Raw genomic sequence first — 56356 nt, forward strand, 5'->3', positions numbered from 1 at the left:
CACTATTAACCGGGGGGTCTTTTTTTTTATCTGGTGTGTACCTCCGACGTCCCCCGCCGGGGGCCCCCCCCGCCGGCGGCCGGCCGCCACGGGAGCGCGGGCGGCGCTACTTGCGCTTGCCGAAGCGCTTCTCGAAGCGGGCGACCCGGCCACCGGTGTCGAGGATCTTCTGCTTGCCGGTGTAGAACGGGTGGCACGCGGAGCACACGTCGGCGCGCAGCTTGCCCTCGGTGATGGTGCTGCGGGTGACGAAGCTGTTCCCGCAGGTGCAGGTCACCTCGGTCGGCACGTATTCGGGGTGGATGTCGGCCTTCATGCGCTCTCCATTGCTAGGGCGACCGCCGGACGCATGCCAGCCGCACCACCCGTGGAGGTGGCGCGATCGTGGTGGGTCATGCGCGAACCGGTGTCGCGTAGATCCAGGTGGTCGGGTGGCGGGCCCCTCGCGGAGGGGCGGGCCGGTCCCGTCTACCAGTCTGCCAGACCCTCAACGCTACCGGGACCAGTGTTGATTCCCGACCTTCGGGACCTGGGCGGGTGCGACGTACGCCGGGCGGCCCCCTCCCGCACGGGAGGGGGCCGCCGTGGGTCGGACCGACGTCTAGCGCTCGGGGCCGACGGTGGTCTGCTGCACCTGCATCAGGAACTCGGCGTTGCTCTTGGACTCGCGCATCTTCTCCAGCAGCAGCTCGATGGCCTGCTGGGTGTCGAGCGCGTGCAGCACCCGGCGGAGCTTCCAGACGACGTTCAGCTCCTCGCGCGACATCAGGATCTCCTCCTTACGGGTGCTGGAGGCGTCCACGTCGACGGCCGGGAAGATCCGCTTGTCGGCCAGGCCGCGGTTGAGCTTGAGCTCCATGTTGCCGGTGCCCTTGAACTCCTCGAAGATCACCTCGTCGGCGCGCGAACCGGTCTCCACCAGCGCGGTCGCCAGGATGGTGAGCGAGCCGCCGCCCTCGATGTTGCGGGCGGCGCCGAAGAAGCGCTTGGGCGGGTACAGGGCCGTGGAGTCCACACCGCCGGACATGATGCGCCCGCTGGCCGGGGCGGCCAGGTTGTAGGCGCGGCCCAGGCGGGTGATGGAGTCCAGCAGGACGACGACGTCCATGCCCATCTCCACGAGCCGCTTGGCCCGCTCGATGGCCAGGTCGGCGACGACCGTGTGGTCCTCGGCCGGACGGTCGAAGGTCGAGTGGATGACCTCGCCCTTGACCGTGCGCTGCATGTCGGTGACTTCCTCGGGCCGTTCGTCGACGAGGATCACCATGAGGTAGCACTCGGGGTTGTTCTCGGTGATGGCGTTGGCGATCGCCTGCATCACCATCGTCTTACCGGCCTTGGGCGGCGAGACGATGAGCCCGCGCTGCCCCTTGCCGATGGGGGCGACGAGGTCGATGATGCGGGTGGTGAGAACGCCCGGCTCGGTCTCCAGACGCAGGCGCTCCTGCGGGTAGAGCGGAACGAGCTTGGAGAACTCCTGGCGGCCCTTGGCCTGGTCGGGGGACATCCCGTTGACCGAGTCCAGGCGCACCAGGGCGTTGAACTTCTCGCGGCGCTCGCCGTCGCGCGGCTGGCGGACGGCGCCGATGATGTGGTCGCCCTTGCGCAGGCCGTGCTTGCGCACCTGGGCCAGGGAGACGTAGACGTCGCTCTGCCCGGGCAGGTAACCCGTGGTCCGGACGAACGCGTAGTTGTCCAGGATGTCGAGGATGCCCGCGACCGGCAGCAGGACGTCGTCGTCGCCGATCACCGGCTCCTGCTCCTGGCCGCCGCCACCGCGCCCGCGGCGGTCCCGGCGGTCCCTGCGGCGACCCCGCCGACGGCCACCGCCGCCGAAGTCCTCGTCGTCACCGCCACCGCCGCGGCCCTGGCTCTGGCCGCCGCCGCCCTGCTGCTGGGCGCCGGTGTTGGTCTGGTCGTCACCACCGCGGTTGCGGTTGCGGCGGTTGCGCTGGCGCTCACGACCCTGCCCGGACGCACGGTCCTCGTAGGTGTCGGAGCCGTTCTTCTGGGGGGTGCTGGATGTCTTGGTCACGCTGCTCGCGGAGGTAGTGGAGTCGGTGCCGTCCGCCGATCGGGGCTGGTCACCGGACTCGTCACCGCGCCTGCGGGACGAACGTCGGCTGCGGGACGGCTTCTCGCCCCGCCCACCCTGGGAGTCGGCCACGGCCTGGCCCGACGACCGCTCGCCCGCACCCGTCCGTGCGGAGTCGCCGTTGTCCGACGTCGCGGAGGTCGTGGTCGCGGCTGGGCCGTCGGTTGACTCGACCTTACCGGCCGTGGGCTCCGTCTCGGCCTTCTTCGCCGATTTGGCCTTCGCCGGGGCGGCTACGGGACCGCCCTGCTTGGCCTCGATCGCGGCGATGACGTCGCTCTTGCGCATGCGCCCCGCACCGGTGATGCCCATGCTCGACGCGAGCTTTTGCAGCTCGGGGAGCTTCTGGGCGGCGAGCCCGGTCCCGCGCGAGGTCGCTCGGGACCGCGACGACGCCGACGCTCCGGTGGGCGCGGCGCCGGCCTCCGCTCCGGAGGCGTCGGTGGTGGCTTTGCTGTTGACCGCCGCGTCCGTGTGGAGTTCGGTGGTGTCGCTCACTAAGGGTCCTTCCCAAGGAGCGGGCCTCGGCCGTCAGCGGGTGCTGGAGCGGCCGGCCCGGTGGTGCTATCCGGCAGGGGCCGGGTAGGGCTTGCCCCACGTGGATGCTGGAAACCGGCGATGACGGTCCCCTACCCAATCGCGGCGGGCTCTGGGTACAGCCAGACGTCGGGGCGGATGGCTCGGTGGTGATGCCCGTCAGCCGTGGTGACACGCTCATCCGAGGAAGAGGTGCTGACTTTGGTGACGTGGGCACAGTCGCGGGGAAACCGCAGACTCGACACGTTGGCCGCCGCCTCCGAACGGTCGTGAGACCGGACCGCCGGAGTATGGGTCGCGGAAGCCGCTGTGGCGGATGAACACTCGCCCCGCAACGGGGCATCTGGTGCTTCACCTAGCCTAACATCACCAGAGGCCACGGCTATTCCTCAACACAGGTACTACGGATGGGGAGATGGGGTCCGCACCCCCGCCGGCTCGACGCGCAGGGGGCGTATGTCCCAATCATTACCCGCCCGCCGAGTGATCGAATCAATCTGGTGGGCGATTTCCGGCGAATCCACGCGCGCCTCGCCCTCCGCCACGGCGCACAGAACGAGCACCGTCGGCCCCGCCCCGGAGACCACGGCGGGCAACCCCTCGTGTTCGCGCAGGTCACCGATGAGTTCGAGGGTGCGCGGCATCGCCGGCGCCCGGTAGGACTCGTGTAGCCGGTCCTCGGTGGCCGCGTACAGAGTTCCCGGGTGGCCACAAACGGCCGCCGTCATCAGCGCGGAGCGGCCCGCGTTGAAGGCCGCGTCCGCGTGCGACACGCGCTCCGGGAGCAGGCCGCGCGCGCGTTCGGTGGACAGCCGCCACGAGGGGACGCACAGGATCGGCAGGATCCGGGCGTCGGGCGCGAGGGAGACCGCGCCCCACCGGCCCGCGTCCCGGTAGGCGATCGTGTAGCCGCCGTAGACACAGGGGGCCACGTTGTCCGGGTGGCCCTCGATGTCCGCGGCGACCTGGTAGATCCAGTCCCGGTCCGGGCCCCCGTCCGGACCGGTCCGGCCCAGCAGCGCCGCCGCGGCCGCGACGCCCCCGACGATCGCCGACGAGGACGACCCGAGGCCCCGCGCGTGCGGGACCTCGTTGACGCACGTCAGGTCGATGCCGGGCAGCTTCTCCCCGTCACGCTCGAAGGCCTCGCGCATGGAGCGCACCACGAGGTGGCGCTCGTCGAGGGGCACCTCGTCGGCCCCCTCCCCGACGGCCTCGACGTTGATCCGGTCGTCGTCGCGCACGGCGGCGTCGAACCGGTTGTACAGCCGCACGGCGAGGCCGAGGGCGTCGAAGCCCGGGCCGAGGTTGGCGCTGGTGGCCGGCGCGTGGACGGTCACGCGCGCGGGGCGCGATGGGGTGGTCATCGTGGGTTCCTTCTGAGGGGCGCCCCGAGGCGCTCAGACGAGCCCGAGGGCTTCGGCGGCGGCGCGGGCGTCGACCGGGACGGTGGTGGCGGAGGCGGCTCCGGCCAGGGCCCAGTCCGGGTCCTTGAGCCCGTTGCCGGTGACGGTGCAGACCACGCGGCTGCCGCGCGGCACACGTCCGGCCTGGGCGGCCTTGAGCAGCCCGGCGACGCTGGCGGCGGAGGCGAGTTCGACGAACACGCCCTCCTCGGCGGCGAGGAGCTTGTAGGCCGCCATGATCTCGCGGTCGGTCACCTTGTCGATGAGGCCGCCGGACTCGTCCCGGGCCTGCTCGGCCAGCTTCCAGGAGGCGGGGTTGCCGATGCGGATCGCGGTGGCGATGGTGCTCGGGCTGGTGACGGGCGCGCCGTCGACGATCGGGGCCGCTCCGCTGGCCTGGAAGCCGAACATGCGCGGATTCCGGGTGGAGATCCCGTCCTTGGCGTACTCGGTGTAGCCCATCCAGTAGGCGCTGATGTTGCCCGCGTTTCCGACGGGGATGCAGTGGATGTCGGGCGCGTCGCCGAGGGCGTCGACGATCTCGAAGGCCGCGGTCTTCTGCCCCTGGAGTCGGTAGGGGTTGACCGAGTTCACCAGCGCGACCGGGTAGTCGACGCTGAGCTTGCGGGCGAGTTCGAGGCAGTCGTCGAAGTTGCCGTCCACCTGGAGCAGCCGGGCGCCGTGGACGAGCGCCTGGGCGAGCTTGCCCATGGCGATCTTGCCCTGGGGCACGAGCACGGCGCACGTCATGCCCGCGCGGATGGCGTACGCCGCGGCGCTCGCGCTGGTGTTGCCGGTGGAGGCGCAGATCACGGCCTTGGCGCCGTCCTCGGCGGCCTTGGTGATGGCCATGGTCATACCGCGGTCCTTGAAGGACCCGGTGGGGTTGAGGCCCTCGACCTTGAGGTGGACCTCGCAGCCCGTCAACTCGGACACGCGCGTCGCCGGGAGCAGGGGCGTGCCGCCCTCCTGAAGGGTGACGACGGGGGTGTTCTCGTTGACGGGGAGGCGGTCGCGGTACTCCTCGACGACCCCTCGCCACGCCCGTGCCATGCTCACGACTGTTCCCTCTCGGGTGGATGCGGCTTCGCTTGACGCGCAGATGGACTCGGCGGGGCGGTCGCCGTCCCGGTGCCGCCGCCACCAGCTACGAGTCTATGGCCCCACCGGGACTATCTCGAATCGCGGTCGCTCGTCCCACTATCCGGACAGCGGGTACGGCGCGGCGGCCCCGGGGGTGTGAGGTCCCCGGAGCCGCGCCCCTCGCCGTTCGCGCGGGTCGGCGCACGGTCAGTCGGAGAAGGTCTCCACGCGCATCACGCTGGCCACCTCGCGGACCAGCTCGTGTCCGCGCAGACGCTCCACGGTGCTGCTCAGCGCGGAGTCCGGGGCCGGGTGGCTGACCAGGACGAGCTGCGCGTCCTCCCCGCTGCCCTCCTGGCGCACGTTCTTGATCGACACGCCGTGGTCGGCGAAGACCTCGGCGACCTTCGACAGCACGCCCGGCCGGTCCGCCACGTCCAGCGACACGTGGTAGCTGGTGATGGTGTGGCCCATGTCATGCACGGGGAGCCCGGTGTCGTGCGCCCCCTCGGCCACGTGGGTGCGGGCGAGACGGTTGCGCGCGACGGCCACCACGTCGCCGAGGACGGCGCTGGCCGTGGGGGTGCCCCCGGCGCCCGCGCCGTAGAACATCAGCCGACCGGCGGACTCGGCCTCGACGAACACCGCGTTGTAGGCCTCCTTGACGCTGGCCAGGGGGTGCTCGACGGGCAGCATCACCGGGTGGACGCGCACGCCCACGGACGCGCCGTCCTCCGAACGCTGGCAGATCGCCAGGAGTTTGACGACGCAGCCCATGGCGCGGGCGCTGGCGATGTCGGCGGCCGACACCGCCGTGATCCCCTCGCGGTGGACGTCGGCGGCGGTGACCCGCTGGGTGTGGAAGGCCAGGCGGGCCAGGATGGCGGCCTTGGCGGCGGCGTCGAAGCCCTCGACGTCGGCGGTGGGGTCGGCCTCGGCGTAGCCCAGGGCCTGGGCCTCCTCCAGGGACTCGGTGAACCCGGCGCCCAGGGAGTCCATGCGGTCGAGGATGTAGTTCGTCGTGCCGTTGACGATGCCGAGCACCCGGTTGACGCGGTCCCCCGCGAGGGAGTCGCGCAGCGGGCGCAGCAGCGGGATGGCCCCGGCCACCGCGGCCTCGTAGTACAGGTCCACCCCGGCGTCGCGGGCGGCCGCGTGCAGCGTCTGGCCGTCCTCCGCCAGCAGCGCCTTGTTGGCCGTCACCACGGACTTGCCCGTCTTGATCGCGGCGAGGATGAGTGAGCGGGCCGGTTCGATCCCGCCGATCACCTCCACGACGATGTCGATGTCGGGCCGGGTGACCAGGCCCGTGGCGTCGGTGGTCAGCAGTGACGGGTCGACACCGCGATCCCTGTCCAGCCGGCGCACCGCGATGCCGCCGACCTCGATCGGCGTGCCGACACGCGCGGCCAGCTCGTTGGACTGCTCCTCGATCAGGCGGACGACTTCCGCGCCCACAACGCCGCATCCGAGCAGCGCCACCTTCATCGCCATTTGGGCGTGACTCCCACTTCTCTCGTGTCCTACCGTCGCGCGGCCGCGCCGCGTCGGCGGCCGGTTCAGCCTACGTCGAGGCGGAGGAGGTCCTCCTCGGTCTCTCTGCGCACGATGACCCGTGCCCGCCCGTCCCGGACCGCGACCATGGCGGGGCGGGGCAGGTGGTTGTAGTTGCTCGCCATGGAGTAGCAGTAGGCGCCGGTGGCGGCGACCGCCACCAGGTCGCCCGGCCTGAGGTCGGCGGGCAGGTAGAGGTCGTGCACGATGATGTCGCCGCTCTCGCAGTGCTTGCCGACCAGGCGGGAGAGCATGGGTTCGGCGTCGCTCTCCCGGGACACCAGCTGGCTGGTGTACTCCGAGCCGTACAGGGCGGTGCGGATGTTGTCGCTCATGCCGCCGTCGACGCTGACGTAGGTGCGGATGCCCTCGACGTCCTTGACGGTGCCGACCTCGTAGACGGTGATCCCGGCGGGACCGGCGATGGCACGGCCCGGCTCGACCGCGATGCGCGGCACGGGCAGCCCGGCCTCCTCGCACTCGCGGCGGACGATGGCGGTGAGGCTCTCGGCGATGCTCTTGGGGTCGAGCGGGTCGTCGCCGGAGGTGTAGGCGATGCCGAGGCCGCCGCCGAGGTCGAGTTCGGCGAGCGTGACCCCCAGATCCTCGTGAATCCCGGTGAGGAAGCGGGTGACGCGGCGGGCCGCGACCTCGAACCCGGAGGTGTCGAAGATCTGCGAGCCGATGTGCGAGTGCAGCCCGACCAGGTCCAGGTGCGGCGCGTCGAGCACGCGGCGGACCGCCTCGGCGGCGGCGCCGGTGCTCAGGGCGAACCCGAACTTCTGGTCGTCGTGCGCGGTGGCGACGAATTCGTGGGTGTGGGCCTCGACGCCCGTGGTGACGCGGATGAGGACCTTGGGGTGGCGGTCCAGCTCGGCGGCCACGGACTCCAGGCGCTCGATCTCGTCGAGGGAGTCGATGATGATCCGGCCGACCTCGGCCTCGACCGCCCGGCGCAGCTCGGCCGTGGACTTGTTGTTGCCGTGCATGCCCACCCGCTCGGGCGGCACGCCCGCCGCGAGGGCGACGGCGAGTTCGCCTCCGGAGCAGACGTCGAGCTTGAGGCCCTCCTCGACCACCCAGCGCGCGACGGCCTTGGTCAGCAGGGCCTTGCCCGCGTAGTAGACGTCGGCGTCGGTGAAGGCGTTGCGGTAGTCGCGGGCGCGGCCACGGAAGTCCTCCTCGTCCATGACGAAGAGCGGGGTGCCGTGGGTCTCGGCGAGTTCGCGCACACCGACGCCGCCGACGGCGACCTCGCCGTCCGCGCGACGGGCGGTGGCGGGCCACACCCGGGGGTCGAGGCCGTTGAGGTCCTCGGGCGGCAGCGGCGGGTTGTCCTCCGGCAGGATCTCCGCGTGGCGTGATCCGGCGGGGTGGGCGTAGCGGCTCATGATGGGCTTTCGACTGGGATGCGGCTGTGCTGGCGGCGGAGGCCCCTCCTCCTATTGTCCACTTACCCGGTAGGGACACAGGAGTTGGGTCGGCCCGTCGGGTGGGGCGCGGGATGTCTACAGCCTTGTGGGCGCCGACACCCCGAGCAGGAAGAGCCCGGTGCGCAGGACCCCGGCGACGGCGGCTGGCAGCGCCGGGTCCACGGCGGCCCCCTCCACCCCCTCGGGGTCGGCGGTGGGGCACGTTCGCCACTCATCGTAGGCACTGGCCAGTGCCTCCAGGTATCTGACCAGGATATGGGGTTCCTCTCGGCGCGCCGCCGTGTCGACGGCGCTGGTGCCGTCGAAGAGGAGTCCGCGCACCCTGGCGGTGTGGCGGGGGCAGGGAACGGGTGCGGTCTCCCCCTCCCCCATCCAGCGCACGCGGCTGACCGCGTGGGCGTGGGCGTAGCGCAGGCGGAAGGCGGGATTGGCGTCGGTGAGGCGGACCCAGGCGCCGGGATACTCGGCGGAGGGCAGGACGGGCAGGTCGCGGCCGGTGGTCTCGGCCTCGCGGGGGTGCTCGGGGATCGATCGGCAGAACGCGACGCGCGCGCTGGCCTCGCCCACCGTGCCGAGGACGCGCGCGGCGGGGGTGACCGGCTCCCCGCGCTCGCCGTCCAGGTAGGGGTCGCGCCAGGAGACCTCGGCGTCGCCGGGGCCCGGTGGAGGAGACGGCTCCCCGATCGCGATGGACAGGCGCCGCCGGGCGTCGGCGCGGGCCAGGCGCCGGGCCTGGGCCACGGGACCGGCCTCGTGCAGCGGGGTGGTCGGCCACTCCCCCGAGCCGTCCCAGGCGCGGCCGGTGAGCAGGCGGGGGCCGTCGGCCGCCGCGGCCAGGAGGTCCCGGTGCTGCGCGTCCGTGAAGGTGACGTTGACGAAGCCGCGCGCGTCGTCGGCCGCGTGGGCGTAGTCGAGCAGGCCCTCGTCGCGCATGAGGGCCAGCTCGGCGACGACGCGCCCGGACACGGTCAGCGGTCGGGAACTCCTGCCCGCGACCATCCGGACGAGCCGGGGCGGGAGCGCACTCGCGGCGTCGGCGCCCTCCTCGGCGTGGTCGTTGCGGGGCCACACGAGGGGGACGTCGTCGGGGGCCAGGTCGTAGGCGCGGACGGCGGCCCGGCGGAGCGCGGCCTCCAGGGTCCGGGGGGTCACACGGGCTCCCCGTCGACGAGGGCGCGGACGACGTCGACCAGCTCGTCGGGGTCGAAGGGCTTGGTGACGTAGGCGTCGACCCCGATCCGCTCCCCGCGCCGACGGTCGTCGCCCTGGGCACGCGCGGTGACCAGGACGAGCTTGCAGTCCCGCGTGCGGTCGTCCGCGCGCAGGGACTCGGCCGCCGCCCAGCCGTCCAGGCGGGGCATCATGACGTCGAGCGTGACGACGTGCGGGGCGATGTGCCCGGCGCGTTCGAGACAGTCCTGGCCGTCGACCGCGGTGAAGACCTCGAACCCCTCCAGTTCGAGGTTCAGGCGGATCAGTTCCCGGATCACCTCGTCGTCCTCGACGACGAGAACCCGTGCGGGTAGGGCGTTCACGGGCGCGACACTACCGCCGCGGGGTGACGGGACACCACTGGATTGGCGGGATCGCCACGGCTCGGAGGGGCGCGGTCAATCGAGTGGACGAACCGCACGGAGCCCCTGCTACAGTTGTTCACGCAGCGCGCCCCCTTAGCTCAGGGGATAGAGCAACGGCCTCCGGAGCCGTGTGCGCAGGTTCGAATCCTGCAGGGGGCACATCGGGCTGACTAGCGAAGACGCCACGTTGACCAGGGCAAACATCGGTCAGGTGGCGTCTCTTCGTTTGTCAGGTCACGTCACTGTGCGCCACGTTCACCGAGCTTCTGTGGACCACTCATGGACCGCCGTGGACCACTGGTGGACCGGGCATAAACGACAAAAAGGGCGGAGACCCCGAAACCACTCGGAGTCTCCGCCCTTAGCGCCTCACTGGCGTGTGATCTGCGTCACCCATGGTCGCCCATGCGGTCGATCCACACCTCATCCATCTGTGTCCAGACCTGCGCGTAGACGCGTTGCAGCACCTCAACGCTGTTTCCGGCCCACTTGGCCACCTGGGTGGCCGGGACGCCGTGGTTGAGCCGGTAGGTGATTCCGGCGTGCCGAAGGTCGTAGGGACGCTTCAGCAGCAGCCCCTCCTGTTCCTCCGTGGTGAGCGCCAGCTTGCGCGTGTTGTCCCAGACCCGCCAGTAGGTGGAGGGCTGGATCGGGTTGCCCTTCTCGCTGCGGAACAGCCGCCCGTCGGGCCCGGTTCCGTAGCGCTGGATGTGCTCGCGGAGCATGGCCACCAGCGTCGGCGGAATCGGCACGGTCCGTGATGGCTTCTTGCCTCGCCCCTTCCCCTTCTTCCTGCCCTTCAGGCCCCGTTCCTCGTGTGTGGTCCCGGAGTCCGTCCACTTCTTGCCGGGGGCCGGGCTGCTGTCGGCGAACGTGAGCTTGCCCCACCCCTCGGTGGGCAGCTCGCAGCCGGACCTTCGGAGGTTGGCGACCTCCTGGGGGCGCATCATCGCGTAGTACATGCAGCCGAACCAGGCAGCGAACCGCGGCCCCTGGCGCCGACCGACGTAGCTCACCACGGTCAGCACCTGCCGGACCTTCGCCGGGTTGCCGATCGACCGGGGGTCGACCTCTTCCTCGGGCTTCGGGGGCAGCCAGTCCGTGGGCAGGTCCTTCTTCCGGAGCGGGTTCTCCGAGAGGCGCTCCCGCAGCACGGCGTAGCTGAGCGCGGCGGAGAACCCTCTCCTCCGACGACTGAAGTAGTCGGCGGCGGCCTCACTCCCGTCCAGCAGGCGACCGCACGCACGCATGGCGGCCCCCAGGTTCCTGGAGTCCACGACCTCGCTGACCGGGATGGACGCCTTCTCCAACCAGGCGAACACCGTCTCGACATGGGAGGGCGGCTTGGGGAACCGCCACTCCCCCGCCCCGTCGCGTTCCATCCGGAAGGCCCAGTCGCGGAGCGCCTGGCGAAGGGCGTCCCGACCAGGTGCCCCCGAGACGTCGCTCACCAGGACAGGCGTGACGGCGATCAGCGCCTCCATCGTGCTGACCCGGGTGTTCCCCGCCATGCCGGGCCAGCGCTCGGCCACGTACTCACGGGCGTGCGCGAACCACGAGACGTCGCGGAGCTCCCGCAGCTTGGTCTGGGGGAGACCGGTCGCGACGTCGAACATCTCCCCCTTCCGAGCGGCCTCCCGCAGCTCCGACATCCAGTTCTCGGCGAGTTCGGAGGTCAGGAAGGAGCGGGGGTGGACCTTCTCCTCGGTGCGCCACCGCGCCTGGTAGGGGCGGGCTCCCCTGGGCCGCTGTCTGACCTTGTAGAACTGCACGTCGTAGGTCATCGGCATCAGGCGTTGCCCTCTTCCAGCCAGGCGTCGAGCCAACTCCGGCGGATGCGGATCTCGCCGCGCCTGCCACCCATGCGCTTCATCTTCGGCGTCTCCCCCAGGCGCACCATCCGGTCCCAGGTGCTGCGGGAGATCCGGAGTTCCTCGCAGACCTCCCGCACGGTGAGGAAGGAGTTCGGGCGCTCGGTCTTGGTTCCCGTGCTCATTCGGGGGTGACCTCCAGGTAGACGCGGACGTGGTCGGGGTTGTGGCGGCTCGGGTAGGGGCGGGAGGGGTCGGCGGACGGCAGCGCGGCGGTGATCGCGTCCACGACCTGGCCGACGATCTCGGGCGGGCCGATCACCCGGACCTTGGCCAGGTCCAGGCGGCGCTTGCTGCGATCGGGCATGCTGGCAGTACCTCTTTCCTTCGGGTTGGGGTGCGGCCCCGGCCGGGCTTGGGAGAGCGGCGCCGGGGCCGTTTCGTGTGGGTCGTGGTCTGGTCCCGCTCACTCCTCAGGAAGGGTGCGCGGGTCGCGGGTTGTGACCGGCCCGGGTGTGGCAGTCGGCGCACACGTAGGGGTGGTCGGTGGGCTCGAAGCGGCGGAAGTCGCGCGAGCACGTCAGGCACGGGCCGTGTTCCACGGGTTCGCGGCCGTCGGGATCGACGTCATTAGAGAGTGCGGAGAAGTCAGCCTCCGCAACTCCGCCAGTCTCCGTGAGAGTGCGTGACCTGGTGTTTCGCGCGGAGTCTGGGGCGGAGGCTGCGGAGGCTGCGTGGTGGTCCGCAGCCTCCGCACGGTGGTCCGGGCGGTCCGCAGACGAACCATCCCGGTCCGCTCGCTGGTCCGGATGGTCCGGGTGTGGTCCGTGCAGGACCAGCGTGTAGAGCTGACGCCGGTGCCGGTCCGCCGAGCGGCCGGCCTTGTCGAACTCGATCCCGACCGACCGCAGCACCGGGGCGTCGCGCTTGAGTTGGCCGGAGGCGCGGGTGGCGTCGATCGGCCAGGACTTCGGCCGCGGTTCGGGTACGGCGATCTGCTCCAGGAGCTGGCTCATGGAACCGGTCCAGGAGCCGCGCCGTTCGACGAAGTCAGCGACCGCGGTCGCGAACGGTTTGGCGTCCATCAGGTCGGCGGTGCTGACCTGGGAGTCGGCCTGGTAGGTGTCCAGGGTGTCCCACCCCATGACCGTGTCCAGGGCCCCCAGAACGCGGGCGAAGTCCGCCATCCGGGGAAGCTCGGCCAGGTGCGTGTTCGGCAGCTCGGCCAGGACCCGGGACAGCAGGTCGAACAGGGCGGCCCGGATCTGGGGGGCGGCCTGGTCGAAGGCCTCCCTGATCTCGGCCTCGGGACGCCGCTGGTCCCGTTTGATCGGCAGGAACTCGGCGGTGAGCATGCGCTCGGACAGGTCGCTCGCCAGGGCGCCGGTGTCGATGGAGGTGAGCGCGATCAGGCGGCGGAAGGACACGACGTTGACGTCGTCGTCGGAGTACAGGGCCCGATCGACCAGCGAGTCGCCGGTGACGGCCTTGCACAGGGTGTCCGACAGCCACATCGGGATCGCGGACACGTTGTCCAGGCACACCGCCCAGCTCGCACCGGCCACGGTCGCCCAGGTCTTGATGTCCTTGGGCAGCGAGCGGAGCGGGGCCTGGGAGCGGTCGATGAGGTTGACCAGCATCGCCAGCGCGGTGGACTTGCCGCTGCCCTGTTCGCCCTTGCCGGCCAGGATCGGGTGGGGGATGTCGGGCATCATCCCGGCGACCAGCCACCCGACGATCAGCCGGAAGGTGGGCTCGTCCACGTTGAGCAACCCGCGCAGGGCGGCCAGACCCTGATCGGTGTGCCCGGCCGGGCCGGGGTCGGACATCGGTTGGGTGAGCTTCGTGCGGCGGAACAGCACCGGGCTGCGCTCGGCGACGTGCCAGCCGCCGGGGCCGACGATCACGCACCGCCCGTCGGGGGTGCCCAGGTCGATGACGACCTGGCGGGACCCGTCGGCGTCGCGGTGCGGGGCCAGCCTCAGGTGGAGGGGCTGGGGGTCCTGTTCCATGGCGCGTCCTTCCAGAACGCTGATGGCGTCGGTGAGCGCGGACTGGGACGGCACGGAGTGGTGCTCGGCGTAGTACCGGCGGGCGAGTTGGACCCGCAGGCCGTCCTTGCGCAGGAGCGGGAACGCGACGCGGGGACCGCCCCGACGCACGGCGTAGGTCTTGCCGTCGGCTCCGGCCACGACGTCGACCGACCGATCGGCCAGCTGGACCAACAAGGTCGCCTGCGAGGGCTTCTTCTCCTTGTCGTCGCTGTTCCCGCTCATCTAGACGGTGTCCTTCCTGGTCAGGAGTGTGGGTCGCCGGGTGCGGCGCGGTTCGCGCAGGCCCTTGGCCAGCCCGGAGCGGATGGTGGCGGTGATCTCGCGGGCCGGGTTCGGGTCCCCGGCGGCGTTGGCCTGAAGGGCGGCGTTGTACAGCGCCGACTCGATCCACCCGGTCTCCAGCAGCCCTTCGCGGGCGAACTGGCCCAGCGAGACGGCGGCGATGTACAGGTTCTGGTTGCGGGTCCCGGGTGTGGCCTGCCGAACCCTGGCTAGCTCTCCGGTGACCGCGGCCCGCACGTAGGCGGCCCGACGCCGGTCCTCACGGCCGGTGGTCGGGCGCTCCTGGCGCGGGGGCCCTGGGGCCGGAGCCGAGGGTGTGGTGGGCTCACTCCGGGGATCGGGCCTGCGCAGCAGGCGCCATATCCACTCCGGCAGCGGCGCCGGAGCCTCCCGGTTGAGCGCCTCGTAGCCACCGGTGCCGTCGGGTTCGTCGACCACGGATCCGGGGCCGACGACGTAGCCGCCGTGGGCGCGGGTGTCGATCAGCCAGCCCAGGCCCGATCCCTGGTCCCCGGAGGTGTTGCCGAGGCGGGGCCCGTCGGGGTGGGTGAAGTACAGGTGGAAGCCGCCCCGGCGGGTGCGGACCAGGAAAGTGTCCAGCGGCAGGGGCTGTCCGGCGCGTTGGGCCAGGGCGGCCAGGACGTCCCTGCCGTCGGTGATGTAGGGCAGGTCCCAGGCCGGGGGCGGGGACTGGTCGGGTTTGGGGACGTCGAGGTCGACCACGACCAGGTTCGCGGGGCCGGTGGCGATGCCGTAGTTGGCCTTCGGCCACCGCTTCCACCAGGCGCGGATCTGATCGGGGTCGGTGCTCGCCTGCTTCTCCCAGTCGCGGACCTTGGGCGGCTTCTTGCTCTTGGGGGTGAGGGGGAAGACGGGCCAGCCGCGGCGAGCGGCGGCCAGCGCGTAGTCCACGGGCGCGAACGTGCCCATCACGCTCCTTCCAAAGTGGTGTCAGTAAGGGAGAAGGGGCCGGACCGCCACGGTTGTGACGTTCCGGCCCCTTCGGGTCCGATGGGGGTGTGTGCTCAGGGCCCGGGGGCCAGCGGCCAGGAGCCGTCCACGACCGCGTCGGGGTCCTTGCGGCGCAGGTAGGCCTGGAACGAGGCGGACTGCTCCGCCTTCCACGCCACCTGAGCGGTGTGCAGGTCGTCGATACCCGTTTCGGCGAGTTCGGGGTGGGTGGCTGCGAGCTTCCACGCCAGCCTCGCGGCCGCGAGGGCGTCGGCGGCGGCCCCGTGCGCCTGGTCGGACTCCAACGGGACGCCGTGGTGGGCGCACACGTCGATGAGCTTGCGGCCACCGCGCCGGAACCGGTCGACGTGCTTGTCCAGCACCAGTGGGTCCAGGACCCGCAGCAGGCCGTCGAAGCGCACCCCGCAACCATGCCGTTCCAGCTCGGCCGAGAGCATCCCGAGGTCGTAGGGGGCGTTGTAGATCACCACCGGGAGGCCGTCCACGGCCGTCTTCTCCAGGGCGGCGCCGATCTCGGGCACCGCCTCGGCGGCGGGGCGGCCGTGCTGGCGGGCGTGGTCGGTGGTGATGCCGTGGATGTCGGCGGCGGCCTGGGGGATCTCGATGCCGGGGTCGATCAGCCAGGTGGTGACGTCCTTGGTGCGGTGGGTGGGGTCGATGCGCCACAGAGCGGCGGTGACGATCCGGTCGGAGGCCATGTCCAGGCCGGTGGACTCGATGTCGAACGCGGCCATGGGTTGGGTGTGCCAGGTCATGCGGACCCTTCTGAAATCGGGGTTGTGGTGTGGGATGTGCCCGCCCCCGGGGCGTCGCATCCGGGGCGGGCTGCTGGTTCTGGTCGGGCGGTGTGGCTCAGGTGTCGGATGTGAGCCAGTCGGGGAGCTGGCGGGGCTTGAGGTCGACGGTGACGCGGTCTTCGACCTGGGCGGCGGTGACCAGGGCGGTGGCCACGGCGGCGGTGTTGGTCGCGTCCAATCCGAGGAGCGCGTCGCGCAGGTCGACCGGGTGGCCGGCACCGATCGACGCGGCGACGGCCAGGACCGCCACCTCGGAGGAAGAGGCGGGCAGACCGCCCTCCCACCCCTCCAGGTAGCGGATGACCCTTTCCCAGTCGATGATGGCCACGGGCGTGTCGGGGTCGATCAGCTCCTCGGTCGGGACGATGTCCACGCACCGGGTGAGGAAGTCGGCCCGGCTCAGCCACGCGCCGTGGGTGATGAGAAGTTCGACCGCAGCCCGGTCGGCGGCGAACCCGTCGGCCCAGGCGCGCAGGCCCTCGATCAGGGTGGGCTGGATGGTCATACTGGAGGTGCCTCTCTATGAGGAGACGGCCCCACCTTCGCTTGCAGGCACTGGGTGGGGCCGTCGTCGTGTGCGGACCGGACGGTCCCCCCACCCACCAGCCGCCGGGGGGCTGGTGAGCAGGGCGAGCGCCCGGGAGCGCGTCGGGTCAGGGGGTCGGGTCGAACAGGGACTGGTGGGTGGCGGCGATGTCCAACTCGCGGCGGATGATGTGGCCGTGCTCGGGGCACATCACCCGGTCACGGGGCCCACGGACCCACGGGGTGCCCTCGTCGTCGGTGAGCAGCCCCTCGGGCACCCGGTCCAGGTCCGGGCTGTCGATCAGGAGCGGAACGTCGTCCTCGGTGTCCATCACCAGACGGATGCACCCAGGGGCGTCGCAGTAGATCCGGTAACGAATGGTCGGCTCGAACACAGGGCGCCTCCCTTTCAGGCCGCGCGGGCGGCGCCCAGACGGATCGGCATGATCAGGTGCTCGTAGGCGTCGCCGCCGAGGTCGGGGGTGCACAGGACCGGACGCTCGGTCTCGGCGATCGCCAACCGCACGCGTTCGGCGCGAGCTCCGGTGACAGCGTCCAGGAGCAGACCGGGGTTGAACGCGATGGGCAGGCCGGGGCCGTCGACCGTGGCGGGCACGTCCTCGCTGCCCTCCTCGCCGTCGACGCCGGCGCGCACCACCAGGCCCTCCTCTTCGATGGTGATGCGGATCGGTGTGCTGTCGGCGGCGAACAGCCTCACCCGGCCGATCGCGGCCGCGAGCTCGGCGGTCTCCACGGTCACCGTCACCTGGGCGTCGGAGCGGGTTCGCTCCAGGAAGGGGGCCGTAGCCGGGAAGTCACCGTCGAGCAGTCGGGTGGACAGTCGGCGGGTGGCGTCGGACAGGCTGAACTGGTCCACCCGGCCCTGCTGGCCGGTCTCGATACCGAGGGTGACCGTGCCGGTCATGGCCTTGGCGGCCTGGGACAGGGTGACGGCCGGAACCAGCAGCGTGGGGGCCTCAGCATTCTCGTCCTGGTCGTGGTCGAGGGTGGGCTCCCACGCCACTCGCTGTTGGGCGACGCGGTACCGGTCGGTGGCGGTCAGCACGATCCCGGTCTCGGTCAGGGTGGTGCGCACCCCGGTGAGCATCGGCAGGGTGGGGTCGGTGCTGGCGGCCACCACGACCTGGTCCACAGCGGCCGACAACTCCGCGGCGTCGGTCTGCCCCACCGCCGTCGGCGGTTCGGGCGGGGCGGGGTAGTCCTCGGCTGGCAGGGTGCGCAGCGTGCACCGGGTGGGGCCGCAGTCGATGCGCGCCTGGTCGGGGGCGATGGTGATCGTGACCATGCGCGAGGGAGGGAGCTTGGTGAGCAGTCCGGCCAGCAGCCGCCCGGGCAGCACGGTCATGCCTTCCCCGGTGGTGTCGGTGTCGAGGTCGGCGCTGGCCCACACCTCGTAGTCAGTACCACTCACGCGCACCCGGTCGGCGGTGGCCTCCAGGCGGAGCCCGGTCAGGACGGGGATGGCGGGCCGGGTGGGCAGCATGCGGGCGATCCAGCCGATCTGCTCGGCCAGGTGGGCGGCCGAGGCGGTGAGCGTGATCGTGGTCGTCGTCTCGGGAGCGGTCGTGGTCATCTCGTTCCTTCTGGTTCGGGGTGGTAGGAAGAAGGGGAAGGGCACCCGCCGCACAGGCCGTGGCGGGTGCCCTTCGTCGTGCTCGGTGGTCAGGCCGCGTTCGCCGCCTTGGCGGCCGCGCGGCGGGCACCGCGCATCCGGCGGCGCTGGCTGGTGGTGGTGCCCGCCCACACCCCGGTCAGGGGTCGGCGGGAGGACAGCGCGGTCTCCAGGCACTGCGCGGAGACGGGGCAGCGGGCGCACACCTCGCGCAGCTGGGTGACGACGGCCGCTCCTTCGTGGTCGGGGTGCCAGTCGTCGGGGCGCCCGATGCGGGCGCACAGGGCCCGGCGGGTCCAGTCGGGGGTGAGCGGGGTCGTGGTCCGCCATCCGGCGGTGCTGATGACACCCATCACTCACCCCCGGGGGCGGTGCCGGTGAGCAGCCGTTCGACGGCGGTGTCGACGTCCATCTGTTCGGTTCCGGCCGGCACCAGCGTGTAGGTGTGGCGGAGGAAGTCGGCGAGGTCGTCGCGGCGGGCCAGGAAACGGGACCAGCGGCCGTCGTGGCTGTCGAGCAGCTCGACCGAGACCAGGCGGGGCAGGGGCACCCACACCTGCACGCGGACGTCGCCGTCCCCGGCCCAGGAGGTGATCCCCTCGGTGAGCAGGTCGCGGCTGATCGTCCACGCCACGACGAAGTCGGGTTCGTCGACGTCCAGGAGGAACGTGATCTGGATGGCGTAGGGGTCGGAGGGGTCGTAGGACAGTTCCAGGTCGTGGACGACCTGGGTGCCGTCGGCGTGGTGGCACAACCACTGGGCGGGGTGGCGGATCGTGGAAGCCATCGGGGGGTACTCCTTCATCCTTGACGGGGTGGCCGACGGCCCGCCCCGGATCCTTGGGCGGCCAGGGGGCGGGCCGGTGGTGTCAGAGTCGGATGGAGCCGTGCAGGTCGCCGCTGGTCTGGATGATCAGGCCGCCGGTCGTGTCGCCCGTGACGGTGTTGACGACCGTTCGGGGCCGGGGTGCAGGGCGGGAGAACAGCAGCGCCACCTGCGTCGGGTCGTCGACGTCGACGTCGACCAGGGCGTGACCGAGGGCGTCGGTGATCGGGGTGTCATCCGCGGTCCCGTTGAGGAACTGGCGAAGGTCGCCGACCGTCATGGGGTCCATACGTGCTCCTTCAGGGTGGGTCGTGGTCCGTCCGGCAGTCGTGCCGGGGCGGCCCATGTATGTGAACCGGGTGATCCCTCTGCCCACCCCGCACGCGGCGCGGAGGGGGCAGAGCCATCACCCGGGTCAGCCGAGGACGGCGTTCGCGACGGCCAAGCCGACGACGATTCCGGCCAGCCCGCCGATGACGGGAACGGGGCCGGCGGGGATGTCCCCCACTCGGGCGGCCTCCAGGTAGTCGGCCACCGCCACGGCCACCAGGAGCGCGAGAGTGAGGCCTCCGGTGGTGAGTGTGCGGGGCCAGTCGATGTCCATACGGTCACTCTCTGTCGATAGGTCAAGGGTGGGTGTCCCAGGTCGACCGGATGGTGTCCCCACCGCGCGCGAACCCTGTCCGGGTCGGGGTGTGCGGGGTGGGGACGCTGGCGCGTCCCAGCCTGGGACGCTGTTGGGACGTCCCAGGAGCGTCCCCGGCCTGGGACGGTGAGTACGTCCCAGGTGGGACACCCCAAGGAGTCACAGAGCGTCGTGAACCTCGGGGGGTACCTGGACGTCTCCGAGTTCGATTCCGGCGGCCACCCGATCCAGATCCGAGCGCAGGAACCCGCGCTTCTTCGGGGAGTCGGACCCCGAGTGCATCCGGAACGGCGAGGGGGCCGGGGGGATGCCGAGCAACCCCAGCAGTTCCCGAACGCGTTCTCCGGGCAGCCGGGTGGTCTCCTCCAACACGGAGTAGTGCACACCCTTGTCGGTGGACTGCTCCAGGGCCACCGCCAGGAGCCGGGGCACCTGACGACCGACCGGGGTGAGCCCCTTCAACCCACGCACGATCTCGGCGAACCCGTCGTCGGACTCCTTGGCCGCTCGCATCCGGCGGTTGCGGTCCTCCAGCTCCTCCCGCTTGGCGCGGGCCCGTTCGGCCGCCCCACCCAGGTCTAGGTCCTCCAGTTTCGTGCGCGGCCGCTCGACAGCGGTGTCGATGGTCGGCGTGGGCCTGGGCGGTGCCGTGGTCGTGGTGGGGGGTTTGGTGCCCAGCCACCCGGCCGCGGCCGCCCGGTCCCATCGGTGCCGGTAGGTGTCGCGGGCGACGTTGACCGTGACCTCGTCCAGGACCGGGCGGCGCTCGTCGGTCTCGATCGCGGCCCGCTTGGAGTCGTCTGGTTTGACCAGCAGGCCCTTGAAGATCCGGGGAGCGAGTGAGGGGTCGGGCTGGACCAGCCCGTACCCGGCCTCGGGCATCTCCTCTGCCTTGGGCAACCCGCGGCTGTACCCGTACATGTGGTTCAACTCCGAGTTCTCGTTGACCCGCATGGCGGTACGGATCCCCGACTGCACCAACAGCGGTTTGGGCATTTGCTCCCCGGCGTTGGACACCGCCCGCAGCGCGCAGGTGATCTGCCTGATCGACGCGCCCCGGGACCGGTTGGACAGCTCCACGAGCTTGTTCTTGATGCTGCGGGGCAGGTCGGCGGTCTCGTCGATGACCAGCTCGATGTGTGGCACCGCGGCCGAGCTGGGGACCTTGTCGTCGTTGACCTGTCCCATCAGCTCGGTGTATCCGGAGGAACGGACCGCGATGGCGTCCAGAAGGAAGTCGAGCAGTAGGGCTGCTTCCTTGGGGGTGGTGGCCACCCAGTCGATCGCGGGCTTGGCGGTCTTGCCCTCCAGCCACGGTTCCAAGAACGGGCGGAACGCCTTACCGCCGTTGAAGTCGATGCCCATGACCACGGTGTCCGTGCATCGCAGCAGCTGGCGCAGGATCAACGACAGGTGCGCCGACTTGCCCGACCCCGTGGCGCCGATCAGCGTCATGGTCTTCCACTTCAGTGGCAGCCTCACGTAGGAGCCGTCGCGGTGCATCCCCACCGGTAGAGGGTCGTAGATGGACAGAGGCGAGAAGTCGTCCCCGGCCGGGATGTCGCCCTCCAGGGCGTCAACCGTGCTGACCAGGAGCAGAACCCGGCGCCGCGACCCGTGCGAGGTGACCTCGATCCCGCACGCGTCGGGCAGGTCGGCGTCGGCGGCCAGTTCCTCGGCCTTGCTGCGGATGGTCTTCCAGGAGCTCGTGCCTTGGGGTAGCTCCAGCACGATCGACATGCCGGTCTGGCGTTTGGCGTCGGGCTGGTCGGGGTCGGGCATCATCCACTCGGCGATGTCGGTCACCCTCACTCCCGGGCGCGGGATACGGCAGATCCGGTTGACCCTGGCTTCCCATTCTCCGGCTAGGCCCCGGCGCTGCTTGATGCGGTCCTCGGTGGCGGTCCGGTCCTCGGCGGCGATCTCGAAGGAGCGGCTGGCGGGCGCCAGGACAGCGGCGGCGAGGGTGCCCACCGCCAGCGCGGCCGACACGGTGACGTCCCACGGCCCACCGGAGGCCAGCGCCCAAGAGCACCAGCCGGTGTAACCGATCCAGCGGGCGGGCCGGTACAGGCACGGCAGCCACGGCGCCCGCGCCGTGGCCGACCGGGTGAACGCGGCGGTCGCGCCGACTGCGCCCGCGGCGAGCGGCCACAGCGGCGCGAGGGCGACCTCCGGCAGGGATCCGACCGAGGCCACCGCCAAGGCGGCGGAGGCGGCGTTGACGGCCCCGAGGAACGGGCCCTGCTGGTGGGACCACCGTCGGCGGCGTTCCTCCAGCTCCTTCTTCGACTTCCTCTTCTTCCTCGTGCTTGTGCTCTTGGCGGCGGTCGCGGTCGCCATCTCGTCTCCTTCACAAGGGGTGCGGCAACAGTTGGGGGCGGAGCCGCTGCGGCTCCGCCCCGGAAGGGTTGGTACTGGTCACAGGGTGGTTAGTCCTGCTGGGAGACGTCCCACTTGTGCTCGCCCACGCGCGGGTTCTCCAACCGCTCCAGCTCGACCTCGTGGGCGGCGCGGAACAGGCCCGGCATCTCCTCGGCGACCTCCGCGCTGCCGCGTGCGGCGTCCTCGATCGCGGAGAAGAACTCCAGCACCTCGGGGGCGAGCGGCTGCTCGTCCTCGGCGGTGGCGCCCATCTCCTTCACACCGTCAGCGACGGCCTGGAGGGTGGCCCCCAGCTCCTTGAGTCCCTGCTCGTAGGCGAGCATCCCGACCTCGGACCCGCCCAGGGCGGACAGGGCGGCCTTGAGTTCTTCGGCGGCGTCACGGACGCGCTGTACCTCGGGTGCCAATGCTTCTCCTTCGTTTCCTGCGGTGAGTGCCAGGAGGGTCCTCCCGGCGATGGTGAGCGGCCCGTCCTCCCCCGGGGTGGGGGCGGCGGTGCCGATGATGCGCCCCACCAGCGGGCGGGGCTGAGACTTCTTGGGCCCGGCGCCCAGGGCGCCGATGGCGGCCGCGGCGATACCGAGCTGCCAGCCGCGCAACGGCCCGTACCGGGGGTCGGAGGCTCGGCCGATCAGGGTCGACCACAGCCCCCTCCACCAGTCCGTCAGGCCTCGCCCCCACCCGCGCAACCGCAGCGCCCACGTGCGGCGCTTGAGGTAGGAGGCCAGCCGGTCGGAGTGGCGGCGCACCCGGGTGCGGGTCCACCGCCAACCGAACCGGGCACGAGCCCGAACCTTGCGGGTGCGCGGGTGCTGCCACCCGGACCGGATCCGGCGACGCCACCGGCCACGGCTGCGACCTCGGCCCTGGCTGGTGGACATGGGCGGGTCGATGATCGACGTCGACCGGCCCCGGCCCCGCGCGCGGCGGGCGGTGCGTCCGGCGGCCCCGCCGAACACCCCACCCCAGCCGGTCCCGGATCGGCGTCCGGAAGCCGATCGTGAGGCCGGGCCACCGAACAGGCCACCCCGGGAGGCCCCAGCGCGGCGCCCGGCCGAGCTCCGCGCGGACCCACCAGGGCCGAACAGTCCTCCGGTGGCCCCGCGACGGCCCCCTGCGGCCCGGGGGCCGGTCAGCCCACCGCCACCGGGGCGGGAGCCAACGCGCCCGGCCGGGGAGGACCCCTGATGGCCCGCGCTGGTTCCGGCGCGGCCACGACCCGTCAGACCGCCGGAGGCGGCGCGGTGACGGCCCGCCACCACACCCCGCCCAGCCCCAGCGCGACCACCAGCTCCGGCCGCGCGTGCGGTGCCACGCCGGGCCGCACGGCCAGCCAACCCACCAGCGCCAGCGCTGGAGCCGAAGAAACGGCCCCGGCCCTGGGCGGCGCGTCCCCCCACGGCACGCCCGGCCTGGGCGGCGGTGCGGCGCTGCTGGGAGCGCCGCATCCCGTAGGCGACCCCGGCGACCGTCGCGACCCCGGCTGCGACGACCAGCCCGGCCGCTCCGGTCGCGGCGTAGATCCCCGACCCGGCGGTGGCCAGCGTGGACGCGCCGGTCTCCAACAACGGCGGCAACGGCGGCGGACCACCGTTGTCGACCTGACCCTGGTCCTGGTTCTCCTCGGCGACCGAGGCGGGCTGGTCGTCGACCGGCGGCGCGGCGGCTTCGTCGTCGGAGGGCAGCGGCTGGGCGTCGGGCACCTCCGCAACGTCCGCCTCGTGGGTGTCCGTAGACATGCGTCCCTCCAGATCAGAGCAAGTTGTTCAGGGTCGGGGTGATCGCGGTCGCGAACCGACCGAGGGCGTCAGCGCCCTCGCCGATCAGGCCGAACGCGCCGTTGATCAGGCCCGCGACGGACTCGGGGGCGCGGAAGAACCACAGAACGAAGATCAACAGCAGACACAGGGGGATGAGGCGGGCGAAGAAACCACGGATCATGACGACTCCTCAACGAGATGGAGGGCGAGGTGGGGCTGAGCGCAAGCAGTTGCGTGCCCGAACCGAGAGCAGACCAGGCATGTCCTAGCCAGTGGGGGCAGACGGTCGGGGCACGGAGGTCAGCGGGGTCTGGAGCACGTCCAGGACCCGCTCGGGGTCGTGGTCGGTCTTGAGGGCGTCGAAGGCCGCGGTGACCCGGGCCTGGAGGGCGTCCGCGAGCTGGTGGACGTACTCGCCGTAGAAGCTGCCCGCGTGGCGGTTGCCCTCGGCGCGCAAAAGGATCCGCATCAGGACGACGTTGAACAGCGCCGCGTCCACGAGCCCCTGGTTCTCCAGGTGAGGACGGGTCAGAGGCAGCGGATCGGCGAGCAGCTTCTCCACAGCCGTCCGGGCGGCCTCGGCCTGGTCCGCGCGGGCTCGCTCACCAGCCACCTTCAACTCCATGACCTCGATGCGCTTGCTGGCCGCGTTGAGCTCGGCCTGGAGGAACGCGACCACCTCGCGCTCCGCAGTGAGCTCCTTCTCGGCCTCGTTGTGGGCCTGGGCGGAGTCGGTCAGGGCGCTGTCCAGGCGATCGGCGTGCGTCCGCGTCTGGGTGAGCTCGGCTTCGACCTCCATGCGGGTGTCACGCTCTCGGACGTAGTGGGTGTAGTGGGTGGCGGCGTGGGCCTCGCAGCCGCCGTGCAACCACCGGTAGACGGTCTCGCTGACGGACATACGGTCTCTCCTCACAGGTCAGGGGCCGCGGTGTTCAGGCGACCGCCAGGTGGGTGTGGGCGGCGCACCCGAGCCCGGGCGGACAGGTGCGGCCCAACGACGTGGGCAGGCAGAAGTCGTGCACCTCACCGCAGTCGCGGCAGGTGCACCGGGCCAGGTAGGCCCGGGCGAGCGCCCGCTCGCGGGCGGGGGTCATCGGTCGCACCGGCCGGGCCAGGTGGACCCAGTACAGGTAGGCGACGCGCACGCCGTCGCGGGACCCTCCGCAGCCGGAGGCCCACATCAGCTGAGCGACCGGCTCCTGACCGCCGGGCCTCAGGTCCAAGGCTCGGAGTTGGGTGCGGGTGGCAAGCCCGGCCGGGGCCAGGTTCTTGGGGTAGGTCGGCAACCCGTAGCGAGTGCCGTCGGGGTCGTAGAAGCGGGCGGCCATCTCACCTCCAGGCGGTGAAGCGGGGGCCGCCACCCGCTGGTGGCGGCCCGTGATGGTTGGGGTGGCTCCGGGCGGGGCCCGAACTGGTGGTGAGAACGGGGCGATCAGGTCCTCCTTCTGGCAGAGGTGGGCGGATGGGCATGGGTCGCTCGCAGACGGCTCGCAGGCGCTCTCGCCGTGCGTCACCGGGTGCGGCACAACCCCCGGAATAGTGAGCAGGCCCGCCCCGCAGGAGGGTCAGGGAGGGCCTGCTCACCCGCCGGGGCAGGTGGCCCGGCCCCGCACGATGGCGGGGCCGGGTGTCAGGGGCTACTCGGAGTCGGGGTAGACACGCAGTCCGGCGTCCCGCAAGGCGTTGCGGTGGTCGCGGACCGTCGTACGGCCCATGTCCAGCAGGCGGGCCAGCTCGTTGGTCGAGACCTCCACACCCACCTCGCGGATCTTGTCCAAGACGCGCTGGCGGGCTGCCTGCCCGGCGCTGATACGCGCGGCATGGTGCGGGGAGCGTTCTGCCTGGTCAGCACCAATTCCGCCATTCCCGCCCCCCTGGGCGCTCACAGAGACCGCCGGGCGGTGTCCGGCCTGGTCAGCGCCATTCCCGCCAATTCCGCCACCCTGGTGGATGTTCGCAGTGGTCAGACCGGCGCCGAACACGCCTCCGAACCCCGCTACCGGCGCCGTGTCGGGCCCCAGGTCGTCCAGACCAGAGACGTCATCGGGCACCCGGGCCTGGGAAGCGGCCCCAACCGCGTAGGGGCGCGTCAACTGAAGCTCCAACTCCAGGGCCTGGCGCTGCTTGAGCAGGTCCGCGTTGGCCTGCTGCACCGCCATCTGCTCCTGGACCCGACGCTGGATCGCCTCCTGACGCATCCGATGCTCGGTCTCTCGACGGATCCGTTCGGCCTCAGCAACGGCCTCCTGACGCAGCCGGTCGGCGTCGGCCTCGGCCGTGGTGAGCTCGTTCTCCGCCTCAGCACGGGCGCGGGCGTAGGCGGCCTGGCGGCGCAGACTGGCGAGCTCGCGCAACTCGTCCTCGGTCAGCTCTGTCGACAGCGCTTGCTCGCGCTCGCGGGTCCGCTCAGCCTCGGCGTGCGCGGCCTCTTCCGTCTCACGCCGTGCCCGTTCGGCACGAGCGTTCACGGTGCGGACGGCAGCGGCGCGACGCCGCTCCCAGGCGGTGCGGGCCAGCAGGGCCACGTGCCACAGGAACTTCGAGCCGATCGGGACCAGGGCGAACGCGATCTGCTCGGTGCCCAGGTAGTGCCAGCCCAGCAGCACCCCGGCGGCAATCGCCGCGACCCATCCTCCGATGCTGGCCACCCGGCGCACGTCCGGGTTGAACCAGGCGACGGCGACGGTGGACACGATCACCACGTCAGCGAAGATCCCGGCGGCCCATCCGCCCGGGCCACCGGTGATCTCGGCCACGGTGGTGGCCACCCAGATCAGCGAGAGCAGGGACGGGAGGACGGCCGCGCCGATGACCAGGCGGGTCGGCGTGAACCACCCGCCAGGGGCGGGTGGCGCGGCGGGAGCGGGCCCATCCACCTTCTCTCGCTCCTGGGAGGCGGTGTCGGCCTCGGTCTGCTCGGCGATGGGCGGTGCCTGGTCGGAGGTGGGCTCCTGGTCGTGGTCTATCGCGGGTTCATGCCGGTTCTCCGGCTCCGGCACAGGCGGCGAAGAAAGGTTGTCGGGCTCCCGGGGCGGCGCTTCGATGCCCGGGCTCAGGTCGGATTCCTTCGTCTTCCGGGGCAGGCGCGGAAACTTCATCGCGCGTGTCTCCTCTCGCGGGTCGTGATAGGCAATGAGGAGAGGCACCCGCCAAGGTCCGATTGGCGGGTGCCTCGCTGTGTGCGGGGGTTCAGAAGTAGGTCTGGACGAACATGTAGATGCACAGGGCCGCCGTGGCCGGGGTCAGGAAGAACAGGCTGAACGCGTAGAAGTGCTGCATCAGGTCTCCTCGGTGTCGTTGGTGCGGACCATCAGTAAGGGCCCTCCGGTGAGGGCGATCAGCAGCGTCGGGATGGCCACGGTCACGACGAACCCGAGCACGATGAGGACAGCGGTCATCGGAACCTCCAGGTGGCGAGGATGACGCGGTAGCCGCCGAGCATCCGGCGGGTCAGGCACGGCCGGCCCGCGAGGCAGGCCGAGCAGTTCCGCAGGTGGAATTCCAGGTCGCTCATCGGGTCGCCCCGCAGGCGCACTCGTAGCAGGACCGGAATACGTTCCAGGTCATCGGCTTGCCGTGGCAGTAGTAGGTGACATGGGTGCGGACCCAGCCCCAGAGCTTCATGCCGCCCACTCCCCGACGTCCTCGTAGCCGTGGACCAGGCGGTGGACGGCCTCGGCGTAGCCGGTGACGCGGTCGCCGATCGCCTCGGCGGCGGCCTCGACTCCGGCGGTCAGCCCATCGGGGTGGGCGTCCAACCGGCTAGCCAGGGAGGGGGCGTTCACCGCCTTCTCGGCCAGCAGGCTGTCGAGGATGTCGGCGGCCGCGGCGGTGCGGGCGGCGTACTCGGTGGGGGTCTCGCCCGGCAGCACCGGGGCGAACAGGTCAGGGTCGGTGACCTCGATCAGCTCCTGGAAGGTTTCCAGGGCGGTCGGGTCGATGTCGCTCGGCATGGTGGTGGTCAACGGGTCTCCTTGGGGTGTCGGGGTGTGCGAGAGCCCCGCCCGGCACGGGTCGGGGCGGAACGGCGTGGCAAGGGGGGTGAAGCGCTCTCAGGTGTCGTTCTTGGGACGGACGACGGCCCGCCCGCACACACTGATGCCGGTGCCTTCCCAGTCGAGGCAGTCCACCGAGTCGATGTGGAAGTCCTTCCGGTGGTCGACGGGTTCGCCGACGGCCCGGGCCAGATCGGCGAGGAACGCGACCCCTTGCGCGTGGGACGCCTCACCGGGGCGCTGGTCGAGCATCAGACGGATCTGGGGGGTTCCGAGCACATTGAGATCGACGTCCACCCCCACGTAGGGCATGTGAGAAGCGTCCTGGTCCATCCGGCCGACGACCACCGAGGCGATCGTGAGCAGCTCGGGCATGGACAGGGGCCGTACGGTCCGGTCGGTGCCGGTGGTGGTAGCCATCAACAGGCCTCCTTCGGTCGGGATGTGTGGACCCAGGTGGTCCCCGCCCGGTCCTCGGTCCGCCGTGTCGAGCTGACGGGGTGGGGACCGGACGGGCACCCCAGGGGGTGCGGGGGATGCGGCCATTCCGTACCGCCCTGGTGAAGGCGGAGCTCATGTCTGGCTGGCTGCCAGACCGGCCGTGGCCGGTGCCGTTCGCCGTCCCTTGGGAGCTCGGGATGGGGTCGGGGCGTGCGCGCTCTTGAAGTTGGAGGGCTCTCGTTCACCAGCACGGAGAGCCGATGCCGACCGGTCGATGCTGGTCAGCGCAAGTTCGAGGGTTTGAGAGTTTGAGGGCAAACTCTCGAACTGGTTCGACCGTAAGGCAAGGAGCGCGATCCCGCAAGGGGTTTGAGGGCAAACTGGCGAACCTGCATAGACTGGCGCCATGGAGCCACAGCGCACGTCCGTCGACCCACCCATCAAGCTGGCCATCGCGGACAGCCTTCGTATGAAGATCGAGAAGGGCCAGCTAGAGCCGGGGGACTCACTGCCGACGCTGCACGAGCTCACCACCAAGTGGAACTGCTCGATCACGTCGGCGCGGGAAGCCCTGAACCTGCTGAAGGAGCAGGGGCTCGTGAGCGGGGGAAGGGGCAGGCCACTGCGAGTCCGTGGTCTCGGAGCCCAGACACGCCGGTCCTCCACTCGACATCAGTGGGAGAAGGACCGTGTCCACGAGCCTGAGGAAGAACGGCGCAAGGCTGGCACCAGCGAACTGGAGACCAACAAGCCCATCGGCGACGTCGACTTCACCGCCACCTACTCGCGCATTCCGGCGAGCAAGGACGTCGCTACCGCGCTTGGTGTGGAAGAGGACAGCGACGTCATTCAACGCGTCTACGAGACGAAGGACCGGAAGACCAAACACCGCACCAACTGGTCGGTCTCCTACATCCCGGTCAGTCTCATCTCCAAAAACCCCGAGCTCCTGGACGAGAAGAACGAACCCTGGCCTGGTGGCACCCAACACCAGCTCTCCACGGTGGGCATCGAGATCATGAAGGTCGTCGATGAGGTGACCAGCCGCATGTCCACCACGGTCGAGCGCCAACTGTGGGGGCTCGACACAGGGGTGCCCATGCTTCGGGTTCGCCGCATCTCTTACGACAGACATGGGACCCCGGTGGAGATATCGGACGCCGACTACCCGGCGGACCGCACTGTGCTCGAATTCATGACCGAACTGAAGGAGTGGTGAGCGGCGTGACCGCCCAGAAGCGAGCCAAGATCGACCCTGCTCTCGGCCTCGACCTTGTCCAGTCCAGGACGCTCGCGAATCGCGACGCGACGGTAGCGGTGGTCATCCCCGCTCACAACGAGCAGGGGACCATCGCGGAGGTGGTGGGTGATGCCCACCAAGCCCTCACTCTGCTGGAGACCGAGGGCGAGGTGATCGTCTCCGCGAGCGGATGCACCGACGACACCGCGAACATCGCCTCGGACAGCGGCGCGAAGGTCATCGAGGCGCCCGCGGGCAAGGGCCTCGCCATGCTGGCGGGCATCCAGGCCTCACGGGCCGACATCGTCTGCCTGATCGACGGCGACCTGCGCTACTACGGAGACGAACCCCTCGCGGCCGCCTTGGTGAGCCCGATCCTGAAGGGCATCTCGGACGCGACGATCGCTGACCTCTACTGGAGGCCCCTGTACCCGCAGCTCTGGCTGCACGGGTTCTTCGCTCCGCTGGCCGGCAAGCTGTTCCCGGAACTCCTGCCCAAGACGGGAAGCACTCCCTGGTCGGGCCAGAGGGCCGCGTTGCGGAAGTACTGGCCGACGGAGCTCCCCGACGGGTTCACCTCGGACCTCGCCATCCTCCTGCACTGGAACGACCTCGGCATCTCACTCCGCCCCGTTCTCGCGGACGACTGGGTCAACCCCCAACGACCGAAGCCGGATCTCATGCGCCAGGAGTTCTCCCTTCTCGTGGATCACGCGGTGCGTCTGGGGAGGATCTCCGAAACCGAGGTGGCCAAACTGGAAACGTGGTTCACGACGGCGCACAACCTCATGGCCGAGTACAAGCCGGACGACGACGACCCCCAGGAGTTCGAGGGGAGCTTGCTGAAGCGGAGCCTCGCCGCGCTGGACTAGCCTCCATCGCCCCACGAATCACGACGACCAGCGGAGCGATCGGGTGCTGTACTGCCCGACGGCTCCGCTGGCCCTTTGGCCAACGAGACCAGCCAGTAGAACGAGTGGCGCCTTGAATGAAGTGCGCATGGAAGACAATATCCCTAGACCTAAACCACGGATCTTGCATCGAAACTGCCCCAGAGAGCGAATCACACCGCCGATCCAATTTCCTTACCCTTGGAACACTATAGAAACATAGAAGTGGACCACGGTCCAGATGGCTGCTATAGCAAAAATTGCCCCTGTTGCAAAAAGCAGAATACCCCCAAGCAGGTACCACCTGTGTGCGCCCTCTGGAAGGTCTTCATTTGTCTCTTCATCGAGCCTGCCACTATGATCACGGTCAATTTCAGCAACTAGTCTTTGATGCGGCTCCCATGAAAGCCCCAGACAGCCTGCGGTAGCCAAGGCGCAAACTATGAAGGCTGCACGGAGCACAAGAGGAACCTGATTGAAGATTTCCGCCCCTAGGCTGCCCGCCCCAAAGATCCCGAGACCTGCCAATCCTGCACCAAGATACGTTAGGCGCGTAATCTGATATTCAGCCCGACGCTTTAGCCATCCCCATGATTTATTCGGCACATTCATCACCCCCTCTCATCTTGGAGGTCTATCCTTCCAGGAGTTAATGAAATTAATATATTCATTAGTAAATGATATAATTTCGTCATGCTTCAACGTCCCCTCATTGTGGTAATACCGCACGGATCCACTTACCGCAACAATCTCTACAAGCAACTCTATGCTGCGCCCGGATGGGTCCGAGGAATCCGGTGAATTTTCCCCGACTGCAGAATAAAGCAATTCTACCGCCATCTCCACATCGGGGGCTATCTCCGCATAAGGCAAGTCCATTCCATATCTCATCATCCTATCGCGCGCTGCATTCAATCCTGCATTAATGTCTGGATTTCTAGACCATTCAACGCCACCAGGGAAACTCAATCGAAAATCCTTTGCGTAACCAGGGGTCGCTCAACCTTAACCTAGTGAGTGACAGACGTAGCCGCTAGCTTGGCACAAGCACAATCCTGAATGCGCCACCCAACACGACAAAGAGAGTTCAATTCCTCCTCTTGATTTCATATGGTGTGTGCAAAATTAGACAATTCATCCAAGAAGCATATAATTAACCAATCTCTCGACTTGGAGCGCAACATCTGGCGGGCTTATGCAACCAAACGAACGACCTTCTGTCTGATGTCGTCACGAGTCACGCCCCCGTTGTGCGTGTTCCACCGAACCCCGGCATCCCTCTTGAGTGATGCGAAGGCTCAACCAAAGACCAGCAAAGCTACTGATCTTCGATCTGGGGGTTGACCGTTGACGGTACCTGTCGTGTCATAGGGCATGGAGGTACCCCCGAACCCGAAAACCCCGCTGAACTCCACCAACGCCGCATGCTCGCCGCCGCCCTGTTCGAGGACCAACAGCACTCCCGCGCCGAGATCGCCCGCATCCTCTTCGTGAGCCGCCAAGCAGGAGCACGAGCTGCTAATCCAGCTCGCCCAGGGACCCACCGCCCACGGGTGGGACGACCAGCGCTGGACCCTGGCCCGTGTCGACCAGCTCGTCGGTGAACACTACGGCGTGCGTTTTGTTTCGTTCCGGGTTTATTGGAGAGCCTCCATCACACCCGGAACGAAACACCCCGCTGATCGCCACCCGACAGCACCACCGCCGCAGGGTGCACACGTCCGGGTGGCTGTGCGTGGACCCGTGTTCGGGGGCGGCGCGGCTGGTCTACGCCACCCAACGGGAGCCGATCACCCAGGAACACCTGCCCGCGCTCATCGACCGTGTCCACGGCCAGCTCCAGGCCCCGATGGTGCCGATCTGGGACAACTACTCAGCGCACACGACAGGGTGGCTCCGCGGCGAGTTGGCGAGGCGACCGTGGTTGACCGTCGTCCAGCTGCCTACCTACGCCCCGGACTTGAACCCGGTGGAGACGCTGTGGTCGCGTATGAAGACGTTTCTGGCCAACCGGGCCTTCCGGGACGTGGACGAGTTGGAGCGGACGTTGCGGTCGCACCTGCGGTCGGTTCAAAAACGCCCCACATTACTGGGGGGATTCACCCGTTCCGTCGGTCTGGACCCCAACCCATTTCCGTCAACCGCCGGATCAAAGATCAGGAGCCGTTGGGGGAGGAGGCTGCGGAGGCTGACCGGAGTCTGAGGTTCCTGCCCAGCCTCCGCACCGTTCCTCCTGTTCAGGCGCACTCTCGGTCGGTGTGCGGAGGCTGCGGAGGCTCCTTCTCCTTACTCTCTGAAAGGGAAAAGAAGAGAGGAAGGGAAGCCCCCAACCATGGCTAGCTGGACCGCCACCAACCTCTCACGGAGAGTAGCCGTGGAAGCGTCTCCGGGACGTCCGTGGTCGGCTGGTGGACAGGCGAGCCGCCCAGGGCGGTGTTCGTGCAGGTCAGCGGGATTCAGCTGGACGGCCTCCGGAGCCGTGTGCGCAGGTTCGAATCCTGCAGGGGGCACCTCTCGCTGGACAGCGGAAACCAACCGCTGACCAGCACGAACGCCGATCGTGGTCACGATCGGCGTTTCTCGTGCGTGGGGAGTTCTCCCTCCTGGTGGATCACGCGGTCCGCCCGGGGTAGACATCCGAAGCCGAGGCAACCACGCTGGAATCATGGCCGGGTACACGCCGGGCGATGACGATTCCCAGGAGTTCGGGAGAGCGCCGCTGAAGCGGAGTCTCGCTGCTCTGGACCAGCGTCCGGAGCCACGACAGTGCCGCGACCTAGATGAGGTTCAACCCATCCAGGAAATTGTATTTGTCCCAGTTGACCCAGGATTCGGCGAGCTTTCCGGCTTCGAATCGGTCGGTTGAAACGCCCGTCCACGTGCACGACTTTCCGGTTTTCGGATAACCTGAGAACTCGGCGACGTTCTTCGCCGTCATACGCCAGCGCGTGGCGACGTAGTCCCCCTCGGCGACCTGCTGCAGGATCTCCATCCTCGCCTCCGAGAAGCCTTGATGGAAATCACGGAGGAGCGCCCGCCACTCCTCCGGATCCATGACGGACTCCCCACCCCGGACATCCGGAAGCTGGTGGTTCTTGAAGTCGCTCGTCAGATGGTCTTCCAGCTCCGCCAAGCCATCCGATTCCCAGGCGTCGTCCCCGAACACGTCGAGAGCGAGCCGTGAAATGTCTTTGTTGCCCAACGCCACGCCGTCTCCTTCCGCCAGTCCAGAGAGTGTAATTCCCCCACCCTGGCAGGAGGACGACGACACGCAGACCCCGACGGTTGGTCCCGCATTGGCCGCGTGAATTCGCATCGACGGATTCGGACGGGTTTCCCCGGAGTGCGGGCGGATGGGACGGCCGGTCAGGCCACGCCCAGAAGCCGTTCCGCGCTCGGCCAGACCTCGTCCAGCAGGGCGGGATCGTTGCGCACCCGGGCCAGCAGTACCGTGCCCTCGATCTGCGCGACCATCGACCGGGCCAGGGCCTGGGCGCCGGTCCCCCGGCCGACCAGCTCCGCCTCCTGTGCCTCAGCGATGAGGCGGGCGATCATGGCGACCTGGTCGTCGAACACCTCGGCCAGCCGTCGGCGCACCTCCGGCTCCTGCCCACTCAGTTCCAGGGCGAGGTTCCCGTAGAGGCACCCGTGGATCGCGCCCGACTCGCCGTGGTCGGCGCGCTGGGTGCCGACCAGGCGTGCGACCAGGGCGCGGAGTCGATCAACCGGGCCGTCCGCGTCGGTCACAGCCGCCTGCAGCGCACCGCGCTCCTCGGCCCACTGCTCGCCGACCGCCTCGATGGTCAGGGCCTGCTTGGAGTCGAAGAAGTGGTAGAAGCTGCCCTTCTTCACCCCGGCGTCGGCGCAGATCTCCGCGACGCCGAGGGCCGTGTAGCCACGCGTGCGCATGAGCCTGCGCGAGGAGTCCAGGATGCGTTCCCGCGCGTCGCTCGTCCGTCCCATGGGCCGAGAGTACACGGCCGGTCAACTACCGGAACGGGATCGGGTGCTTCCCGGCGTTGCAAAATAGTTGACCGGTCGTCTAAGTTGGTTCCGCCATGGGCCACCGAGCCCACCCGACCGAGGGAGAGAGTCCCCCATGCGCGAAGTCCGAGTCGCCATCGCCTTCCACAGCGGCTACGGCCACACGGCCCGTCAGGCCGAGGCGGTCGCCCGGGGAGCCGCGAGCACGAGCGGCGCCCGATCCTCACTGCACGACGTCACCACCCCCGACGACGCCCTGTGGTCCGCCCTCGACACCGCCGACGCGATCGTGTTCGGCACCCCGACCTACATGGGCGGCACCTCCGCCGTGTTCCAGACCTTCGCCGAGGCCACGGGGCCCGTCTGGCAGGAGCGCCGCTGGCAGGGCAAGCTCGCGGCCGGGTTCACCAACTCGGCCGGGATCAACGGCAACAAGGACACCACGCTCAGCGCCCTCGCGGTGTTCGCCGCACAGCACGGGATGCTCTGGGTCCCGCTGGGCCTGGCTCCGGGCGGTGAGTACACCAGTCAGGGCGGCCGTGACGACCTCAACCGGCTCGCGGGCTTCACCGGGGCCATGGCCCAGTCCCCCGCCGACCTGGGCCCCGACCAGGCGCCCACCGTCGGCGACCTGCGCACGGCGGAACACCTGGGCGCCCACGTCGCGGCCGTCGCCGTGCGCTTCGAACTCGGGCGAACCGCGGTGGCCGCGTGAGCCCCGACCGGCGGCCCGGCGCCGCCCTCACCAGCGCACTCGGTATCCGCCACCCCGTCATCCAGGGCCCGTTCGGCGGCGGACTGTCGACGGTCGAACTCACCGCCGCGGTCTCCGAGTCCGGCGGCCTGGGATCGTACGGTCTGCACGCCACGGCCCCCGAACGGATCGGACCCGTGGTGGACCGGATCCGCGCGGCCACCGCGGCGCCGTTCTCCGTCAACCTGTGGGTCCCCCGCCCCGAGGAGGAACGACCGGTCCCGGACGCGACGGCGCTGGCCGCGCACACCGACCGGCTCGCCGCCCACTACGCCGAGTTCGGGCTCACCCCGCCCGACCTGGAGGCCGCCAACACCCGTCTGGACTTCGAAGCCCAGGTGGACGCGGTACTGGCGGCCCGGCCCCCGGTGATCAGCGTCGTGATGGGTACGCCGCCCCGCCGGTTGGTCGAGGGCGCCCGACGGATCGGAGCCCCGGTCATCGGCACGGCCACCACGGTCACCGAGGCCCGCGCGCTCCAGGAGGCCGGATGCGACGTGGTCGTGGCCTCCGGCAGCGACGCCGGCGGACACCGCGGCTCGTTCCTGGCCCCGGTGCGCGAGTCGCTCGTCGGCACGTTCTCCCTGGTTCCCCAGGTGAGCGACGCCGTGACCGTGCCGGTGGTCGCGGCGGGCGGGATCGCCGACGGGCGCGGGGTCGCGGCCGCCCTGACCCTGGGCGCCGACGGGGTCCAGGTGGGGACCGGCTTCCTCCGGACGCGGGAGTCGGGCGCGAGCCGGGTTCACCGGGACGCGCTGGCCTCCGAAGAGGCGGAGACCACCGTGCTCACCCGACTCTTCTCCGGACGCCCCGCCAGGGGGATCGCCAACGGCCTGGTGCGGGAGCTGGCCGACGCCGAGGACCGGGTCCCGCCCTATCCGGCGCAGAACAACCTCATGACGCCGATCCGGACCAGGGCCGCGGAGCTCGGACGGCCCGACCGGCTCAACCTCTGGTCCGGTCAGGCCGCGCTCCTCGCCTCCGGCGGCACCGCCCGGGACTACCTGGCCGCACTCGTGACCGACGCCGGGAAGGTGCTCGGTCGCCCGCTGTAGACACGGAACGCCCCGCGACGGGCGGGCACGGCCCCACCGTGCCCGCCCGCTGCTCGTACTCCGTGCCGCCCTTACGGGTGAGTCAGAGCCCCACGGCCCCGTCGGCGCTCTCGCGCAGCAGGTCGGCGTGCCCGTTGTGCCGCGCGTACTCGGCGACGAGCTTGACCAGGATCACCCGGAGCTGGAGGGGACCGGCCGACCGGGGCGCCTTCGCCGTCTCGTCGAGGGACCCGGCGAGGTCGACGATCTCCCTGGCGCGCGCCACCTCCCGACGCCACACCGCGAAGGCCTCCGCCGGGTCGCCGTCCAGGTCGTCGAAGTCCTGGTCGGGGTCGTCGTCGGAGTAGTACAGGAGGGGCAGGTCCTCGCCCGCGAACTGGATGCGCAGCCACCACCGCTCGACGCCCGCCAGGTGGCGGACCAGGCCGTGCAGGCTCAGCGTCGAGGGGGGCACGCCGCGGTGGGAGAGCTGCGCGGAGGCCAGTCCCGCGCACTTGGCCTCCAGGGTGGCGCGGTGCCAGTCGAGGTAGGCGGTCAGGACCTCGCGTTCGCCGCCGGTCCGGGGGAGTTCAGCGCGTTCCGGGGCCCGCCAGAGCGGGCTGAACGAGCGCGGGGTGTTCTTCGTCATGGAGTCAGTGTCCCGAACGCCACCGACATCCCGGTGCCACCGCCGACGGCACTCCGGATGGGGTAGTGCGCTGTAGTGCCGTCCTCCACCGGAACCGACACACTGTCCGTGGTCGATACACGCGGAACGGGAAGGGCCACGAGATGAAGGACCTCTGGGAGAGGGCCTGGCGGGCGGACGCGTACCTGCTGGTGGCCTTCGCGTCCGCGCTGGCCACGATGGTGCTGCTCCCCCTCACCCTGGCCGTGGCGCTGACCGTGGCCGCGGGCGGGATCGGGCTCGTCCTGCTCCCCCGGTGGTTCCGGGCACTGGGCGCGTGGGCCCGCGCGCATCTGGCGTACGCGGCGTCGCACCTGGGCGTCCCGGTTCCGGAGGCCGCTCTCACCCCCGTGCACGACATCAGGTCGCTGCCGCGGTCCCGGACCACGCGGCGACTCCTGACGTGGATGCCCCTGTTCACCCTCTCCGGCCTGGGCACCGGGTTGGTCGCGGTGTTCGCGACCGTCTCCGTGCTGGCGGGGGCGCAGTCGCTGTTCTGGTGGCTGCACCCCGAGGGATACGCGCCGACGCTGTACGGACTGCCCGTCGAGGGGTGGGGCACGGCCCTGGTCAGTGTGGCGGAGAACCTGCTGGTCGCCGTCGTCCTCGCCGGCTGGGCGCTGCCGCCCCTGGCGCGGCTGCACGCCCGGCTGAGCGTCCGCCTGCTGACCCCCTCCGAGAACGAGGTCCTCTCCGCGCGGGTGGCGGAGCTGAGCCGGACCCGTGCCGGGGTGGTCGACGCGCACGGGGCCGAGCTCCGGCGGATCGAACGGGATCTGCACGACGGCACCCAGGCGCGACTGGTCGCCATCGCGATGCAGCTCGGTGTCGCCCGGGAGGCCCTGGAGGCGGCGGAGTCCGACCCCGCCGTCGCCGCGCTCCTGCGCGACGCCCACCGGGGGACGGAGGAGGCGATGGCGGAACTGCGCGACGTGATCCGCGGGATCTACCCGCCGATCCTCGCCGACCGGGGGCTGGACGGGGCGCTGGCCGCCCTCGTGGCCCGCACCACCGTCCCCACCCGGTTGGACGCCGAGGCGCTGGGGACGCTCCCGGTCGCCGTGGAGACCGCCGCCTACTACGTGGTGACGGAGGCGGTCGCCAACGCGGTCCGCCACTCCGGCGCGGAGTCGATCACGGTGCGCCTGTCCCGCGACGACCGCGCGCTCCGGGTCGCGGTGCGCGACGACGGCTCGGGCGGCGTGGACGAGGAGCGGGGCACGGGCGTGACCGGGATCCGGCACCGGGTGGCCGCGCTCGACGGCCGGGTGCGGGTGACCAGCCCGATGGGCGGACCGACCGAGATCGAGGTGGAGCTGCCGTGCGCGTCGTGATCGCCGAGGACAACGTCCTGCTGTCGGCCGGTCTGGAACTGCTGCTGTCCACGCGCGGCTTCGAGGTGGTCGAGGTCGCCGCCGACGCCGACGCCTTCGCCGCGGCCGTCGTCCGGCACCGCCCCGACCTGGCCGTCGTGGACGTGCGGCTGCCGCCGGACTTCCGCGACGAGGGCGTGCGCGCCGCCATCGAGGCGCGGCGCACGCTCGAGGCGCTGCCCGTCCTGGTGCTGTCGCAGTACGTGGAGCGCGACTACGCCGGTGAGCTGCTCGCGGACGGCCGGGGCGGGGTCGGGTACCTGCTCAAGGACCGGGTGGGCCGGGTGAGCGAGTTCGTCGACGCCCTGCACCGGGTGGCGGACGGCGGCACGGTCATGGACCCGGCCGTCGTCCAGCAGCTCCTGGCCCCGCGGCCGCGCGACCCGCTCGAATCGCTCACCCCGCGCGAGCGCGAGGTCCTGGCGCTCATGGCCGAGGGGCTGGGCAACGGAGAGATCGCCCAGCGCCTGGTCGTGACCGACAACGCCGTGCACAAGCACATCGGGAACGTCTTCGCGAAGCTGGGGCTGGCGCCGTCCGGCGCCGGACACCGCCGGGTCCGCGCGGTCCTCGCCTACCTCGACGGGCGGTAGGCGGCTCCGGTCAGGCGGCGGGCCAGGAGCTGCCGGTCATGTCGTAGGCCAGGTGGAACCACACCTTGCGGATGCTGGGGTGCCCGTTGTCCCCCCAGGTGGTGGCGAAGCTGTCGACCAGGGCGAGCCCCCGACCGCTCTCCGCCGTCAGGCGGTCGCCCTCCATCGGCACGGGGGCCAGTGCCCGGCCGCCGTCCGGGAGCGCCCGGACGGGCCTGCCGTTGTCCCGGCAGACCAGCGTCAGCCCCTTGGCTCCCCGGGTCACCTTGAGCACGAAGGTCTGCCCCTCCTCGCCCGACCGGCTGTGCCGCAGGGCGTTGGTCGCCAGCTCCGTCCCCAGCAGCGAGAACACGTACCGGAAGTCGCCGTCGCGGCTGGCGGCGCAGGTGTCGAGGAAGGCCCGGCACAGGGGCACGCTCCTGGGCTCTCCGGGGAACTCCCAGTGCCGTTTGGTGAAGGGCACGGGAGGCCGTCCGTTGAAGTAGTGCCGGTACTCGTCCGGTACGCCCGCCAGGACGGCGTCGTCGTCCTCGGCGAGCGCGGGCACGGAAACGAGCGTGGGCATGGGTGACTCCTTCGGCGGGGCGGCTCAGTGGGCGGGCGAACCGTGACAGGGGGAGGCTTGGGAGCGTCCGGCGCCGTGAGGGAGGCGGCGGGCCGGACCGGCTACGACCATACGCGATCGACGCCCTGTGGGACAGGGGATGTCGGTGTGGCGCGTTCCGCGAAACCGGTCCGGCGCCGAGAGCCCCGGAGGGCTACCCGGTGGCGAGCGCCGCGAGTGCCGCCCGGGCCGCGGCGTCGGCGGCGGCCCGGTCGCCCGGGACCAGACCGATCCGCGTACGCCGGTCCAGCAGGTCGTCCACGTCCAGGGCCCCCTCGTGCCGGACGCCGAAGCGCAGCTCGGCCCCGGTGACCCCGCACGCCACCGGTGCGAGCAGCGCGGGGTCGCCCCCGGCCTCCGCGACGACGTCGGCGGCCTCGGTCCCGTACCGGCGCACGAGCCGGCGCGGGACGTCCAGGGCGTCGAGCTCCTCCGGGGAGGCGGCGCCGACCAGCGGCAGCGTGCGGGTGCGGCACGGACCCGCGGTCAGGCCGCGGGCGCGCACGGCGGTGTCCACGGCCTCCTCGGCCATCGCCCGGTAGGTGGTGAGCTTGCCGCCGACCACGGTGACCGCGCCGGTCGGCGCGACGGTGACGGAGTGTTCGCGGGACAGGTCGGAGCTGGCGCCGTCCGCGTGGAGGAGGGGGCGCAGCCCGGCGAAGGCGCCCAGCACGTGTTCGCGGCCGATCCGCGTGCGCAGGGCCTGGTTGAGCTGGGCGAGCAGGAAGTCGACGTCGGTGTCGGGGACCTCGGGCACGCGCGGGGCGGGCCCGTCCACGGGTTCGTCGGTCAGCCCCGCGAACACCCGCCCGTCGGCCTGCGGGAGCGCGAACACGAACCGGTTGACGCTGCCCAGGACCGGCACGGTGAGCGCGGCCCGGGGGTGACCGAGCGCCGCGCCGTCCAGGACGAGGTGGCTGCCCCGGCTGGGGCTCAGCCGCACGGACGGGTCGAGTTCCCCGGCGTGCACCCCGGTCGCGTTGACCACGGCCCGGGGGCGCAGGGCGAGGGTCTGGCCCGTGACCTCGTCCCGCAGCCACACCCCGTCGGCGGTCACGGTCTCGGCCGAGCAGCGTGTGATGACACGGGCGCCCTCGCGCGCGGCCGTGCGGGCGAGGGCGACCACGAGGCGGGCGTCGTCGACCAGTTGGCCGTCGAAGGACAGGATGCCTCCGCGCAGTCCCTCGGGCCGGACGCCGGGCAGCAGACGCAGGGTCTGGCGGGCGGTGAGCAGCCGGGGGCCGGGGAGGACGCCCCTGGGGGTGCCCGCCAGGACGCGCAGGGCGTCGCCCATGCCCATGCCGCCGCGGACGAGCAGTGGCTTGACCAGCCCCGCTCCCCGGTGCACCGGAACGACCATGGGCAGGGGGCGGACGAGGTGCGGAGCGGTGACGCGCATGAGGACGTCGCGCTCGCGGGCGCTCTCGTAGGCGATGCCCACCTGCCCCCGGGCGAGGTAGCGCAGGCCGCCGTGGACGAGCTTGGAGCTCCACCGGCTGGTGCCGAAGGCGAGGTCGTCGCGTTCGACGAGGACGGTGGACAGGCCGCGGGAGGCCGCGTCGAGCGCGACCCCCGCACCGGTCACGCCCCCACCGACGACCAGGACGTCCACGCGTGGGTGGGCGCCGAGGTCGGCGAGGTCGGCGGCGCGGCGGGCGGAGTTCAGGGACGAGGACGCGGGAACGGTGGGGCGCATGGGGCGGTCCTTCCTGGGGTGTGGGAGGTGGGGCGGGTGGCCCGGTCAGGGGGCGAGGTAGCCGTCCAGGAGGCGGGTCAGCTCGGTGACGAGCCCCGCCTCGTCGGTCACGTCCGCGACCAGGCGGCGGGAGGTGACGGTGTTCTGCACGGTGACGAGGACGAGCCGGGCGAGGACCGCGGGGTCGCCCGGGCGGACCGACCCGTCGCGCTGGCCCTCGGCCACGACGGGTTCCAGCGCGTCCAGGGCGGCGTGGTGGCTGGTGCCGAGCCGGTGGAACGTGTACGTGGCCAGGAGTTCCGGCTCGGTGTCCACCACGCGGGTGAACAGCGGGTGGTCGAGCATGGCGCGCGCGACCCCGGCGGCGTGGCGGACCAGGCGCGTGCGCACGCTCTCCCCCGCCAGGTCCTGTTCGGCGGCCGTCTCCTCGGCGAGCAGGATCCGGCGCAGTTCGCGGGTGAGCAGGTCCGCGACCAGGGCCGTCACGTCGGGCCACCTGCGGTAGACGGTGGGGCGGCTGACCCCGGCGCGGCGGGCCACGTCGGTCAGGGTGGTGCGGCGCACCCCGAAGGCCTCGACACAGGCCAGGGCCGCGTCCAGGATCTCGTCCTCTACGTTACGTTTTGACGCCATGTGTAAAACTGTAGAGCATGACTGACGAGAACCCTCCCACCGGATCGACCTCCGGATCCGCGACCGCCCCCGAGATGAGCTGGTTCGGCTGGGGCGACCCGGCCAAGGCGAAGAGCCTCGACCCCGCGCTGCGCGACCTGGTCGCCCAGGTGCTGCGCACCGAACCCAGGAACCTTCCCCCCGTCCCCGAGGACGAGGTCGCGCTGCCCGCCTCCCGACTGGACGCCACGGTGCGCGACGCCCTCGCCGAGGTCGTCGGGGCCGACCACGTGCGCGTCGACGACGCCGTGCGCCTGCGCCACGTCGGTGGGAAGAGCACGCCCGACCTGCTGCGCCGCCGCTCCGGCTCCGCCGACCCCGCCCCCGACGCGGTCGTCCACCCGGCCGACCACGACGAGGTGGAGCGCCTGCTCCGGGTGTGCTCCGACGCGCGGGTGGCGGTGGTGCCCTTCGGCGGCGGCACCAGCGTCGTGGGCGGGGTGACCCCCCTGCGCGGAGAGTTCCCGGCGGTGGTCGCCCTGGACCTGCGCCGACTCGACCGCCTGGTGTCGCTCGACCGCGTCTCCGCCACGGCGGTCCTGGGCGCGGGGGTGCGCACCCCGCACGCCGAGGCCCTGCTCGGCGAGCACGGGTTCACGCTCGGGCACATGCCGCAGAGCTACGAGTACGCGACCATCGGCGGCTACGCGGCGACGCGCTCCAGCGGCCAGGCGTCCTCCGGATACGGACGGTTCGAGGACATGGTGGTGTCGCTCCGGGTGGCCACGCCGCGCGGAACGCTGGAGCTGGGCGGCCCGCCCGCCTCGGCGGCCGGGCCGGATCTGCGGCGGCTCCTGCTCGGGTCGGAGGGCGTCCTCGGCGTGATCACCGAGGTCGGTCTGCGCGTGCGTCCGCGCCCGGCGACGGTGCTCGACGAGGCGTGGTCCTTCCCCGACTTCGCCACGGGTGTGGCCGCGCTGCGCACGCTCGCGCAGTCGGACGCGCGCCCGACCATGGCGCGGGTGCTGGACGAGTCGGAGACGTTCGTGGGCGCCGCTCTGGGCGGCCGGGAGGCGACGCCGGGCTGCCAGGCGGTCCTGGGCTTCGAGGGCTCCGAGGCGGACGTGGCCGGGCGGTCGGCCGCGGTCCGGGAGGTGCTGACGGCGGCGGGCGGCACGCCGCTCGGCGCGGACCCGGTGGCGCACTGGCGGGAGAACCGCTTCTCGGCCCCGTACCTGCGCGACACGCTGCTGTCGTCGGGGTTCCTCGCCGAGACCCTGGAGACCGCGGCGGCCTGGAGCGACCTGCTGCCGCTGTACGAGGCGGTCGCGGGCGCGCTGACCGGGGCGCTGGACGGCGACGAGGGCGGCGCGGTGGTCATGTGCCACGTGTCGCACACCTACCCGACCGGCGCGTCGCTGTACTTCACGGTCGCCACGGCGGCGGGGGCGGCGCCGCTCGAACGGTGGGACCGCGCCAAGCGGGCCGCCTCGGACGCGATCGTGGCCCACGGCGGGACGATCACCCACCACCACGCGGTGGGCACCGACCACCGGCCGTGGATGGCGGCGGAGATCGGCCCGCTGGGCGGGGACATGCTCCGCGCGGTCAAGGCCGCGCTGGACCCCGAGGGCGTGCTCAACCCGGGCAAGCTGATCCCCGACCCGTCATAGGCGGCGACGGCCCCGGCGGACGACGCCGGGGCCGCGTGCGGTGACCGCCGGTACGCGTTCCTTGCCCGCGAGCGTGACAATGGAGGTGTGGCACGAGGAAAGCTCCGTATCTACCTGGGGTCGGCGCCCGGTGTGGGCACGACCCACAACGCCCTGGCCGAGGTGCGCCGCCGGGCCGAGGACGGCACCGACGTGATCGTCGCCGCGGCCCACACCCACCGCCGCCAGCGCACGTCCGCGCTGCTGACGGGCTTGGAGGTGGTGCCCCAGCATCCGTCCGGCGCGGTCGACACCGCCGCCGTCGTCGCGCGCGCCCCGGAGCTGGCACTGGTCGACGACCTCGCCCACGCCAACGGTCCGCACGCGCCGCACGACTCGCGCTGGCAGGACGTGGAGGAGCTGCTCGACGCGGGGATCGACGTCGTGACCACCGTGGGCATCCACCACCTGGAGTCGCTCAACGACGTGGTCACGCAGATCACCGGCGTCCGGCCCGAGCAGACCGTCCCCGACCAGGTTGTGCGCCGCGCGGCCGAGATCGAGCTCGTCGACGTCACCCCGCAGGAGCTGCGCCGCCGCATGGCGCACGGCGACATCCACCCGGCCGAGCGCGTGGACGCCGCGATGGCCTCCTACTACCGCGAGGGCAACCTCGCGGCCCTGCGCGAGCTGGCACTGCTGTGGACCGCCGACCGGGTCGAGGAGGGGCTGGCCCGGTACCGGGGCGAGCACGAGATCCGCAGCACCTGGGAGGCGCGCGAACGCGTCGTGGTGGCGCTCACCGGAGGTCCCGAGGGCGAGACCCTGATCCGCCGTGCCGCGCGGGTCGCGGCGCGCTCCCGGGGCGGCCACCCCCAGCCCAGCCACCTGCTGGCCGTCCACGTGGTGAAGTCGGACGCCATCGGCCGCCCGCTCACCGACGACCTGGTCCGGCAGCGCAAGCTGTTGGCCGAGCTGGGCGGCACCTACCACCAGGTGATCAGCTCCGACGTGGCCAAGGGGCTGCTGGAGTTCGCGCGGGGCGTGCACGCGACCCAGATCGTGCTGGGGTCGTCGCGCCGCCGTTCCTGGCAGTACGTGTTCGGTCCGGGCGTGGGCGCGATCGTGGCGCGCGACTCCGGGGACATCGACGTGCACATCGTCACCCACGAGCAGGTGGGCAGCGGGATGTGGCTGCTGCCCGCCCCCGGGCGCGGGGTCGGCGAGCACCGGAGGGTGACCGGCTGGGTGCTGGCCGCGGCCGCGCCCGCCCTCATGTCGCTGTTCCTGCTGCTGCCGCCGTTCCAGGGCGTGAGCCTGTCCTCGGACGCGATGTTCCTGCTGCTGACCACGGTCGCCACCGCGGCGGTCGGCGGCCTGTGGCCGGCGCTGGCCTCCGCGTTGTGGAGCGCGGTCCTGCTCACCCTGGTGCTCTCGCCCAGCCACGGCAGGCCGGCGGTGTCGTTCGACAACGCCGTGGCGCTGACGGCGATCGTCCTGGTGGGCGCCCTGGTCGCGGTGGTGGTGGAGATGGCGGCGCGCAGGTCGGCGCAGGCGGCCCGGGGGCGTGCGGAGGCCGACGCGGTCGCCCTGCTCGCGGGGAGCGTCCTGGCCGGGAACGAGCCGCTCCAGGCGCTGCTGCGCAGGATCCGCAAGACCTTCGGCCAGCGGTCGGCGACGCTGCTGGAGCGGGTCGAGCACGACCGGTGGCGCGCGGTGCACAGCGTGGGCGCCCCGGCGTGCGAGTCCCCGGAGGAGGCGGACGTGCTCGTGTCGATCTCCGACACCCTCGCGCTCGCGCTGCGCGGCCGGGTCCTGCCCGCCGCCGACCGGAGTGTGCTGTGGGCGTTCGCCGCGCACCTGGGCATCGCCCTGGAGCACAAGCGGTTGGAGTGGGACGCCGCCGAGGCGCGCGGCCAGGTGGCGGGCAACCGCATCCGCACCGCGCTGCTCGCCGCCGTCTCCCACGATCTGCGCACCCCGCTCACCTCGATCAAGGCGAGCATGGCCAGCCTGCGGGCCACCGACATCGAGCTCGACCCGACGGACCGCGAGGCCCTGATGGAGACCGTGGAGGAGTCCGCGGACCGACTCAACCGGCTGATCGACAACCTGTTGGACATGAGCCGGGTGCAGACCGACAGCGTGCGCCCCAAGATCCGGCCCGTGGGACTGGAGGAGGTGGTCTCGGCCACCCTGATCGGTCTCCCCCACGACGCGGTCAGGGTGGACGTCCCCGACTGCCTGCCGCGGGTCCGGGCCGACGCGGGGCTGCTGGAACGGGCGGTGGCCAACGTGGTGTCGAACGCGGTGCGGCACAACCCCGACCCCCGCGTGCCGGTCCTCGTGGCGGCGAGCGCGCACGGCGGGAGCGTCCAGTTGCGCGTGGTGGACCGGGGTCCGGGGGTGTCGGACGAGGGGAAGCAGCGGATGTTCGAGGCCTTCCAGCGCCTGGGGGACGCGCCCCAGGGCACGGGGGTCGGTCTCGGGCTGGCCGTCGCCCGTGGTTTCGTTGAGGCGATGCACGGCACGCTCTCGCCCGAGGACACCCCGGGCGGCGGTCTGACCATGGTGTTCGACCTGAGGGCGGCGGACACGGACGGCGAGAGGAGGGCCGATGCGGGTCCTGGTCGTTGACGACGACATGCAGATCATCCGCGCGATGCGCATCAACCTGCGGGCGCGCGGGCACGACGTGGACACCGCTCCCGACGGCGCCTCGGCGCTGCGGCTGGCCGCCGAGTGCCACCCGGACGTGGTGCTGCTGGACCTCGGGCTGCCCGACATGGAGGGCATGGAGGTCATCCAGCGGCTGCGCGGGTGGTCGCAGGTACCGATCATCGTGCTGTCGGCGCGGCACTCGGCCGGGGAGAAGGTGCGCTGCCTGGACTCGGGCGCGGACGACTACGTCACCAAGCCGTTCGGGATGGACGAGCTGCTGGCCCGGATGCGGGCGGCGGAGCGGCGGTCGGCCCCGGTGGAGGAGGCGCCGGTGGTGCGCACCCCGGACTTCACCGTGGACCTGGGCGCCAAGCGGGTCACCAGGGACGGCGAGGAGGTGCGGCTGACCCCGACCGAGTGGCACATCCTGGAGATCCTGACCCGGCGCCCCCGGCAGCTGGTCAGCCAGCGCCAGCTGCTGCACGACGTGTGGGGTCCCGCGTACCAGAGCGAGACCAACTACCTGCGGGTCTACCTGGCGCAGCTGCGCAGGAAGCTGGAGCCGGACCCGGCGCGGCCGCGCTACCTGATCACCGAGGCCGGTCGGGGCTACCGGTTCGAGACGCCGGAGACCGACGGCTGAGACCGGTCCGGCCGCGGCTCACCTGGGGTGGGACCGCGCCAGCCGCCGACCGCCCTCGACGAGGTCCATGACGGTCGCGAACTCCTCGGTGTGTCCCTGCGCCCGGTTGACCTTGGCGACCGCGAAGCACGGCGCGAACGCGCGCACCCACTCCATCATGCGGTCGCCGTCCACGCCCAGGGTGTGGGAGAGGACGTCGACCCGCCGTTCCACCTCGACGACGCTCGTGGCCTTCCACACCGCCCAGTCCACCGCGTCGACCGCGGCGTCCCCGAGGCAGGCGCGCGGGTCGATGGCCACCAGACCGCGCGGGCCGCCGTCGAGCACGTTGCCGGGGTGCAGGTCGCCGTGCAGCGGGACGACGTCGACCTCGCCGATGGCCAGCGCACGGGCGCGGCAGAACCCCTGGTGCATGGCGGTCGTGGACACGACGTTGGCCGCCGGGCCCTCGTTGCGCTCCCGGGTCCACATGTCGAAGATGAACTGCACGCGCGCCACGAGGGGGCGCAGTTCCAGCAGCTGGGAGCGGGGCACCTCCACCTCGTGGAGCTGGGAGACGAGGGTGCCGATCGTCACCATCGGCGGGACCACGCCGGTCTCGGCGACGGTGTCCCCCTCGACGCGCTCCATGAGGATGGCGCCGCGTTCGTGGTCCAGGGCCCACACCTCGGGCACCCGGTGCGAGGGCTCCCACATGCGCAGCAGGTTCGCCTCGGAGACCGCCAGACCGGCGTCCGGGCAGAGTTTGAGGACGCCGTCGCGGCCGTCGGGGAGCGTGACCTGGACGACGACCGCGGTACGGCCGTGCGGTGCGGCGCCCTCCACGGTCAGCCGCCACTCCGTCGCGATCTTCTCCACGACGGCGGGGAGTTCGGCGAGCCACTCGGTCACATGACCGCCGAAGCGCCGTTCCAGACGACGACGTTGCCGTTCGTCGACGAACCGCGCTGTGACGTCATTCATATATCCACCTTAGGTCCGCGCCGAGGCTGGGGAGGTGGCGACCTCGGGAGGGGCCGTTCCCGGACCCGCCTCGCGCCGTGTGCCGGTCGGCGCGATACGGATGTGGCTTCGAGGGGTGCGGGGAATTCCCGCCCTCTGGCCCCATACCCACCCACGCGCCGTAGATAACGGTCGGAGCACGGTCGGTCAGGCCAGGCGCCCCTTCGCGGCGCGGTGCTGGGCGAGCAGGGTGTCGACGATCAGGTCGGACGGCCACAGCGGTGCGGTGATGGCGGTGACGTCCAGGCTCCGGAGGAGGTCGAAGTCGGGTCCGTCGACCAGCCGCCACGCGGCGACCGCGACACGCTCGCGGCCGTCGCGGCGAAGTCGGTCGACGGCGTCGAGGACCGAGGGCGCCCAGGTGCGCAGGTACCCGACCTGGACGGGGGAGGCGAGGCGTCGGCTGAGCATGCGGGCCACGTCCATGACCACCTGGCGCTCCTCGCCGCCGGTGGTGCCGTCGGCGGCCAGGACCACGCCGTCGTCGGGGCTCCAGCCGGAGTCCGCGAGCCGCCCGGCGAGGTCGGCGACGATCGAGGGCACCGCGCCCAGAGGAGTGGTGTGGCAGGAGTTCTCCAGGTGGGCGAGGTCGAGCCGCGAGAACAGGTGCGCGCTGGCCACGTCTCCGCCGGCGACGTACGCGGGGACGACCACCTTGGGCCCGGAGACGGACCGGATGGCGGCGGCGACCTCGTCGGGGCTGCCGAAGGCCGCGGCCACGGGAACCTCGCCCCGGTCGGCGACCGCCTCGGCGAGGCCGCACAGGGCCTCCCGGCGGTGGGCGTCACGCGCGTCGTCGGCTACGAGGACCATCGTGGGGACCATGTACGGCTCCTTGGGAATCGCAGGGAGATCTGCCGTCCTCCGCGAGCGTAAAGCGGCCCAGTTTCGGGGGAGTGCCCTCGTGTTACGCACAGGAAAACAACAGACAATGGCTGTGATGGTTATCACCAGAGGCTCTCTCAGTGAACCATAACAATCACCGAAAAACCGACCCGTGTCCACATCCGGGAGGGTGTGGCGTGGGCCGCACTGCGCCCGCGCACGGCGTCCTTCCCGCTCCGCCGCCCGTCCGCTCCGCCGCACGCAGGCACGACGCCCACGGGGTTCCCGAAACAGGACGAATTGGACCGCGGGGAACGTGGGGGGATCACATCCGAATGTCGCCACCCGCGTGACCGATTCGTCGCGAAAGTTCTCCAGAGAAAAACGGGGACAAAGAAATTCCAATGCATATGCACAGAGCAGGTGCACATGCGCCGGAACCGGCGGGCGTCTCCCGTGCGTACCGGCGACCGGTCGACGCACCGCGTTTCCTCCCCCACGCGGGGACACGCCGCCCGGGAGGGCGCGACGCCCGGGGCGGGCGGGCTCCGGCCCCGGTCGCGCGCGCACGAGGACCGCGACCACGCCCCTTGCACACCCGACGCGCTGCTGTCAAGGGTGCACTCTCCCCTCCTCCCCTGTGACCGCACACCACCTGACGTGGGGAGACAGGGGGCGAGTCCGGCGTGATCACTTGCCATCGTCCGGCGGGCCAACCACACTTGACCACGATCGGAGGGTTCCCGCGTCACACCCGTCACGGGAATCCTGCTGGTCACCGCGTCCCCGGCTCCCCCATCCGGACAGCACGCGACCCGCGAACCGCCGAACCATCCAGACTGGAGTGAGCATGGCCGTCCACCCTCGGGTGCAGACGCTGGCCCAGACCTTCCTCGCACACGCGGACCAGACCGCCCCCGGCCTGGTCGAAGGCCTCTATCTGACCGGTTCGGTCGCCCTCGGCGACTTCCGTCCGCACACCAGCGACGTCGACTTCGTCATCGTCACCTCGCACACGCCGGGCCAGCGCGACCTCGACCTCCTGCGCCGCGTCCACGCGCTCACCCGCGCCGACGTCCCCCGCCCCCAGTTCAACGGGATCCACGTCACCTGGGACGACCTCACCCGCGACCCCGCCGTCTGCGGCTCCGTCGCCTCGGTGATCGCCGGACGCTTCCGGCAGCGGGCGAGCGCCGACGTCAACCCCGTCACCTGGCACATCCTCGCCGACCGGGGCGTCACGATGCGCGGACCGCACCCCCTGGAACTGGACGTGTGGGACGAACCCGAGAGCCTGCGCACCTGGTCCCTGGGCTCGCTGGACGAGCAGTGGCGCCGCTGGCGGGAGAAGGCCGGACGCCTGGTGACCCCGCGCGGCCTGGCCGTGCTCGGCTCCCTGGCCCCCTCCTGGAGCGTGCTCAGCGTCAGCCGTCTGCACTTCACGCTCAAGACCGGCGAGATCACCTCCAAGTCCGGAGCGGGCGCCTACGCGCTGCACGCCTTCCCCGAGCGGTGGCAGCGGATCGTCAACGAGTGCCTGCGCGTCCGCCGCGGGGCCCAGGCCCCGTCGCTGTACGAGAGCGCGCTCGCCCGCCGCCGGGCCGCCCTGGACTACATCGAGATGGTCCTGGACGACTCCCTGCGCCCCGGTCTGGCGGCCTGAGGCCCCGTACCCGGTCCGCGGAACATGTCCTAACCTGAGGGGCATGACCATGCGCCCCATCGTCCGGTTCGGCGACCCCGTCCTCGTCACCAGGACCACCCCCGTCACCCGGTTCGACCAGCACACGAAGGCCCTGGTCCAAGACCTGCTGGACACCGTGGACGCCCCCGGCCGCGCCGGGGTCGCCGCCACCCAGATCGGTGTCGGGCTGCGCGTGTTCAGCTACAACGTCGAGGGTCGGATCGGGTACGTCATCAACCCGCGGATCACGGAGCTGTCCGACGAGGCGCAGGACGGCGAGGAGGGCTGCCTGTCCGTCCCCGAGCTCTGGTACCCCACCCGCCGCGCCCAGCACGCCGTCGTCACCGGTGTCGACCTGCGCAACGAGCCGGTCACCGTCGAGGGCACGGGGCTCATGGCCCGCTGCCTCCAGCACGAGACCGACCACCTGGACGGCATGCTCTACGTCGAGCGTCTGGACGCGGACCACCGCAAGCGCGCGATGCGTGACATCCGCCGCTCCTCCTGGTTCCTCCCGGCCGAGCCCGCCCCCGCCGCTCCCACCGGGAACGCCCTTCCCAGCGCCTTCGGCGGCGCGCGCTGACCGAACCCGGCCGTGCCGGGGGGCTTCCGCCGCAGTGCGCAGCTCCGGGTATCTTCGGACACATCCCCGCACACTCCCCCACAGTCACGTGGGTCACCGCACAAGGCATGTAGATCTCGTCAGATCCGCCGTGCGCCCCCTCCCCCGGCGCCCCCCAGCACCGCCGCCGGTGCGAAGGGCCGTGCGTGGATCGCCCTCGGAGCAGCCATGACACCCTCTCCCCCGACCACCCCGCGGCGCGCCCGACGCTCCGCCCTCACCATCCCCGCGCTCGCCACGGCGCTCGTGGTCGCCCTGCCCTCGACCGCCGCGGCCGAGCCGGACGAGGTCGACATCGACGAGCTGACGGAGCGGGCGGAGGAGCTGGAGGAGTCCTACCAGGGCGAACTGCTCCAGTTCACCGAGATCCGGGACCGCGTCGAGCGGGCCGAGGACGACCTGGCCGAGATCGAGGAACGCCTGGACTCGTCCCGGAGCGGCGTGTCCGTCATCGCCTCCTCCCGGTACAAGACCGACGGCTTCCTTCCGAGCCTCCAGATCATCTTCTCCAGCGAGCCCGAGCGGATGTTCACCGACGCCGCGACCGTCGCCTACCTCAGCGAGAACCAGGCGGCGCAGATCTCCGACCTCGTCGAGACCCACCGCGAGCAGGAGGAGGTCACCGCGGAGCTCAACGAGGAGCTGGCCGAGGCCGAGGAGCTCGTCGAGACCCTGGAGGAGGAGCGCGAGGAGGTCGAGGAGCGGATCCGGGAGTACGAGGAGTCCCAGGTCCCCGAGACCCCGGGGAACGGCACCATCCCCGACAGCGCCCGGGGCGGCGGCTGGGACTCCACCACGCCCCGCATGGCCGCGATCCGCGACAACATCATCATGGCCTACGGCGCGCCCTACCCCGTGGGCTGCTGGCGGCCCACCGCGGACGACCACGGCGACGGCCGCGCCTGCGACTTCATGATGAGCTCCGGCGGTGCGATGCCCTCGGCGGAGAACCAGGCCCTCGGCGACCAGATCGCCCAGCACGCGATCAACAACGCCGTCGCGTGGGGCGTGGACTACGTGATCTGGCGGCAGCGGATCTGGCAGCAGTCCAACCCCCAGTGGGTGTTCATGAACGACCGGGGCGACAACACCCAGAACCACTACGACCACGTGCACATCAGCTCGTACTAGCTCAGGGACCCCGGGACGCCTCCCCGGCGCGGGCGAGCGGCAGGGCCGCCGCCAGCGCCACGGCGGTGAGCGCGAACGCCGGTCCGTAGCCCAGCAGCTGGATGACCAGGCCCAAGCCCATCGCCCCGGCGCCCGCGCCGCCGTCGTAGCCGATGTTCCACACCGCGCTGGCCCGGCCGAACCCGGCCGGGCCAGCGCGGTTCAGCATGAGGGTGACCGTCTCGTTCTGGACGGCCCCGAACCCCAGGCCGAACACCGCCGCGCCGCTCAGCACCAGGACGGCCGCCCCGGCCCCCGGTTGGCCTCCGCCCTGCCACCACAGACCGGCGGCGGTCAGGACCGCCCCGAGGACCGCGACGCCCGTCCCCGGCAGCAGCAGGAGGCTCCGCCGCAGGCGGTCGTGCAGGCTCCCGGCGCTCCACCGGCCGACCACCACGCCCAGTGCGTAGAGCGCCAGTGCGCCCCCGGCCAGCCACGCCACACCCTCCAGCGGGATCGCCACGAACGTGACGAGCGCGCCGGCGGCCGAGGCGGTCAGCAGCATGAGCACGAGCGGGGCCGCCAGCGCCGACATCGGCACGCGCGCCCCCGCGGCCCCCGGTCGCCGCGCCCGGCCCGCGCCCCTCAGGGCGGGCCGGTTGCGACCGCCGTCGGCGAACCAGACGCCCGCGGACAGGACGGCGCCCGCCACCGAGCACAGGCCGGTGAGCCAGAACGCCGTGTCGAAGCCCAGGTGCAGCGCCAACCCCACCCCGCCGGGCAGGATGAGCACCTGCGGCACGCCGACGGCCAGCCCGTAGTAGCCGGTCGCCCGGCCCATCTGGTCGGCGGGCGCCAACCGGGCGGCCAGCGCGGTTCCGGCGACGGTGACCATCCCGAACCCGACACCGCGCACGGCCGACACGGCGACGAGCGGGCCGAGATCGGTCGTGGCCGCGAACAGCGGCGTCGGCAGGCCCATGACCAGGCAGCCGACCGGGAACGCCCATCGGTAGCCGCCGACGTGGTCCAGGAGCCAGGGCATGCGGAGCTGGGTGAGGACGGTCGTGAGCATGAACGCCGCCGTCGTGAGGCCCGCGCCGAACTCGCCCGCGCCGCCCCGTGTGGCCCACAGCGGCACGAGCGGGAGGACGGCGGCGAACCCGCACAGTCCGATCGCCGTCGCCGCGATGAGCAGGGCGAACCCCCGTCCGCGCAGCCCTGGGAGGCCCTCGCCGGACGGCGTGGTCGGGCGCGCGGAGGAGGGCGGATGAGATCGGGTCATCCGCCCTTTCTATCCCGGTTCGGGACCCCTGTCGACGGCGCCTCCTCCGTCACTCCCGCGCGGCGGCGACCCGCTCCCCGAGCCAGTCGCGCAGCCGGGCGGTCAGCTCCGGCGTCACCGCGCGCTCGGCGTGCCCCATCCCCGGGATGATCCACAGCTCACGCGGTTCACGGGCGGCGTCGTGGATCGCCACGGCGTGGGAGACCGGGAAGTAGGCGTCGGCGTCCCCGTGCACCACCAGCAGCGGGGTCGGCGCGATGTCCCCGGCGACCTCGCGCGGTTCCGCCGGGCGCGGGTCCCACCGCTGGTCGGTCACCCGCACCTTGCGGACGCGGTGCAGGAAGAACCGGCCGAGGGCGCCCTCGATGCCGAGGTGGAGCAGGCGCATCCGCCGGGTGCCCCGGTAGTACCAGCGGCTGGGCCCGCTCACCGCCACGGCGGCCGAGACGCCGCCGTAGATCGCCGCGTGTCGGACCACCACCGCCGCCCCCATGGAGAAGCCCACGGTGGCGACGGAGGTGTAGCCCAGATCCCGCAGGCGGTCGACGGCCGCCTCCAGGTCGTGGATCTCGGCGTTGCCCACGGTGCTCAGGCCGCCGGATCCGTGGTGGCCGCGGAAGTCGAAGGTCATGACGTCGCCGACGGGCAGGAGCCCCTCGGCGATCGCACGGGTGTGGGTGCTGTGGTGGGTACCGGTGAATCCGTTGGCCAGGACCACGGCGGTGGTGCGGGGTTGGGCACCACGCCGCAGCAGGGCGTCGATGCCCACCCCGTCGGAGGTGGTCAACCAGAAACGTCGGACCCGGGAGGGCGGGTGGTCGATGGCGTCAGACACCCGACCATCGTGCCCGATCCCCCCGCGCTCGCGCTGCCCGCCCCCGGTGTGTCGTGCCCATCACCTGCCCTGCCCATGACCGGTTGTTTTCTCGACATATGAGGATGAGTCGGAACACGCGCGGGTGACCTCTTGTGGTGGCGGACATGACGAGCGAATGTGGAGAGTGTCACGGGTCACACCAGCGACGGTGCCCTCCGCCCTGGCGCGACCGGCAACCGACCCCGAAGGGATTGGGTGGTAGGGATGGTGGACCGAGCCGTAACAGTACCCAGGGCCGACAGGCCCGAGAACATCCGCAACGTCGTGCTCGTCGGACCGGCCGGTGCGGGGAAGACGAGTCTCGTGGAGGCCCTTCTCCTCGCCGCCGGGGAGATCGGTCGCCCCGGTCGCGTGGAGGAGGGCACGACGGTCAGCGACCACGACGAGGTCGAGATCCGCCAGAAGCGGTCGGTGAACCTCACCGTGAACCCGGTCATGGTGGGTGACGTCAAGGTCAACCTGCTGGACACCCCCGGCTACGCCGACTTCATCGGCGCGCTGCGCGCCGGTCTGCGCGGCGCCGACGCCGCCCTGTTCGTCGTCTCCGCCCTGGACGGCGTGGACGGGCGCACGCGCGTGCTGTGGGAGGAGTGCGCCGCCGTGGGGATGCCCCGCGCCGTGGCCGTCACCAAGATCGACCATCCGCGCGCGGACTTCGACCAGGTGGTCGCCGAGTGCCAGGAGGCCTTCGGCGGCGGTGTCCACCCCGCCTACGTCCCCGCCGTCGAGGGCGCTGGAGACTCCCGCCGCCTCGTGGGCGTGTGGGGCCTGGTGTCCGAGCGCTACCACGACTACTCCGACGGCGACGCGACCGACCGCCCGGTCCCCGACTGGCTGCGCGAGAAGGCCGGACCGCTCCGGGAGACCCTCGTCGAGGAGGTCATCACCGAGAGCGAGGACGAGGACCTCATGGAGCGCTACATGGAGGGCGGTGAACTCGACCCGGAGCGGCTCATCGCCGACCTCAAGGAGGCGGTGGCGGCGGGCGGGTTCCACCCCGTGCTGGCGATCAGCCCGACCAGGGGCGTCGGCGTGCGCGAGCTGCTGCGCGAGCTGCCCCTGTCCTGTCCCGACCCGACGCGCCGCCCCCTGCCGGAGGTGGTGCGACCGGACGGGCGCCCCGTCGAGGGACTGTCCTGCGACCCCGACGGCCCGCTCGTAGCCGAGGTGCTCAGCACCACCAGCGACCCGTACGTGGGCCGCATGAGCCTGGTGCGCGTGTTCTCCGGGACGCTGCGCCCCGACTCCGAGGTCCACCTGCACGGGCACGGGGTGCCCAGCGGCATGACCGGCGCCGAGGAGCACGACCGCGCGGGCAGCGACGAACGGCTGGGCGCGCTGTCGGTGCCGTTGGGCCGGGAGCACCGGCCGGTCGGCGAGGCGGTCGCCGGCGACCTGTGCCTGGTGGCCAAGCTGCCCGCGGCCCGCACCGGCGACACCGTGTCCGACCGCGAGCGCCCGCTGCGCGTGGCGCCGTGGCGCTTCCCCCAGCCCCTGTACCCGGTGGCGATCAAGGCGGCCTCCTCGGCCGACGAGGACAAACTGTCCCACGCGGTGGCCCGGCTGGTCGCGGAGGATCCGTCGCTGCACGTGGAGGTGAACGCCGAGACGCACCAGATGGTCCTGTGGACCCTGGGTGAAGCGCACCTGGACGCCGCGCTGGACCACCTGGACCACCGGTACGGGGTCCGCGTGGAGACCGGCGAGATGCGGGTGCCGCTGCGGGAGACGTTCGCCTCCGCCGCACAGGGTCTGGGCCGCAACGTCAAGCAGAGCGGCGGGCACGGCGAGTACGGGGTCTGCCGCATCCGCGTGGAGCCGCTGGGGTCGGGCGCGGGGCTGGAGTTCGTCGACGAGATCGTCGGCGGTGTGGTGCCGCGCCAGTTCATCCCGTCCGTGGAGAAGGGCGTGCGCGCCCAGATGGCCGAGGGCGTGGACTCGGGCTACCCGCTCGTGGACATCCGGGTCACGCTCTACGACGGCAAGGCGCACTCGGTGGACTCCTCCGACATGGCCTTCCAGAAGGCGGGGCGGCTCGCGTTGAGGAACGCCGCCGAGTCCGGGCGGCTGGCGATGCTGGAGCCGGTGGACGAGGTGTCGGTGGAGGTGGACGAGAGCCTCCTCGGGGCCGTGATGAGCGACCTGTCCGCGCGCCGGGGCCGCGTCGTGGGCACGGAGACGGCGCCGGGCGGCCGGGCGGTGGTGCGCGCGGAGGTGCCGGAGCTGGAGATCACGAGGTACGCCGTGGAGCTGCGCTCGCTGTCGCACGGGACCGGCGTGTTCACGCGCTCGTACCTGCGCCACGAACCGCTGCCGCAGCAGGTGGCGGCGAAGATCCCCCGCCAGGGGAACGGGAACTCCCGCTGAACGCCGGGGGCGCCCCCGCGAAGGGCGCCCCTAGAAGACCCGGCCCGGTCTGCTGCGGTCGGCCAGCGCGGCGAACCGGAAGGTGTTCACGGGGTGCGAGGAGAGCAGGTTGACCAGCAGGACGAAGAACCCGGTGTCGGTGGTGGCGCGCGCGGCGATGTCGTCGAAGTCCACCGCCTGGTACAGGTACTTGCCCGCGGCGAGCACGCGCAGTCCGTGCATCCCCTCGGGGCAGAACTTGTAGGCGTGGTTGTCGGCCGTGTACTCCTGCGCGCGCCCGAGCGTCGCGCCGACGCCCGGGATCACCTGGGCGACGGACACGCAGAACTGCCGCCAGAAGGACGTGTG

At 71.5% G+C, this 56356-nt stretch carries 55 protein-coding genes and 1 tRNA gene (1 of these 56 cut by a window edge); 15 read left to right on the forward strand and 41 right to left on the reverse strand.

What is annotated here, in order from left to right:
* Positions 1-106: 106 nt before the first annotated feature.
* The 8 genes from rpmE to AB0I72_RS11305 all read right to left on the reverse strand — a co-directional run bounded on the left by rpmE (position 107) and on the right by AB0I72_RS11305 (position 9643).
* Positions 107-316, reverse strand: coding sequence for a 50S ribosomal protein L31 (gene rpmE, locus AB0I72_RS11270; protein WP_075927055.1), 210 nt, complete (start codon positions 314-316; stop codon positions 107-109).
* Positions 317-601: 285 nt separating this feature from the next.
* Entirely contained in the window at positions 602-2593 is a 1992-nt protein-coding gene (gene rho / locus AB0I72_RS11275; RefSeq protein ID WP_358565816.1) for a transcription termination factor Rho, read from the reverse strand.
* A 440-nt stretch (positions 2594-3033) separates the two neighbouring features.
* A complete protein-coding gene (gene thrB / locus AB0I72_RS11280) occupies positions 3034-3972 on the reverse strand; it encodes a homoserine kinase (protein ID WP_358566646.1) in 939 nt (312 codons plus the stop codon).
* Positions 3973-4032: 60 nt separating this feature from the next.
* On the reverse strand, positions 4033-5091 hold the full coding sequence (gene thrC / locus AB0I72_RS11285; RefSeq protein WP_358566649.1) for a threonine synthase: 1059 nt from the start codon (positions 5089-5091) through the stop codon (positions 4033-4035).
* A gap of 237 nt (positions 5092-5328) precedes the next feature.
* Complete coding sequence (locus AB0I72_RS11290; RefSeq protein WP_358565819.1) at positions 5329-6615, reverse strand: homoserine dehydrogenase; 1287 nt, start codon at positions 6613-6615, stop codon at positions 5329-5331.
* A 65-nt stretch (positions 6616-6680) separates the two neighbouring features.
* Positions 6681-8066 (reverse strand): diaminopimelate decarboxylase, encoded by a 1386-nt coding sequence (gene lysA / locus AB0I72_RS11295; RefSeq protein ID WP_358565822.1) that lies wholly within the window; start codon positions 8064-8066, stop codon positions 6681-6683.
* A 117-nt stretch (positions 8067-8183) separates the two neighbouring features.
* Positions 8184-9260 (reverse strand): DALR anticodon-binding domain-containing protein, encoded by a 1077-nt coding sequence (locus tag AB0I72_RS11300; RefSeq protein ID WP_358565825.1) that lies wholly within the window; start codon positions 9258-9260, stop codon positions 8184-8186.
* A complete protein-coding gene (locus tag AB0I72_RS11305) occupies positions 9257-9643 on the reverse strand; it encodes a response regulator (RefSeq protein ID WP_358565828.1) in 387 nt (128 codons plus the stop codon). Before AB0I72_RS11305 ends, AB0I72_RS11300 begins: the two co-directional genes overlap by 4 nt.
* 129 nt (positions 9644-9772) lie before the next feature.
* Between AB0I72_RS11305 and AB0I72_RS11310 the strand changes: the two genes are divergently transcribed.
* A tRNA-Arg gene (locus tag AB0I72_RS11310) sits at positions 9773-9844 on the forward strand.
* 230 nt (positions 9845-10074) lie between these two features.
* On the opposite strand, the gene AB0I72_RS11315 is transcribed toward AB0I72_RS11310, so the two are convergent.
* The 21 genes from AB0I72_RS11315 to AB0I72_RS11415 all read right to left on the reverse strand — a co-directional run bounded on the left by AB0I72_RS11315 (position 10075) and on the right by AB0I72_RS11415 (position 27791).
* Entirely contained in the window at positions 10075-11475 is a 1401-nt protein-coding gene (locus tag AB0I72_RS11315; RefSeq protein ID WP_358565831.1) for a tyrosine-type recombinase/integrase, read from the reverse strand.
* The gene (locus AB0I72_RS11320; RefSeq protein ID WP_358565833.1) at positions 11475-11681 is read right to left on the reverse strand and encodes a helix-turn-helix domain-containing protein; all 207 of its coding nucleotides are present in this window, start codon (positions 11679-11681) and stop codon (positions 11475-11477) included. The genes AB0I72_RS11315 and AB0I72_RS11320 overlap by 1 nt, the downstream gene beginning before the upstream one ends.
* Entirely contained in the window at positions 11678-11863 is a 186-nt protein-coding gene (locus AB0I72_RS11325) for a hypothetical protein (protein WP_358565835.1), read from the reverse strand. The genes AB0I72_RS11320 and AB0I72_RS11325 overlap by 4 nt, the downstream gene beginning before the upstream one ends.
* A gap of 106 nt (positions 11864-11969) precedes the next feature.
* On the reverse strand, positions 11970-13772 hold the full coding sequence (locus tag AB0I72_RS11330) for an ATP-binding protein (RefSeq protein ID WP_358565838.1): 1803 nt from the start codon (positions 13770-13772) through the stop codon (positions 11970-11972).
* Positions 13773-14762 (reverse strand): bifunctional DNA primase/polymerase, encoded by a 990-nt coding sequence (locus tag AB0I72_RS11335; RefSeq protein ID WP_358565841.1) that lies wholly within the window; start codon positions 14760-14762, stop codon positions 13773-13775.
* 95 nt (positions 14763-14857) lie between these two features.
* Entirely contained in the window at positions 14858-15559 is a 702-nt protein-coding gene (locus AB0I72_RS11340; protein WP_358565844.1) for an exonuclease domain-containing protein, read from the reverse strand.
* A gap of 97 nt (positions 15560-15656) precedes the next feature.
* A complete protein-coding gene (locus AB0I72_RS11345; RefSeq protein WP_358565847.1) occupies positions 15657-16106 on the reverse strand; it encodes a hypothetical protein in 450 nt (149 codons plus the stop codon).
* Between the two features lie 148 nt (positions 16107-16254).
* Entirely contained in the window at positions 16255-16521 is a 267-nt protein-coding gene (locus AB0I72_RS11350; RefSeq protein WP_358565850.1) for a hypothetical protein, read from the reverse strand.
* A gap of 14 nt (positions 16522-16535) precedes the next feature.
* On the reverse strand, positions 16536-17720 hold the full coding sequence (gene dnaN, locus AB0I72_RS11355) for a DNA polymerase III subunit beta (protein ID WP_358565853.1): 1185 nt from the start codon (positions 17718-17720) through the stop codon (positions 16536-16538).
* An 89-nt stretch (positions 17721-17809) separates the two neighbouring features.
* A complete protein-coding gene (locus AB0I72_RS11360; protein ID WP_358565856.1) occupies positions 17810-18112 on the reverse strand; it encodes a WhiB family transcriptional regulator in 303 nt (100 codons plus the stop codon).
* Positions 18112-18546, reverse strand: coding sequence for an SsgA family sporulation/cell division regulator (locus AB0I72_RS11365; RefSeq protein WP_358565859.1), 435 nt, complete (start codon positions 18544-18546; stop codon positions 18112-18114). The genes AB0I72_RS11360 and AB0I72_RS11365 overlap by 1 nt, the downstream gene beginning before the upstream one ends.
* An 82-nt stretch (positions 18547-18628) precedes the next feature.
* Positions 18629-18874 carry a hypothetical protein gene (locus AB0I72_RS11370; RefSeq protein WP_358565861.1) on the reverse strand — a complete coding sequence of 82 codons (246 nt, stop codon included), beginning with the start codon at positions 18872-18874 and terminating at the stop codon, positions 18629-18631.
* A gap of 126 nt (positions 18875-19000) precedes the next feature.
* Positions 19001-19189 carry a hypothetical protein gene (locus AB0I72_RS11375; protein ID WP_358565864.1) on the reverse strand — a complete coding sequence of 63 codons (189 nt, stop codon included), beginning with the start codon at positions 19187-19189 and terminating at the stop codon, positions 19001-19003.
* Positions 19190-19390: 201 nt separating this feature from the next.
* Complete coding sequence (locus tag AB0I72_RS11380) at positions 19391-21574, reverse strand: hypothetical protein (RefSeq protein ID WP_358565867.1); 2184 nt, start codon at positions 21572-21574, stop codon at positions 19391-19393.
* An 89-nt stretch (positions 21575-21663) separates the two neighbouring features.
* Entirely contained in the window at positions 21664-23355 is a 1692-nt protein-coding gene (locus tag AB0I72_RS11385) for a hypothetical protein (protein ID WP_358565870.1), read from the reverse strand.
* Between the two features lie 13 nt (positions 23356-23368).
* Positions 23369-23557: a hypothetical protein gene (locus tag AB0I72_RS11390; protein WP_358565873.1), complete on the reverse strand. Its 189-nt coding sequence runs from the start codon at positions 23555-23557 to the stop codon at positions 23369-23371.
* An 84-nt stretch (positions 23558-23641) separates the two neighbouring features.
* The gene (locus tag AB0I72_RS11395) at positions 23642-24274 is read right to left on the reverse strand and encodes a hypothetical protein (RefSeq protein ID WP_358565875.1); all 633 of its coding nucleotides are present in this window, start codon (positions 24272-24274) and stop codon (positions 23642-23644) included.
* A gap of 34 nt (positions 24275-24308) precedes the next feature.
* Positions 24309-24704 (reverse strand): RRQRL motif-containing zinc-binding protein, encoded by a 396-nt coding sequence (locus AB0I72_RS11400; RefSeq protein WP_358565878.1) that lies wholly within the window; start codon positions 24702-24704, stop codon positions 24309-24311.
* Positions 24705-25013: 309 nt separating this feature from the next.
* Positions 25014-26474, reverse strand: coding sequence for a hypothetical protein (locus tag AB0I72_RS11405; RefSeq protein ID WP_358565881.1), 1461 nt, complete (start codon positions 26472-26474; stop codon positions 25014-25016).
* A gap of 522 nt (positions 26475-26996) precedes the next feature.
* Entirely contained in the window at positions 26997-27341 is a 345-nt protein-coding gene (locus AB0I72_RS11410) for a hypothetical protein (RefSeq protein ID WP_358565884.1), read from the reverse strand.
* Positions 27342-27428: 87 nt separating this feature from the next.
* A complete protein-coding gene (locus AB0I72_RS11415) occupies positions 27429-27791 on the reverse strand; it encodes a hypothetical protein (RefSeq protein WP_358565887.1) in 363 nt (120 codons plus the stop codon).
* 427 nt (positions 27792-28218) lie between these two features.
* On the opposite strand from AB0I72_RS11415, the gene AB0I72_RS11420 reads away from it, so the two are divergent.
* Together AB0I72_RS11420 and AB0I72_RS11425 are read left to right on the forward strand one after the other, a co-directional pair.
* A complete protein-coding gene (locus AB0I72_RS11420; protein WP_358565889.1) occupies positions 28219-29031 on the forward strand; it encodes a GntR family transcriptional regulator in 813 nt (270 codons plus the stop codon).
* 5 nt (positions 29032-29036) lie between these two features.
* On the forward strand, positions 29037-29924 hold the full coding sequence (locus AB0I72_RS11425) for a glycosyltransferase (RefSeq protein WP_358565892.1): 888 nt from the start codon (positions 29037-29039) through the stop codon (positions 29922-29924).
* A 639-nt stretch (positions 29925-30563) separates the two neighbouring features.
* Here the strand turns inward: AB0I72_RS11425 and AB0I72_RS11430 are convergent.
* On the reverse strand, positions 30564-30911 hold the full coding sequence (locus tag AB0I72_RS11430; protein ID WP_358565895.1) for a hypothetical protein: 348 nt from the start codon (positions 30909-30911) through the stop codon (positions 30564-30566).
* Between the two features lie 742 nt (positions 30912-31653).
* On the opposite strand from AB0I72_RS11430, the gene AB0I72_RS11435 reads away from it, so the two are divergent.
* Positions 31654-32145 carry a transposase gene (locus AB0I72_RS11435; protein ID WP_358565898.1) on the forward strand — a complete coding sequence of 164 codons (492 nt, stop codon included), beginning with the start codon at positions 31654-31656 and terminating at the stop codon, positions 32143-32145.
* A gap of 573 nt (positions 32146-32718) precedes the next feature.
* On the opposite strand, the gene AB0I72_RS11440 is transcribed toward AB0I72_RS11435, so the two are convergent.
* Together AB0I72_RS11440 and AB0I72_RS11445 are read right to left on the reverse strand one after the other, a co-directional pair.
* A complete protein-coding gene (locus AB0I72_RS11440) occupies positions 32719-33150 on the reverse strand; it encodes an ester cyclase (RefSeq protein WP_358565901.1) in 432 nt (143 codons plus the stop codon).
* Positions 33151-33308: 158 nt separating this feature from the next.
* Complete coding sequence (locus tag AB0I72_RS11445; RefSeq protein ID WP_358565904.1) at positions 33309-33905, reverse strand: TetR/AcrR family transcriptional regulator; 597 nt, start codon at positions 33903-33905, stop codon at positions 33309-33311.
* Between the two features lie 136 nt (positions 33906-34041).
* On the opposite strand from AB0I72_RS11445, the gene AB0I72_RS11450 reads away from it, so the two are divergent.
* Together AB0I72_RS11450 and AB0I72_RS11455 are read left to right on the forward strand one after the other, a co-directional pair.
* The gene (locus AB0I72_RS11450) at positions 34042-34641 is read left to right on the forward strand and encodes a flavodoxin family protein (RefSeq protein ID WP_358565906.1); all 600 of its coding nucleotides are present in this window, start codon (positions 34042-34044) and stop codon (positions 34639-34641) included.
* Complete coding sequence (locus AB0I72_RS11455) at positions 34638-35735, forward strand: nitronate monooxygenase (protein WP_358565909.1); 1098 nt, start codon at positions 34638-34640, stop codon at positions 35733-35735. The genes AB0I72_RS11450 and AB0I72_RS11455 overlap by 4 nt, the downstream gene beginning before the upstream one ends.
* 82 nt (positions 35736-35817) lie before the next feature.
* Here the strand turns inward: AB0I72_RS11455 and AB0I72_RS11460 are convergent, their stop codons facing one another.
* On the reverse strand, positions 35818-36363 hold the full coding sequence (locus tag AB0I72_RS11460; protein WP_358565912.1) for a DinB family protein: 546 nt from the start codon (positions 36361-36363) through the stop codon (positions 35818-35820).
* 143 nt (positions 36364-36506) lie between these two features.
* On the opposite strand from AB0I72_RS11460, the gene AB0I72_RS11465 reads away from it, so the two are divergent.
* On the forward strand, positions 36507-37736 hold the full coding sequence (locus AB0I72_RS11465; RefSeq protein ID WP_358565915.1) for a histidine kinase: 1230 nt from the start codon (positions 36507-36509) through the stop codon (positions 37734-37736).
* Positions 37724-38368, forward strand: coding sequence for a response regulator transcription factor (locus AB0I72_RS11470; RefSeq protein WP_358565918.1), 645 nt, complete (start codon positions 37724-37726; stop codon positions 38366-38368). The genes AB0I72_RS11465 and AB0I72_RS11470 overlap by 13 nt, the downstream gene beginning before the upstream one ends.
* A 10-nt stretch (positions 38369-38378) precedes the next feature.
* On the opposite strand, the gene AB0I72_RS11475 is transcribed toward AB0I72_RS11470, so the two are convergent.
* The 3 genes from AB0I72_RS11475 to AB0I72_RS11485 form a co-directional block, all read right to left on the reverse strand.
* Positions 38379-38933 carry an ATP-binding protein gene (locus AB0I72_RS11475; RefSeq protein WP_358565921.1) on the reverse strand — a complete coding sequence of 185 codons (555 nt, stop codon included), beginning with the start codon at positions 38931-38933 and terminating at the stop codon, positions 38379-38381.
* 193 nt (positions 38934-39126) lie between these two features.
* Positions 39127-40668: a glycerol-3-phosphate dehydrogenase/oxidase gene (locus AB0I72_RS11480; RefSeq protein WP_358565924.1), complete on the reverse strand. Its 1542-nt coding sequence runs from the start codon at positions 40666-40668 to the stop codon at positions 39127-39129.
* A gap of 45 nt (positions 40669-40713) precedes the next feature.
* Positions 40714-41301, reverse strand: coding sequence for a helix-turn-helix domain-containing protein (locus AB0I72_RS11485; RefSeq protein ID WP_358565927.1), 588 nt, complete (start codon positions 41299-41301; stop codon positions 40714-40716).
* A gap of 17 nt (positions 41302-41318) precedes the next feature.
* On the opposite strand from AB0I72_RS11485, the gene AB0I72_RS11490 reads away from it, so the two are divergent.
* The 3 genes from AB0I72_RS11490 (at position 41319) to AB0I72_RS11500 (ending at position 46236) form a co-directional block, all read left to right on the forward strand.
* Positions 41319-42953 (forward strand): FAD-binding oxidoreductase, encoded by a 1635-nt coding sequence (locus tag AB0I72_RS11490; RefSeq protein ID WP_358565930.1) that lies wholly within the window; start codon positions 41319-41321, stop codon positions 42951-42953.
* 87 nt (positions 42954-43040) lie between these two features.
* A complete protein-coding gene (locus tag AB0I72_RS11495; RefSeq protein ID WP_358565933.1) occupies positions 43041-45569 on the forward strand; it encodes an ATP-binding protein in 2529 nt (842 codons plus the stop codon).
* Positions 45550-46236, forward strand: a complete 687-nt coding sequence (locus AB0I72_RS11500; RefSeq protein ID WP_358565936.1) for a response regulator transcription factor — start codon at positions 45550-45552, stop codon at positions 46234-46236. Before AB0I72_RS11495 ends, AB0I72_RS11500 begins: the two co-directional genes overlap by 20 nt.
* 18 nt (positions 46237-46254) lie before the next feature.
* Here AB0I72_RS11500 and AB0I72_RS11505 read toward each other — a convergent pair whose 3' ends face one another.
* Both AB0I72_RS11505 and AB0I72_RS11510 read right to left on the reverse strand, forming a co-directional pair.
* Complete coding sequence (locus AB0I72_RS11505; protein WP_358565939.1) at positions 46255-47199, reverse strand: aminoglycoside phosphotransferase family protein; 945 nt, start codon at positions 47197-47199, stop codon at positions 46255-46257.
* 186 nt (positions 47200-47385) lie between these two features.
* Positions 47386-48063 carry a CbiX/SirB N-terminal domain-containing protein gene (locus AB0I72_RS11510; protein ID WP_358565942.1) on the reverse strand — a complete coding sequence of 226 codons (678 nt, stop codon included), beginning with the start codon at positions 48061-48063 and terminating at the stop codon, positions 47386-47388.
* 850 nt (positions 48064-48913) lie between these two features.
* On the opposite strand from AB0I72_RS11510, the gene AB0I72_RS11515 reads away from it, so the two are divergent.
* The 3 genes from AB0I72_RS11515 (at position 48914) to AB0I72_RS11525 (ending at position 51500) form a co-directional block, all read left to right on the forward strand.
* On the forward strand, positions 48914-49726 hold the full coding sequence (locus AB0I72_RS11515) for an aminoglycoside adenylyltransferase domain-containing protein (RefSeq protein ID WP_358565945.1): 813 nt from the start codon (positions 48914-48916) through the stop codon (positions 49724-49726).
* 43 nt (positions 49727-49769) lie between these two features.
* Entirely contained in the window at positions 49770-50330 is a 561-nt protein-coding gene (def, locus tag AB0I72_RS11520; protein ID WP_358565948.1) for a peptide deformylase, read from the forward strand.
* Between the two features lie 207 nt (positions 50331-50537).
* Positions 50538-51500, forward strand: coding sequence for a hypothetical protein (locus AB0I72_RS11525; RefSeq protein ID WP_358565951.1), 963 nt, complete (start codon positions 50538-50540; stop codon positions 51498-51500).
* A gap of 1 nt (position 51501) precedes the next feature.
* Here AB0I72_RS11525 and AB0I72_RS11530 read toward each other — a convergent pair whose 3' ends face one another.
* The gene (locus AB0I72_RS11530) at positions 51502-52764 is read right to left on the reverse strand and encodes an MFS transporter (RefSeq protein ID WP_358565954.1); all 1263 of its coding nucleotides are present in this window, start codon (positions 52762-52764) and stop codon (positions 51502-51504) included.
* A 49-nt stretch (positions 52765-52813) separates the two neighbouring features.
* On the reverse strand, positions 52814-53599 hold the full coding sequence (locus tag AB0I72_RS11535; protein WP_358565957.1) for an alpha/beta fold hydrolase: 786 nt from the start codon (positions 53597-53599) through the stop codon (positions 52814-52816).
* 246 nt (positions 53600-53845) lie between these two features.
* Here AB0I72_RS11535 and AB0I72_RS11540 point away from each other — a divergent pair, with 246 nt between their 5' ends.
* On the forward strand, positions 53846-56008 hold the full coding sequence (locus tag AB0I72_RS11540; protein ID WP_358565960.1) for an elongation factor G-like protein EF-G2: 2163 nt from the start codon (positions 53846-53848) through the stop codon (positions 56006-56008).
* 30 nt (positions 56009-56038) lie between these two features.
* Here the strand turns inward: AB0I72_RS11540 and AB0I72_RS11545 are convergent, their stop codons facing one another.
* Positions 56039-56356, reverse strand: partial view of a M48 family metallopeptidase gene (locus tag AB0I72_RS11545; protein WP_358565963.1) — the final stretch only. It continues 486 nt past the right edge of the window; only the last 318 of its 804 coding nucleotides appear in the window; the start codon falls outside the window, past its right edge; the stop codon is at positions 56039-56041.

The sequence above is a fragment of the Nocardiopsis sp. NPDC049922 genome (assembly GCF_040660275.1).
GTDB lineage: Bacteria > Actinomycetota > Actinomycetes > Streptosporangiales > Streptosporangiaceae > Nocardiopsis.

Coding starts and splice junctions, on each gene's coding strand:
- rpmE (WP_075927055.1), bottom strand. CDS start 316: ATGAAGGCCGACATCCACCCCGAATACGTGCCGACCGAGGTGACCTGC.
- thrC (WP_358566649.1), bottom strand. CDS start 5,091: ATGGCACGGGCGTGGCGAGGGGTCGTCGAGGAGTACCGCGACCGCCTC.
- AB0I72_RS11290 (WP_358565819.1), bottom strand. CDS start 6,615: ATGGCGATGAAGGTGGCGCTGCTCGGATGCGGCGTTGTGGGCGCGGAA.
- lysA (WP_358565822.1), bottom strand. CDS start 8,066: ATGAGCCGCTACGCCCACCCCGCCGGATCACGCCACGCGGAGATCCTG.
- AB0I72_RS11315 (WP_358565831.1), bottom strand. CDS start 11,475: ATGCCGATGACCTACGACGTGCAGTTCTACAAGGTCAGACAGCGGCCC.
- AB0I72_RS11320 (WP_358565833.1), bottom strand. CDS start 11,681: ATGAGCACGGGAACCAAGACCGAGCGCCCGAACTCCTTCCTCACCGTG.
- AB0I72_RS11325 (WP_358565835.1), bottom strand. CDS start 11,863: ATGCCCGATCGCAGCAAGCGCCGCCTGGACCTGGCCAAGGTCCGGGTG.
- AB0I72_RS11330 (WP_358565838.1), bottom strand. CDS start 13,772: ATGAGCGGGAACAGCGACGACAAGGAGAAGAAGCCCTCGCAGGCGACC.
- AB0I72_RS11335 (WP_358565841.1), bottom strand. CDS start 14,762: ATGGGCACGTTCGCGCCCGTGGACTACGCGCTGGCCGCCGCTCGCCGC.
- AB0I72_RS11340 (WP_358565844.1), bottom strand. CDS start 15,559: ATGACCTGGCACACCCAACCCATGGCCGCGTTCGACATCGAGTCCACC.
- AB0I72_RS11345 (WP_358565847.1), bottom strand. CDS start 16,106: ATGACCATCCAGCCCACCCTGATCGAGGGCCTGCGCGCCTGGGCCGAC.
- dnaN (WP_358565853.1), bottom strand. CDS start 17,720: ATGACCACGACCGCTCCCGAGACGACGACCACGATCACGCTCACCGCC.
- AB0I72_RS11360 (WP_358565856.1), bottom strand. CDS start 18,112: ATGGGTGTCATCAGCACCGCCGGATGGCGGACCACGACCCCGCTCACC.
- AB0I72_RS11365 (WP_358565859.1), bottom strand. CDS start 18,546: ATGGCTTCCACGATCCGCCACCCCGCCCAGTGGTTGTGCCACCACGCC.
- AB0I72_RS11370 (WP_358565861.1), bottom strand. CDS start 18,874: ATGGACCCCATGACGGTCGGCGACCTTCGCCAGTTCCTCAACGGGACC.
- AB0I72_RS11375 (WP_358565864.1), bottom strand. CDS start 19,189: ATGGACATCGACTGGCCCCGCACACTCACCACCGGAGGCCTCACTCTC.
- AB0I72_RS11380 (WP_358565867.1), bottom strand. CDS start 21,574: ATGGCGACCGCGACCGCCGCCAAGAGCACAAGCACGAGGAAGAAGAGG.
- AB0I72_RS11385 (WP_358565870.1), bottom strand. CDS start 23,355: ATGTCTACGGACACCCACGAGGCGGACGTTGCGGAGGTGCCCGACGCC.
- AB0I72_RS11390 (WP_358565873.1), bottom strand. CDS start 23,557: ATGATCCGTGGTTTCTTCGCCCGCCTCATCCCCCTGTGTCTGCTGTTG.
- AB0I72_RS11395 (WP_358565875.1), bottom strand. CDS start 24,274: ATGTCCGTCAGCGAGACCGTCTACCGGTGGTTGCACGGCGGCTGCGAG.
- AB0I72_RS11400 (WP_358565878.1), bottom strand. CDS start 24,704: ATGGCCGCCCGCTTCTACGACCCCGACGGCACTCGCTACGGGTTGCCG.
- AB0I72_RS11405 (WP_358565881.1), bottom strand. CDS start 26,474: ATGAAGTTTCCGCGCCTGCCCCGGAAGACGAAGGAATCCGACCTGAGC.
- AB0I72_RS11415 (WP_358565887.1), bottom strand. CDS start 27,791: ATGGCTACCACCACCGGCACCGACCGGACCGTACGGCCCCTGTCCATG.
- AB0I72_RS11420 (WP_358565889.1), top strand. CDS start 28,219: ATGGAGCCACAGCGCACGTCCGTCGACCCACCCATCAAGCTGGCCATC.
- AB0I72_RS11445 (WP_358565904.1), bottom strand. CDS start 33,905: ATGGGACGGACGAGCGACGCGCGGGAACGCATCCTGGACTCCTCGCGC.
- AB0I72_RS11450 (WP_358565906.1), top strand. CDS start 34,042: ATGCGCGAAGTCCGAGTCGCCATCGCCTTCCACAGCGGCTACGGCCAC.
- AB0I72_RS11460 (WP_358565912.1), bottom strand. CDS start 36,363: ATGACGAAGAACACCCCGCGCTCGTTCAGCCCGCTCTGGCGGGCCCCG.
- AB0I72_RS11465 (WP_358565915.1), top strand. CDS start 36,507: ATGAAGGACCTCTGGGAGAGGGCCTGGCGGGCGGACGCGTACCTGCTG.
- AB0I72_RS11475 (WP_358565921.1), bottom strand. CDS start 38,933: ATGCCCACGCTCGTTTCCGTGCCCGCGCTCGCCGAGGACGACGACGCC.
- AB0I72_RS11480 (WP_358565924.1), bottom strand. CDS start 40,668: ATGCGCCCCACCGTTCCCGCGTCCTCGTCCCTGAACTCCGCCCGCCGC.
- AB0I72_RS11485 (WP_358565927.1), bottom strand. CDS start 41,301: ATGGCGTCAAAACGTAACGTAGAGGACGAGATCCTGGACGCGGCCCTG.
- AB0I72_RS11490 (WP_358565930.1), top strand. CDS start 41,319: ATGACTGACGAGAACCCTCCCACCGGATCGACCTCCGGATCCGCGACC.
- AB0I72_RS11500 (WP_358565936.1), top strand. CDS start 45,550: ATGCGGGTCCTGGTCGTTGACGACGACATGCAGATCATCCGCGCGATG.
- AB0I72_RS11505 (WP_358565939.1), bottom strand. CDS start 47,199: ATGAATGACGTCACAGCGCGGTTCGTCGACGAACGGCAACGTCGTCGT.
- AB0I72_RS11510 (WP_358565942.1), bottom strand. CDS start 48,063: ATGGTCCCCACGATGGTCCTCGTAGCCGACGACGCGCGTGACGCCCAC.
- AB0I72_RS11515 (WP_358565945.1), top strand. CDS start 48,914: ATGGCCGTCCACCCTCGGGTGCAGACGCTGGCCCAGACCTTCCTCGCA.
- def (WP_358565948.1), top strand. CDS start 49,770: ATGACCATGCGCCCCATCGTCCGGTTCGGCGACCCCGTCCTCGTCACC.
- AB0I72_RS11525 (WP_358565951.1), top strand. CDS start 50,538: ATGACACCCTCTCCCCCGACCACCCCGCGGCGCGCCCGACGCTCCGCC.
- AB0I72_RS11530 (WP_358565954.1), bottom strand. CDS start 52,764: ATGACCCGATCTCATCCGCCCTCCTCCGCGCGCCCGACCACGCCGTCC.
- AB0I72_RS11540 (WP_358565960.1), top strand. CDS start 53,846: ATGGTGGACCGAGCCGTAACAGTACCCAGGGCCGACAGGCCCGAGAAC.